This is a genomic window from Rhizobium leucaenae USDA 9039, from assembly GCF_000426285.1.
Taxonomy (GTDB): domain Bacteria; phylum Pseudomonadota; class Alphaproteobacteria; order Rhizobiales; family Rhizobiaceae; genus Rhizobium; species Rhizobium leucaenae.
This window is the reverse complement of the sequence record NZ_AUFB01000008.1, coordinates 57,672-113,478: the sequence shown is the minus strand read 5'-3', so window position 1 is coordinate 113,478 and position 55,807 is coordinate 57,672. Positions and strand designations below refer to the sequence as shown.

54 protein-coding genes and 4 pseudogenes (1 of these 58 running past the window's edge) are annotated in these 55,807 nt (G+C 59.3%); 26 read left to right on the top strand and 32 right to left on the bottom strand.

Annotation, left to right across the window (positions count from 1 at the left end; genetic code table 11):
* Positions 1 to 195 precede the first annotated feature (195 nt).
* A complete protein-coding gene (locus K290_RS0114435) occupies positions 196 to 1,290 on the top strand; it encodes a glycosyltransferase family 4 protein (protein WP_028752580.1) in 1,095 nt (364 codons plus the stop codon).
* Positions 1,291 to 1,305: 15 nt separating this feature from the next.
* Positions 1,306 to 3,501, top strand: a complete 2,196-nt coding sequence (locus K290_RS0114430; RefSeq protein ID WP_028752579.1) for an amylo-alpha-1,6-glucosidase — start codon at positions 1,306 to 1,308, stop codon at positions 3,499 to 3,501.
* 886 nt (positions 3,502 to 4,387) lie between these two features.
* Here K290_RS0114430 and K290_RS0114425 read toward each other — a convergent pair.
* Positions 4,388 to 4,615, bottom strand: coding sequence for a hypothetical protein (locus K290_RS0114425; RefSeq protein WP_028752578.1), 228 nt, complete (start codon positions 4,613 to 4,615; stop codon positions 4,388 to 4,390).
* 345 nt (positions 4,616 to 4,960) lie between these two features.
* Positions 4,961 to 5,494, bottom strand: a complete 534-nt coding sequence (locus K290_RS34295; protein WP_028752577.1) for a DUF2934 domain-containing protein — start codon at positions 5,492 to 5,494, stop codon at positions 4,961 to 4,963.
* Between the two features lie 250 nt (positions 5,495 to 5,744).
* On the opposite strand from K290_RS34295, the gene K290_RS0114415 reads away from it, so the two are divergent.
* Both K290_RS0114415 and K290_RS0114410 read left to right on the top strand, forming a co-directional pair.
* Complete coding sequence (locus tag K290_RS0114415) at positions 5,745 to 5,951, top strand: hypothetical protein (RefSeq protein WP_028752576.1); 207 nt, start codon at positions 5,745 to 5,747, stop codon at positions 5,949 to 5,951.
* A gap of 32 nt (positions 5,952 to 5,983) precedes the next feature.
* The gene (locus K290_RS0114410) at positions 5,984 to 6,358 is read left to right on the top strand and encodes a hypothetical protein (protein ID WP_028752575.1); all 375 of its coding nucleotides are present in this window, start codon (positions 5,984 to 5,986) and stop codon (positions 6,356 to 6,358) included.
* A gap of 270 nt (positions 6,359 to 6,628) precedes the next feature.
* Here the strand turns inward: K290_RS0114410 and K290_RS37300 are convergent, their stop codons facing one another.
* The 3 genes from K290_RS37300 to K290_RS0114390 form a co-directional block, all read right to left on the bottom strand.
* The gene (locus tag K290_RS37300) at positions 6,629 to 6,958 is read right to left on the bottom strand and encodes a hypothetical protein (protein ID WP_154668607.1); all 330 of its coding nucleotides are present in this window, start codon (positions 6,956 to 6,958) and stop codon (positions 6,629 to 6,631) included.
* An 83-nt stretch (positions 6,959 to 7,041) separates the two neighbouring features.
* Positions 7,042 to 7,302, bottom strand: coding sequence for a DUF982 domain-containing protein (locus K290_RS0114395; protein WP_028752573.1), 261 nt, complete (start codon positions 7,300 to 7,302; stop codon positions 7,042 to 7,044).
* Between the two features lie 192 nt (positions 7,303 to 7,494).
* Positions 7,495 to 8,694 (bottom strand): ROK family transcriptional regulator, encoded by a 1,200-nt coding sequence (locus tag K290_RS0114390; protein WP_028752572.1) that lies wholly within the window; start codon positions 8,692 to 8,694, stop codon positions 7,495 to 7,497.
* 222 nt (positions 8,695 to 8,916) lie between these two features.
* Here K290_RS0114390 and K290_RS0114385 point away from each other — a divergent pair, with 222 nt between their 5' ends.
* From K290_RS0114385 to K290_RS0114360, 6 genes are all read left to right on the top strand, one after another.
* Positions 8,917 to 10,155: an extracellular solute-binding protein gene (locus tag K290_RS0114385; protein WP_028752571.1), complete on the top strand. Its 1,239-nt coding sequence runs from the start codon at positions 8,917 to 8,919 to the stop codon at positions 10,153 to 10,155.
* Between the two features lie 75 nt (positions 10,156 to 10,230).
* The gene (locus tag K290_RS0114380; protein WP_028752570.1) at positions 10,231 to 11,115 is read left to right on the top strand and encodes a carbohydrate ABC transporter permease; all 885 of its coding nucleotides are present in this window, start codon (positions 10,231 to 10,233) and stop codon (positions 11,113 to 11,115) included.
* On the top strand, positions 11,115 to 11,960 hold the full coding sequence (locus tag K290_RS0114375; RefSeq protein WP_028752569.1) for a carbohydrate ABC transporter permease: 846 nt from the start codon (positions 11,115 to 11,117) through the stop codon (positions 11,958 to 11,960). Before K290_RS0114380 ends, K290_RS0114375 begins: the two co-directional genes overlap by 1 nt.
* Positions 11,957 to 12,979 carry an SIS domain-containing protein gene (locus K290_RS0114370; RefSeq protein ID WP_028752568.1) on the top strand — a complete coding sequence of 341 codons (1,023 nt, stop codon included), beginning with the start codon at positions 11,957 to 11,959 and terminating at the stop codon, positions 12,977 to 12,979. Before K290_RS0114375 ends, K290_RS0114370 begins: the two co-directional genes overlap by 4 nt.
* Positions 12,980 to 13,909: a PfkB family carbohydrate kinase gene (locus tag K290_RS0114365; protein WP_028752567.1), complete on the top strand. Its 930-nt coding sequence runs from the start codon at positions 12,980 to 12,982 to the stop codon at positions 13,907 to 13,909. It begins immediately after the preceding gene.
* Positions 13,906 to 14,979 carry an ABC transporter ATP-binding protein gene (locus tag K290_RS0114360; RefSeq protein WP_028752566.1) on the top strand — a complete coding sequence of 358 codons (1,074 nt, stop codon included), beginning with the start codon at positions 13,906 to 13,908 and terminating at the stop codon, positions 14,977 to 14,979. Before K290_RS0114365 ends, K290_RS0114360 begins: the two co-directional genes overlap by 4 nt.
* A 6-nt stretch (positions 14,980 to 14,985) precedes the next feature.
* Here the strand turns inward: K290_RS0114360 and K290_RS0114355 are convergent, their stop codons facing one another.
* The 4 genes and pseudogenes from K290_RS0114355 to K290_RS0114340 all read right to left on the bottom strand — a co-directional run bounded on the left by K290_RS0114355 (position 14,986) and on the right by K290_RS0114340 (position 18,268).
* A complete protein-coding gene (locus K290_RS0114355) occupies positions 14,986 to 15,735 on the bottom strand; it encodes a 2OG-Fe(II) oxygenase (RefSeq protein ID WP_028752565.1) in 750 nt (249 codons plus the stop codon).
* A 155-nt stretch (positions 15,736 to 15,890) separates the two neighbouring features.
* Positions 15,891 to 16,510, bottom strand: a pseudogene (locus K290_RS34290) (hypothetical protein).
* A gap of 84 nt (positions 16,511 to 16,594) precedes the next feature.
* Positions 16,595 to 17,686, bottom strand: a complete 1,092-nt coding sequence (gene ada, locus K290_RS0114345) for a bifunctional DNA-binding transcriptional regulator/O6-methylguanine-DNA methyltransferase Ada (RefSeq protein WP_028752564.1) — start codon at positions 17,684 to 17,686, stop codon at positions 16,595 to 16,597.
* Between the two features lie 132 nt (positions 17,687 to 17,818).
* A complete protein-coding gene (locus K290_RS0114340; protein ID WP_028752563.1) occupies positions 17,819 to 18,268 on the bottom strand; it encodes an ester cyclase in 450 nt (149 codons plus the stop codon).
* A 251-nt stretch (positions 18,269 to 18,519) separates the two neighbouring features.
* On the opposite strand from K290_RS0114340, the gene K290_RS0114335 reads away from it, so the two are divergent.
* The 9 genes and pseudogenes from K290_RS0114335 to K290_RS37920 all read left to right on the top strand — a co-directional run bounded on the left by K290_RS0114335 (position 18,520) and on the right by K290_RS37920 (position 24,760).
* The gene (locus K290_RS0114335; protein ID WP_051264075.1) at positions 18,520 to 18,828 is read left to right on the top strand and encodes a hypothetical protein; all 309 of its coding nucleotides are present in this window, start codon (positions 18,520 to 18,522) and stop codon (positions 18,826 to 18,828) included.
* Positions 18,829 to 19,132: 304 nt separating this feature from the next.
* Positions 19,133 to 19,288 (top strand): annotated as a pseudogene (locus K290_RS37925) (DUF2189 domain-containing protein); the annotation flags it as partial.
* 102 nt (positions 19,289 to 19,390) lie between these two features.
* A complete protein-coding gene (locus K290_RS0114325) occupies positions 19,391 to 19,777 on the top strand; it encodes a c-type cytochrome (RefSeq protein ID WP_028752561.1) in 387 nt (128 codons plus the stop codon).
* Between the two features lie 234 nt (positions 19,778 to 20,011).
* Entirely contained in the window at positions 20,012 to 20,827 is an 816-nt protein-coding gene (locus K290_RS0114315; RefSeq protein ID WP_028752560.1) for a cytochrome c oxidase subunit II, read from the top strand.
* 56 nt (positions 20,828 to 20,883) lie between these two features.
* Positions 20,884 to 22,662: a cbb3-type cytochrome c oxidase subunit I gene (locus K290_RS0114310; RefSeq protein WP_028752559.1), complete on the top strand. Its 1,779-nt coding sequence runs from the start codon at positions 20,884 to 20,886 to the stop codon at positions 22,660 to 22,662.
* Complete coding sequence (locus K290_RS0114305; RefSeq protein ID WP_028752558.1) at positions 22,659 to 23,363, top strand: cytochrome c oxidase subunit 3; 705 nt, start codon at positions 22,659 to 22,661, stop codon at positions 23,361 to 23,363. The genes K290_RS0114310 and K290_RS0114305 overlap by 4 nt, the downstream gene beginning before the upstream one ends.
* A 12-nt stretch (positions 23,364 to 23,375) precedes the next feature.
* On the top strand, positions 23,376 to 24,098 hold the full coding sequence (locus K290_RS0114300) for a heme-copper oxidase subunit III family protein (protein WP_028752557.1): 723 nt from the start codon (positions 23,376 to 23,378) through the stop codon (positions 24,096 to 24,098).
* A 10-nt stretch (positions 24,099 to 24,108) separates the two neighbouring features.
* On the top strand, positions 24,109 to 24,441 hold the full coding sequence (locus K290_RS0114295; RefSeq protein ID WP_028752556.1) for a cytochrome C oxidase subunit IV family protein: 333 nt from the start codon (positions 24,109 to 24,111) through the stop codon (positions 24,439 to 24,441).
* Between the two features lie 145 nt (positions 24,442 to 24,586).
* Positions 24,587 to 24,760: a hypothetical protein gene (locus K290_RS37920; protein WP_172831008.1), complete on the top strand. Its 174-nt coding sequence runs from the start codon at positions 24,587 to 24,589 to the stop codon at positions 24,758 to 24,760.
* 103 nt (positions 24,761 to 24,863) lie between these two features.
* On the opposite strand, the gene groL is transcribed toward K290_RS37920, so the two are convergent.
* Together groL and groES are read right to left on the bottom strand one after the other, a co-directional pair.
* Complete coding sequence (groL, locus tag K290_RS0114285) at positions 24,864 to 26,492, bottom strand: chaperonin GroEL (RefSeq protein ID WP_028752555.1); 1,629 nt, start codon at positions 26,490 to 26,492, stop codon at positions 24,864 to 24,866.
* Positions 26,493 to 26,547: 55 nt separating this feature from the next.
* Positions 26,548 to 26,862, bottom strand: a complete 315-nt coding sequence (gene groES, locus K290_RS0114280) for a co-chaperone GroES (RefSeq protein WP_028752554.1) — start codon at positions 26,860 to 26,862, stop codon at positions 26,548 to 26,550.
* Positions 26,863 to 27,167: 305 nt separating this feature from the next.
* Here groES and K290_RS0114275 point away from each other — a divergent pair, with 305 nt between their 5' ends.
* A complete protein-coding gene (locus K290_RS0114275; protein WP_028752553.1) occupies positions 27,168 to 28,151 on the top strand; it encodes an acetylxylan esterase in 984 nt (327 codons plus the stop codon).
* Positions 28,123 to 28,851: an esterase family protein gene (locus K290_RS0114270; protein WP_028752552.1), complete on the top strand. Its 729-nt coding sequence runs from the start codon at positions 28,123 to 28,125 to the stop codon at positions 28,849 to 28,851. Before K290_RS0114275 ends, K290_RS0114270 begins: the two co-directional genes overlap by 29 nt.
* Before the next feature lie 82 nt (positions 28,852 to 28,933).
* On the opposite strand, the gene K290_RS0114265 is transcribed toward K290_RS0114270, so the two are convergent.
* Positions 28,934 to 29,125: a hypothetical protein gene (locus K290_RS0114265; RefSeq protein WP_245276542.1), complete on the bottom strand. Its 192-nt coding sequence runs from the start codon at positions 29,123 to 29,125 to the stop codon at positions 28,934 to 28,936.
* A gap of 371 nt (positions 29,126 to 29,496) precedes the next feature.
* Here K290_RS0114265 and K290_RS0114260 point away from each other — a divergent pair, with 371 nt between their 5' ends.
* A complete protein-coding gene (locus K290_RS0114260) occupies positions 29,497 to 31,833 on the top strand; it encodes a glucose/quinate/shikimate family membrane-bound PQQ-dependent dehydrogenase (protein WP_028752550.1) in 2,337 nt (778 codons plus the stop codon).
* Positions 31,834 to 31,879: 46 nt separating this feature from the next.
* Here the strand turns inward: K290_RS0114260 and K290_RS0114255 are convergent, their stop codons facing one another.
* Positions 31,880 to 32,470, bottom strand: coding sequence for a cysteine hydrolase family protein (locus K290_RS0114255; RefSeq protein ID WP_028752549.1), 591 nt, complete (start codon positions 32,468 to 32,470; stop codon positions 31,880 to 31,882).
* A gap of 207 nt (positions 32,471 to 32,677) precedes the next feature.
* Between K290_RS0114255 and K290_RS0114250 the strand changes: the two genes are divergently transcribed.
* Entirely contained in the window at positions 32,678 to 33,070 is a 393-nt protein-coding gene (locus K290_RS0114250) for a GFA family protein (protein ID WP_028752548.1), read from the top strand.
* A gap of 176 nt (positions 33,071 to 33,246) precedes the next feature.
* On the opposite strand, the gene K290_RS0114245 is transcribed toward K290_RS0114250, so the two are convergent.
* From K290_RS0114245 to K290_RS0114230, 4 genes are all read right to left on the bottom strand, one after another.
* Positions 33,247 to 34,185, bottom strand: a complete 939-nt coding sequence (locus tag K290_RS0114245; protein ID WP_245276541.1) for an NADP-dependent oxidoreductase — start codon at positions 34,183 to 34,185, stop codon at positions 33,247 to 33,249.
* Positions 34,186 to 34,294: 109 nt separating this feature from the next.
* Positions 34,295 to 34,504 carry a hypothetical protein gene (locus K290_RS0114240; protein WP_154668605.1) on the bottom strand — a complete coding sequence of 70 codons (210 nt, stop codon included), beginning with the start codon at positions 34,502 to 34,504 and terminating at the stop codon, positions 34,295 to 34,297.
* 79 nt (positions 34,505 to 34,583) lie between these two features.
* Positions 34,584 to 35,867: a DUF763 domain-containing protein gene (locus tag K290_RS0114235; protein ID WP_028752545.1), complete on the bottom strand. Its 1,284-nt coding sequence runs from the start codon at positions 35,865 to 35,867 to the stop codon at positions 34,584 to 34,586.
* A 90-nt stretch (positions 35,868 to 35,957) separates the two neighbouring features.
* Complete coding sequence (locus K290_RS0114230; protein WP_028752544.1) at positions 35,958 to 37,022, bottom strand: glycosyltransferase family 2 protein; 1,065 nt, start codon at positions 37,020 to 37,022, stop codon at positions 35,958 to 35,960.
* A 463-nt stretch (positions 37,023 to 37,485) separates the two neighbouring features.
* Between K290_RS0114230 and K290_RS34285 the strand changes: the two genes are divergently transcribed.
* Positions 37,486 to 40,224 carry a glycosyltransferase family 39 protein gene (locus K290_RS34285; protein WP_051264072.1) on the top strand — a complete coding sequence of 913 codons (2,739 nt, stop codon included), beginning with the start codon at positions 37,486 to 37,488 and terminating at the stop codon, positions 40,222 to 40,224.
* An 86-nt stretch (positions 40,225 to 40,310) separates the two neighbouring features.
* Here the strand turns inward: K290_RS34285 and K290_RS0114220 are convergent, their stop codons facing one another.
* The 13 genes and pseudogenes from K290_RS0114220 to K290_RS34270 form a co-directional block, all read right to left on the bottom strand.
* Entirely contained in the window at positions 40,311 to 41,591 is a 1,281-nt protein-coding gene (locus tag K290_RS0114220) for a TRAP transporter large permease (protein WP_028752543.1), read from the bottom strand.
* Positions 41,582 to 42,160, bottom strand: a complete 579-nt coding sequence (locus tag K290_RS0114215; RefSeq protein WP_051264070.1) for a TRAP transporter small permease — start codon at positions 42,158 to 42,160, stop codon at positions 41,582 to 41,584. The genes K290_RS0114220 and K290_RS0114215 overlap by 10 nt, the downstream gene beginning before the upstream one ends.
* Before the next feature lie 128 nt (positions 42,161 to 42,288).
* On the bottom strand, positions 42,289 to 43,266 hold the full coding sequence (locus K290_RS0114210; RefSeq protein WP_028752541.1) for a TRAP transporter substrate-binding protein: 978 nt from the start codon (positions 43,264 to 43,266) through the stop codon (positions 42,289 to 42,291).
* A 249-nt stretch (positions 43,267 to 43,515) separates the two neighbouring features.
* Positions 43,516 to 44,397, bottom strand: coding sequence for an amidohydrolase family protein (locus K290_RS0114205; protein WP_028752540.1), 882 nt, complete (start codon positions 44,395 to 44,397; stop codon positions 43,516 to 43,518).
* Between the two features lie 35 nt (positions 44,398 to 44,432).
* Positions 44,433 to 45,338: a 5-dehydro-4-deoxyglucarate dehydratase gene (gene kdgD / locus K290_RS0114200; RefSeq protein WP_028752539.1), complete on the bottom strand. Its 906-nt coding sequence runs from the start codon at positions 45,336 to 45,338 to the stop codon at positions 44,433 to 44,435.
* A gap of 71 nt (positions 45,339 to 45,409) precedes the next feature.
* Positions 45,410 to 46,150, bottom strand: a complete 741-nt coding sequence (locus K290_RS0114195; protein WP_028752538.1) for a FadR/GntR family transcriptional regulator — start codon at positions 46,148 to 46,150, stop codon at positions 45,410 to 45,412.
* A 179-nt stretch (positions 46,151 to 46,329) separates the two neighbouring features.
* On the bottom strand, positions 46,330 to 47,379 hold the full coding sequence (locus K290_RS0114190; protein WP_028752537.1) for an LLM class flavin-dependent oxidoreductase: 1,050 nt from the start codon (positions 47,377 to 47,379) through the stop codon (positions 46,330 to 46,332).
* A gap of 30 nt (positions 47,380 to 47,409) precedes the next feature.
* On the bottom strand, positions 47,410 to 48,351 hold the full coding sequence (locus K290_RS0114185) for an ABC transporter substrate-binding protein (RefSeq protein WP_028752536.1): 942 nt from the start codon (positions 48,349 to 48,351) through the stop codon (positions 47,410 to 47,412).
* An 82-nt stretch (positions 48,352 to 48,433) separates the two neighbouring features.
* Positions 48,434 to 49,379, bottom strand: a pseudogene (locus K290_RS34280) (ABC transporter substrate-binding protein).
* Between the two features lie 76 nt (positions 49,380 to 49,455).
* Entirely contained in the window at positions 49,456 to 51,234 is a 1,779-nt protein-coding gene (locus tag K290_RS38745; RefSeq protein WP_081670315.1) for an amino acid ABC transporter permease/ATP-binding protein, read from the bottom strand.
* A gap of 38 nt (positions 51,235 to 51,272) precedes the next feature.
* Positions 51,273 to 51,797: a GNAT family N-acetyltransferase gene (locus K290_RS0114165; RefSeq protein ID WP_028752535.1), complete on the bottom strand. Its 525-nt coding sequence runs from the start codon at positions 51,795 to 51,797 to the stop codon at positions 51,273 to 51,275.
* A 25-nt stretch (positions 51,798 to 51,822) separates the two neighbouring features.
* Complete coding sequence (locus K290_RS0114160) at positions 51,823 to 52,968, bottom strand: M20 aminoacylase family protein (protein ID WP_051264068.1); 1,146 nt, start codon at positions 52,966 to 52,968, stop codon at positions 51,823 to 51,825.
* Positions 52,937 to 53,581, bottom strand: a pseudogene (locus tag K290_RS34270) (MsnO8 family LLM class oxidoreductase); the annotation flags it as partial. The gene K290_RS0114160 and the pseudogene K290_RS34270, both read right to left, overlap by 32 nt.
* 408 nt (positions 53,582 to 53,989) lie before the next feature.
* Here K290_RS34270 and K290_RS37915 point away from each other — a divergent pair.
* The gene (locus K290_RS37915) at positions 53,990 to 54,139 is read left to right on the top strand and encodes a hypothetical protein (protein ID WP_172831009.1); all 150 of its coding nucleotides are present in this window, start codon (positions 53,990 to 53,992) and stop codon (positions 54,137 to 54,139) included.
* An 81-nt stretch (positions 54,140 to 54,220) separates the two neighbouring features.
* Here K290_RS37915 and K290_RS36220 read toward each other — a convergent pair whose 3' ends face one another.
* Positions 54,221 to 54,367, bottom strand: coding sequence for a DUF1127 domain-containing protein (locus K290_RS36220; protein ID WP_065091441.1), 147 nt, complete (start codon positions 54,365 to 54,367; stop codon positions 54,221 to 54,223).
* A 436-nt stretch (positions 54,368 to 54,803) separates the two neighbouring features.
* Between K290_RS36220 and K290_RS0114135 the strand changes: the two genes are divergently transcribed.
* A complete protein-coding gene (locus tag K290_RS0114135; RefSeq protein WP_028752532.1) occupies positions 54,804 to 55,130 on the top strand; it encodes a DUF6665 family protein in 327 nt (108 codons plus the stop codon).
* An 82-nt stretch (positions 55,131 to 55,212) separates the two neighbouring features.
* On the opposite strand, the gene K290_RS34265 is transcribed toward K290_RS0114135, so the two are convergent.
* Positions 55,213 to 55,807 carry the 3' portion of an ABC transporter ATP-binding protein gene (locus K290_RS34265; protein WP_051264066.1) on the bottom strand. The gene runs 461 nt beyond the window's last position, so the window shows 595 of its 1,056 coding nt (coding positions 462-1,056); its start codon lies beyond the right edge, outside the window; the stop codon is at positions 55,213 to 55,215.

Below are 55,807 nucleotides of genomic sequence, written 5' to 3'. Positions count from 1 at the left end.
TGAAATGCATCGTGTCTTGTAACGAACTGGAAGCATTGAAGTCGCTTGGTAACGACCAATTTTTCGCGCCGCAACATCTAGGTGTCAGTGTCGATCTCTTCAAAGCTTGCCGCTCCGATCGGTCTGCCCCCCGCACGCATTTAAGCGCCCGGGTCGGCTTACCGATGACGTTGCTCTGTTGAGGAGGTTTCGCCCATGAGGATCGCTCAGATTGCACCGCTTGCAGAAAGTGTTCCGCCCAAGCTTTATGGAGGCACCGAACGCATCGTTTCCTATCTCAGTGAAGAACTTGTCGCACAGGGGCATGACGTTACCCTCTTTGCCAGCGGCGATTCCGTCACGGACGCCAGGCTGATACCGTGTTGTGATATGGCGCTGAGGCTCAACGCGGCAGTCAAGGACCCGGTGCCGCACCATGTTCTGATGCTGGACAAAGTTTGCCGGCGGGCGCATGAGTTCGACGTCCTGCATTTCCATATCGACGTGCTGCATTTTCCGCTGATCCGCGATTTCGCCGATCGCGCAGTGACCACCCTCCACGGGCGCCTCGACCTGCCGGACCTCTATCCGTTCTACCGGGCCTTTACAGACATCCCATTGGTCTCGATCTCCAACGACCAGCGCCGGCCGATGCCCCCGGTCAATTGGTCGGGAACGGTCTATCATGGCTTACCCGCCGATCTGCTTCCCTTCACGGAAAAGCCGAAAGGCAACTACCTTGCCTTTCTTGGCCGCATCTCCCTCGAAAAGCGCCCTGACCGCGCGATCGAGATCGCAAGCCGATCAGGCATACCCCTGAAGATCGCGGCAAAAATCGACAATGTCGACAAAGAATACTGGAAGACGGTGATCGAACCGATGGTAAAAAGCCATCAGAATGTCGAATTCATCGGCGAGATCAATGATCAGCAGAAGGCGGATTTTCTCGGAAATGCCCGCGCGCTGCTCTTCCCGATCGACTGGCCGGAACCGTTCGGTCTTGTTATGATCGAGGCAATGGCGTGTGGCACGCCCGTTATCGCCTTCCGTTGCGGCTCGGTGCCGGAGGTGATCGACGACGGCGTTTCCGGCATTCTGGTCGACAGTGTCGCCGAAGCGATAGAAAAACTTGAATGGGCGCTGAAGCTCGACCGTCGAAGGGTGCGGGCAACTTTCGATAAGCGCTTTACCACGGAGCGGATGGCCAGGGACTACCTGGACATATACCGGCAACTGCCCGGTACCTGCATGAAGGTCGCCCCCCTGCACTCCTCCAACGGCTACGCCGTGGGTCTGGAGGTGGTCAATTAATCAGAGGAGAGGAAAATGCCGATCGTTTCCTCCGACAATCTGCCTGCGTCCGGTGCGCCGATCGCTCAGTTCTTCGTTCCGGCTACCGCTTCGCTGCATGAGCGGCAGCCGCTTACCTTGAAGCATGGCGATACTTTCGCCGTCTTCGATCGCAATGGGGAGATCCTTTCCGGGCCGGATAGTCCGGAGGGAATTTTCCATCGCGACACCCGGTATCTTTCTCACCTTCACATGACGATCAACGGCCAGAAGCCGATGCTGCTGTCTTCGACATTGCGCGACGACAATGCCACGCTCACCTGCGATCTCACCAATCCTGACCTTTTCGACAGGACCGGAAAGCTCATCCTCGGCCATGATCACATCCATCTGCGCCGCACCCGCTTCTTGTGGAACGGTCGGTTTCACGAACGGCTGACGGTGCGCAACTTCGACGAGGGACCGCAGCACGTCCGCATAGAGATCGCATTTGCAGCCGACTTCGCCGACCTCTTCGAGGTACGTGGCACGGTAAGGGCGAAGCGGGGCCGTCATCTGGCGCCGGTCGTCTCGGATGACGGCATCCTTCTTGCCTATCAAGGGCTCGACGATCGCGGACGATCAACGAGGCTCTCCTTCGACCCCCTTCCGGACGAATGCGGCAATGAACACGTATTTTATGACCTGCAGCTTGCTCCGCATGAAACCAGATCACTTTTTGTCGAGATTGCCTGCGATCCGGCCGAGGCCGAAAGGTCAAGCTATTGGTCCTTCTTTTTTGCCCTGCGTGACGCACGCCGTGCCCTGCGCGCCCTGTCGTCGAGAGCAGTTTCGATCGTTACGTCCAATGAGATATTCAACGAAGCAGCACGGCGCTGCACCTCGGATCTGAACATGTTGATAACCGAAAAGCCGGAAGGTCCCTACCCCTATGCCGGCATTCCGTGGTTCAGCACAGTCTTCGGCCGCGATGCGCTCATAACCGCCCTGCAGATACTTTGGCTCGATCCGGAGGTGGCCCGCGGCGTTCTCGGTTATCTGGCGGCGAACCAGGCGACGGAAATGGATCCCGCTTCCGACGCCGAGCCCGGCAAGATTCTGCACGAGGTCCGTTGCGGCGAAATGGCCGAGCTTGGGGAGGTACCCTTCCGGCGCTACTACGGCAGCATCGATTCCACGCCGCTGTTCGTGATGCTGGCAGGTGACTATCTCAAACGGACCGGCGATCTTGCGGTCATCGAACGCATTCTGCCGCATATCGAGGCGGCCTTGTCTTGGATCGACGACTATGGCGATCGTGACGGCGACGGCTTCGTCGAATATGGGCGGCTGACGAAAGAAGGCTTGATCAATCAGGCTTGGAAAGACAGTCACGACTCCGTCTTCCATGCGGACGGAACGCTGGCCAAAGGTCCAATCGCAATCGCCGAAGTCCAAGCCTATGTCTATGGCGCCTGGCAGGCTGCAGCAGAGATATTCCAGCGGCTCGGGCAGACGGAGCGCGCCGCAAATCTGGTTGGGAGGGCCGATGGCCTGCGCCGAGCATTCGATGAGAGCTTTTTCGACGAGGAGCTCGGCACCTACGCCTTGGCGCTCGACGGCGATAAGCGACCTTGCAGGGTTCGGTCCTCTAATGCGGGCCATGCACTGTTTACCGGTCTTGCCTATCCGGAGCGGGCAGAGCAGGTTGCTCGCACATTGATGACGGCTTCATCCTTCTGCGGCTGGGGCATTCGTACCATCGCATCGACGGAAGCGCGCTATAATCCCATGAGTTACCACAACGGCTCGATCTGGCCACACGACAATTCCCTGATCGCCAGGGGCCTTGCGGCCTACGGTTATCGCGCGGCAGCGGCGAGGATATTCGACGGGCTCTTTGCCGCGTCCACCTATATCGACCTGCGGCGGCTTCCCGAACTTTTCTGCGGACTCCCGCGCCAGCGGGCGCAAGGGCCGACCTTCTATCCCGTGGCCTGCTCACCGCAAGCCTGGGCGGCGGCGGCGCCGCTCTTCCTGCTTCAATCCTGCCTCGGTCTTAGTTTCAATCCAAACAAGTTGCAGATCAGCTTCCATGAGCCGCAGCTTCCCGCATTTCTTGATGAGGTGATCTTGCGGCGCCTACAGATCGGTTCCGGCTCGGCCGATGTGGCCTTGCGCCGTTCTGGTCGCCACGTCGTGGTCGACGTTATCGACCGCAAGGGCGATATCCGGATTCTGACGACCGCATAACTGAACGAAATTATGGGCGCCCTAGCTGATTGAGGACCGATCCGAGCCGATTTGGCGCCTAATGCATGTCGCGCAAAAGTGTGCGGCGGTTTTGCGAGAACGACATGCAAAAACAAAGAGCTGAAGCGTCGGAGCGAATCTGAAAGATCGCGACGAGCTTTACGACTGCTCATCTAACAAGCACAGATAGAGCTGGGCTTCTTTCTCCAGATCGTCGCAGATTTCCTCGTATTCGCCCAATCGATCGGCATTGACGCGTGTGAGCCGCAGCCGATCTCGCTGCAAGACCGCTTGGCTATAGCTCTTGCATAGATCTCTGAACCAAGGAGCGTTGTTGGGGTGCGCACGAAGACCGGGGCACCTTATCGCAAGCGAAGCCCAGCCATGTCTGAAAAGATTGATACGTCTGCTTTCCATGGCAAACGATCTTAGATCAGAACAAGCTAATTTTTGCAGTTGGCCGATTGGCTTCGCTCATAAGCCGATGGAACAAGTCGTTTTCCCTGGCGTTCCCCCAAACGGCGAGTCGATCCCCGTCCTCGCCTAGTGGCTCCAAAAGGTGCCACGAGAAGGTCTGTCGCCAGCATTGCGCCCCCGCCGGCTGACGGCAGACTTGTTTAAAGCTCAGCTTTGACAATGATCTGCCTACTGCCGCAACCTCGGCAGGGACGTCTGGCTTGGAAAAGCCAGCAATGTTCGAGTATCGATCGGACCAATCCGACGCACCGGGACCGATAGCTTGGATTGATCCAGAAACCCGCCGCTGGCAGGGGCGCCGCCAACGACGGGTTGGCTTGGAGGCCGGTCGGAAAGGGGGAACTTTCCAACTAATTTTGCAAACGGTGTCCTACTTGGTTTGTTCCATCAAAGCGGGAATTTATCGGGATTAAAGAGGGCGATGGCTCTCGTTAATTCCTACGAGTGCGACAAGCTGATGTTCGTCGTGAACCCCTTCCCTAAAAAGCTCGATGATCATTGCCGCCACTTGCTCTCCTTCTTCGCTTTCGCGCGAAATATTCCTTTTGAGCAGAATGGCATCAAAGGCGCGCTGACAGGTGTCTAAGTCGATTGAATCGAGAGCCAAATCACGCTTGCTGAGATACCTGCTGATCATTCCTTCCTTCCTCCTCCTCCTCGCGCATTTGCCGATTGGAAATGATGTAATTTTCGGTCCCTATAATTTCAAGAATTGCCGGCAACAGAGCCGGGCATGCCTCTTTTCAGATCAAGTACGCCAAGCCACTGTCATTAGGCTGAATGTCTTTGCGTTTCCGGGGATGGAACTGCCGCTGCGCCTTTGTTCAGGGAAGGATGTGCCGGTGGCACGCCTTGAGGAGACAGAAGCGGCGGCGGATTGGCGCTAAACTATTTGGAATTCGGATTCGTTTTCATGCGAGCAACGAACGAGTTCAATGGGCCGACCGAAAAACGGGCAATCGCGGCGGCGCGAGGTCATGTATCAATTAGCTTTGGGAGCTGGCGTCGACAGCAGGTTGATCAAGGCTTCGAATTGATATGGCTTGGGCAAAAACGATACTCCGCTTGCAAGGTCGAAACTGCCGAAACCGACATGCCCGGACGTGACGACGACCCTCGTCTTGGGCGAAAGGGCACGAATCCGCGAAACCAGCCCGAGACCGTCCATTGATCCGGACATATTGATATCAGTGAACACGGCATCGATGGTCCTGCGGTTCAACAGAACAAGCGCCTCATCGGCGTTAGCGGCCTCCCAGACTTCAAACCCCGCATGCTCGAGCACGTCGACTGCCGCGAACCGGATTATCGGCTCGTCATCAACAACCAAGACGCTTTTGATCTCATCCCATTGCCCTTCTGTCGGACCGGAAGCGCTCGCTTCTTCACATTCGAGCTGTTCACGTTCAGCCACAGCTTGCGACCAATGTTCGCGGTCTCGCCCGGAGGGGAACCCCTCCTGCTGCCAAATCTCGTGCGCGCGTCTGCTGATCCAATTATAGCGATCCGTGTCCATGGAGAATCCTCGTTTGCCACCCTTCCAAACGCTGCTGTCCCAGCGCGGTTCCTTCTGATGTCCATATGATTTCGATCAAGTGCGACCAGAGGAATGGTTCCGGGCTCGTCCACTCAGGCGATCGCAATGGCGAAGGGAATCATGGTCCGCCACGCGCACTACCCTTCAGGTCTGCGAAGTTTTGGTTCTCTTGCTTCTTGACATCGCTCGGCAACCGCCAATCTCCGCCTAGTAAAGCGGAGGAGAGCCTATGCAAAGGACGTGGTACGTCGAAAGCTATTTGGAAGATGGACTGTCTGCGGACGGTTCTGAAGAGCATGCAACCTACGAGGCGGCATTTGATGCCGTGAAGGCAATTCGCGAAGCCGGCAAGTCTGCGCGTTTCATGGCTCCTGTCGGCGCGACAAAGGAGCAGCTAGCATCATTCGATGAGCTTGGAATGGTTCAACGGATTTAGGTGCCGGCTTATTACATCAAAGAGATGATCAAATGATCGATGGCATGAAAGATGACCTGGTACAGCAGCGCAAGAAGTTGTCGCATCAGATCGAAGCCGCAAAACAACTGTTAGAGGGCCTGCAGCGAGAAGAAGTTCAAATCGTCAAGGGCCAAGTCGACCCCGTAATCGACAAGAGAATTTTGACGCGAAATTTCACCCACGAGCTGAACAAGCAGATCGAAGTGATGGCGGATACTATCGCGGTGATAGATCACATCATCAACCATCTGGAGAGAGATGAGCCTTATTCGCCAAAAACTATCGCTGAGACATCGTCAAGTTCTTCGATCGACACCAATAATCGCGAGATGATCCAGTATCCCGAGTTCCTGGAAGGTGACGGAGGTCCGGGGAGCGGCGGATGAACCCCAGTCGTATTCCGCTGTCGACACTTGCTCAACTCAAGGCTTGCGGAGATGACGGCTCTCCAAAGCTGCTCTGCCGGCGTTCAGCGACGCCATCGCAAACTCGCCTGGGTTGACTTTCCAATGGATCGGCCCATTTCCTCCTTATCGTCGGCAACCGAACACAAAGGCGTTGACGGCTGAGAGATCATAAGCGCTCCCGCCTGTATCCACGGGAGACAAACATGCCTATTGGTTCCTCGCCGCGAGAGCGGCTAGATGTTTTCACGATCACATCGCAGGCGATTGCCAGATCGCGCAAATTGCTAGATGAGACCGCCAGATGTCTCGTGTGGCGATCTGCAGTCCCGCGGGAAAGCGCGGCTTCATCAAATCCCATTCAAAGTGATAATAATACCCGGTCGCCGGAATCCCCTCCGTCGCAAGACCCTTCATCATCAGAGAACCGACGCTGATTTCCGATGTTTTCACCGGCATTCGACCCCGGCATTGCGAACAGGCGAAGACGGAAAAAACATGCTTGAGCAAAATCACAGTCTGCGGCGGGAACAATGATAATACCGGCAAGTTCGGTGCGCCGCCGGAAACATACCTTGCCACTCATGTGATCGAGGTGATGTGATTTCCTGTTGCCGTTAGCAGAAAACCCGTCGCTGCTAACGGCATTTTTTCGCGGGCTTTTCTTAGATTTTGTCGGCAGCAAAGCGCAGCCCCGCATTTTCGACTGCCGTCATGAAGGCGGCGCGCGCATCGTCGATCGGCAGCTTTCCGTCATGAGCATCGAAGAGAGCTTGCATCACCGCCTGAAAAGCGGTCGCGCTACGGTCGCCCCGCCACTCCTCGAACATGTATTGCGCCGCACTTTCGGTGCTGTTGACAATGACATACCTGCCAAAAATACAGGTTTCGACGTTTACCGGATCATTCCACCACTGGCGCTTCATCTTCTTGAATCCCCAGCGTGCCGAACTCTGCCAGAAAAAAATTGTTCCTCCCTCTCAGATAAGAGCGATCGCGATCGATTTTTCTGTCGCTTATCATTTCGCGGTGCGGATCGGTGAGGCACTGGCTTGGGCTTGTGGGAAGATTCTAAGCTTGAATCGGGAAGGTTGGGAAACTCCCAGAAGGCATCCTCACTAATCTTTCAAGATCGCCGCATAGCGCGGATCGAATTCCTGGCTGATCGGGCCGGCGGCCGCTCCGAGCGCGACGGACCAGGGGTCGGCAATACCAATTTGCAAACGCGCGACCGTGCGATCGCGGCGCTCGGCGATCGACGGCAGCAATGGTCCCATGGCCGTGATGAGGCGGTCCACCAAGATGCGCGGTGCGCTGCCGCATAGGATGACGGTCTGCGGATCGAAGATGGTTTCGATCAAATGCACGCTCCATCTGAGATCGGAGGCGGCGGCTTCGATCCATGCAATGATCCTGCGATCGTCGGCCGATACGAGATCATGGATTTTGGCATAAAGATCCGGATCGGCCGCGTCGAGTGATAGATATTGATAGAGTGAGGCCAGCGACGCGCGATGTTCGAGCGGGGTCGACTGGTCTCCCATCGTAAGCAAGGCCATCCCGATTTCGCCGGCATTGCCGTTTGCGCCGGTATAAAGCTCGCCGCCGAGAATAAGACCGGCACCGATGCCGTAGCCGACATAGAGGCAGACCGCGTGATCAAGTCCGTGCGCTGCGCCCACCATTCTCTCGGCAATCGTCGCCGCTGCGGCATCGTTTTGGATGCTGACATCAAGACCGGTGCCGACGGCAAGGGCCTCAAGCAATGGAAACTTTTGCCAGGCCTCCATCATCCAGGGATCGTCGCCGTTGCCGGCGAGCCCGAAGGGACCGGGCATGGCCGCACCGAGACCGATTAGCCTCTCCTCGGATTGCGTCGCGATCTCTGCCAATTGCCGCCGGACATCAGCTACCAGGTCCAGAATGACCTTAGCCCCGGTCGCCGGTCCACCCGAGGGAAGCTTCGCCTCCATCCGGACGAGCACATTTCCCACGAGATCGACGGCAATCGCCCTCGTCATGTGCCGATCGATTTGCAGCCCGATCGCAAACGCACCTTCCGGGACGAGGACATAGGGCGTCGAAGGCTGTCCGCGGCCGTTGCGCACCGTCTGCTGCGACGTCACGAGGCCATCGCGTTCAAGTTCGTCGATGATGTTGGAAACCGTCTGCTTCGTCAGCCGGGTGGCGCGCGCCAGATCCGCCCGTGACAGCGCTCCATTGACGCGCAATGCATCGATCATCACCCGGCGATTATGGGCACTGGTGCCTTCGTGATTGGTGCCGCTCTTGGCACGGATCGGGCGGGTATCGTTCATCTGCAATTCCCTCTTGACAGCAGTAGAATATTGAAGAAGTAATTAAGTCAAGACAATTGACTTAATAAGAAACCGGAGAGTTTCGTGGGAACAAGAGGGCCAGCAGAGGCCCGACGATGATCCGAAAAGGATCGGGCACCGATTCCGGCTGCCTTCTTAAAAACCGATCGCGACGAAGGCCGCCGTCGGAAAATCGCGTGAAGTCAAAAACTGGAGGGTGGAATGTTGAAATCCCTAAGCAAGACCTTATTTGGCGCCGCGCTGATCGGCGCGTCTTTTGCATCGCATGCATTTGCCGAAACGACGATCAACGCGCTTTTCATGGCCCAGGCCGCTTACAGCGAAGCCGACGTGCGCGCCATGACCGACGCCTTTACCAAGGCAAATCCCGATATCAAGGTCAATCTCGAATTCGTTCCCTATGAAGGCCTGCACGACAAAACCGTGCTGGCGCAGGGCTCCGGCGGCGGCTATGACGTCGTTCTCTTCGACGTGATCTGGCCGGCCGAATATGCGACGAACAAAGTGCTCGTCGATGTGTCCTCGCGCATCACCGACGACATGAAAAAGGGCGTGCTGCCCGGCGCCTGGACCACCGTTCAATATGACGGCAAATATTTCGGCATGCCGTGGATTCTCGATACGAAGTATCTGTTCTACAACAAGGAAATCCTGGAAAAAGCCGGCATCAAGACCCCGCCGAAGACCTGGGACGAGCTTAACGAACAAGCAAAGACCATCAAGGAAAAAGGGCTGCTCGCAACGCCGATCGCCTGGAGCTGGTCACAGGCCGAAGCTGCGATCTGCGACTACACGACGCTCGTCAGCGCCTATAAGGGTGATTTCCTGAAGGACGGCAAGCCGGCCTTCCAGACAGGCGGCGGCCTCGATGCCCTGAAGTATATGGTTTCGAGCTATAAATCCGGCCTGACCAATCCGAATTCCAAGGAATTCCTGGAGGAAGACGTCCGCAAGGTCTTTGAAAACGGCGATGCCGCTTTCGCGCTCAATTGGACCTACATGTACAATATGGCGAACGATCCCAAGGACAGCAAAGTGGCCGGCAAGGTCGGTGTCGTTCCGGCGCCGGGCGTAGCTGGCAAGAGCGAAGCCTCCGCCGTGAATGGTTCGATGGGCCTCGGCATCACCGCAGCCAGCAAGCATCCGGACGAAGCCTGGAAATACATCAGCTTCATGACCTCGCAGGCGACGCAGAACCAATATGCCAAGCTCAGCCTGCCGATCTGGGCCTCCTCCTATGACGATCCGGCCGTCACCAAGGGACAGGAAGAACTGATCGCCGCGGCAAAGGTCGGCCTTGCAGCCATGTACCCGCGCCCGACGACGCCCAAATATCAGGAGCTTTCGACGGCACTGCAGCAGGCGATCCAGGAATCGCTGCTCGGTCAGTCCTCGCCGGAAGATGCGCTGAAATCGGCTGCCGAAAACAGCGGTCTCTAAGACCGCCATCAACGGGTGGCGCAAAGCGCCGCCCGTTTCCAATCCAGTCCGACGAATAAAAAGGGTGGCCCAAAAATGTCCGGCACCTGGATGACAACCCGCGCGTGGCTTTTGATGCTGCCGCTCCTCGTGGTCATGATCGCCATCATCGGATGGCCTCTGGTGGATACCGTCCGTCTCTCCTTCACCGACGCCAAGCTCGTCGGCACGGAAGGCAATTTCGTCGGGATCGACAATTACACGAAGATGATCTCCGGTTCGAACTTCCAGCGGACCCTCGTTACGACGGCTTTGTTTGCGATCATTTCCGTTGCCGCCGAGATGGTGATCGGCGTGCTTGCCGCATTGCTGCTCAATCAGGAATTCCGTGGCCGCACCGCATTGCGCGCATTGATGATCCTGCCTTGGGCACTGCCGACCGTCGTGAACGCGACGCTATGGCGGCTGATCTATAATCCGGAATATGGCGCTTTGAACGCGGCGCTCACGCAACTAGGCCTGATCGACGCCTATCGCTCGTGGCTCGGAGAACCCGGCACCGCGCTGTCAGCGCTGATTGTCGCCGATTGCTGGAAGAACTTTCCCCTTGTCGCCCTGATTGCACTGGCGGCGCTGCAGGCCGTTCCGCGCGATATCACCGCCGCCTCGCTGGTCGACGGCGCCGGGCCGATCGCCCGCTTTCGCTTCGTGATCCTGCCCTATCTCGCGGGTCCGCTGATGGTAGCGCTGGTGCTGCGGACCATCGAAGCCTTCAAGGTCTTCGATATCATCTGGGTCATGACGCGCGGCGGCCCCGCCAACAGCACGCGAACGCTGTCGATCCTTGTCTATCAGGAAGCCTTCTCTTTCCAACGGGCCGGATCCGGCGCGTCCCTGGCACTGATGGTGACGCTGCTGGTGACCGTGCTCGCCGCGGGCTATGCCGCGCTGGTGCGCAAGACGGTAGGGAGTGCCGCCTGATGGAGCGCAGGAGCCCGATCTTCACCGTCTTCATCTATATCGCGGCGCTGCTGCTAGCCGCCGTCATTCTCGCGCCGATCCTCTGGCTGTTCGTCATGAGCATCTCACCGGCCGCCGATCTCGCAGCGAAACCCCTGCGCTGGTGGCCGCAGACAGCCGATTTTTCCCGTTACCGGCTGTTGTTCTCGACGATCGAGAACAGTACCGGCGCGGCTTTCACCTCCTCGCTGCGCAACAGCATCGAAATTGCGGGTATGGCGACGATCGCGGCTATCGCGCTTGCGATCCCCGCCGGCTGGGCCGTGTCGCGCACCCCTTCCGTCGGCTGGTCGCTCTCTATGGTGATCGCCACCTACATGCTGCCGCCAGTAGCGCTCGCTGTGCCACTCTATATGGGCCTTGCCTGTCTCGGCATGCTGAACAACGTCTTCGGGCTTGCGCTCGTCTATCTCACCATCCTTGCGCCGTTCACGACCTGGCTCATGAAATCCGGTTTCGATTCCATTCCGAAAGAGATCGAATCCGCCGCCATGATCGACGGTGCCGGCCTGTTCCAGACACTGAAGATCATCACGCTGCCGCTTGCGATGCCGGTGATCGCGACATCGGCGCTCTTCGCTTTCCTGCTGGCCTGGGACGAATTCTTCTATGCGCTGCTCTTTACCTCAGACCAGCGTGCGAAGACCCTAACAGTCGCCATCGCCGATTTGGCGGGCGGACGTGTATCCGATTACGGACTGATTGCGACCGCCGGTGTGCTTGCCGCCCTGCCCCCGGTGCTGGTTGGTCTCGTCATGCAACGCGCCCTGATCTCGGGGCTGACAAGCGGCGGCGTCAAGGGATGACCATGACCGGACAAAAGACTCGACCCACAGGACTTGCCGCGATCGATCGCGAAATGGCACGCCAGCATGCGGATGCCGTTGCCTCCTACCAAGCCGCAGCCGAAATGGCCGCAAGGGCAGCTTCCTCGCTGAAGAAGACGCGTAGGCTCCTGCTTCTCGGCATGGGAGGATCGCACGCTGTCAACCGCGCGGTCGAGCCGCTTTACCGCGCGCTCGGTATCGATGCGATCGCTTTGCCGCTGTCCGAACAGCTCGGCCAGCCGCTAGCGCTGGAGGGCCGAACGATCTTCGTAACCTCGCAATCCGGCGAAAGCGCCGAAGTCGTCCGTTGGTTCGATGAGACAGGCAGCGTGAAGGAGACCTTCGGGCTGACGCTCGAAGGCAATTCGTTCCTGGCAAAGGCTGCACCATCCCTGATCGGCGCCGGCGGCACGGAACTGGCCTTTGCGGCGACACGCAGCCTGACGGTCACCTTTGCCCTCCATCTCGCGATCCTTGCCGGGCTTGGCGAAGACTCGGCCGCGGCCCTTGCCGTGCTCAAATCGCCACCAAGCGTCGATATCGCGGCTGCCCTCTCTGCACTCGCAAATGTCGAAACGGTCGTCACGTCCGGCCGCAGATTGCAGGGCGTCGCCGAAGCGCTTGCACTCGGTTTGACGGAGCTGTCCCGCCGCCCCTGCTTCTCGCTCGAAGGCGGACAGCTTCGCCATGGGCCTATGGAAATGCTCGGGCCTGATATCGGTGTCATTCTGTTTCGCGGGCGGGACAATACGGCGGGCCTTGTCACCGCGATGATCGTTTCCGCAGTGGAAACCGGCGCACCGACTGTCGTCTTCGATGCCTCCGGCGAAGAGCCGGTGGCGGGAGCAGTGACGATCCGCTTCGAGCCGGCAAGCGGCCTTGCAGCGATCTTCGCCATGCTACCGGTCGCGCAACGGCTGATGATCGCCTTTGCCGAGGCCCGGGTCGAGAATGCCGGAACGCCGGTCCGTTCGACGAAAATTACCCGGAGTGAATGAATGAAGCCGCTTGCAGTCATCGGCAATGTCAATGTCGACTTGATCCTCGGGCCTGCCGCACCTTGGCCGAAGGCGGGGACGGAGATCATCGTCGACCATGACGAACTGCGTGTCGGCGGCGCGGCTGGGAACAGCGCGCTTGCCTGGGAAGGCATGGGCGTCGACTTCGAGATTGCGGCAAGTGTCGGCAGCGATGAGTTCGGCCATTGGCTGGCCCAGGCTTTCGGCGAACGGGCTGTGAAGTGGCCCGTGCACCCTGAGCGCACGACGCTTTCGGTGGGGATCACCCATCCGGACGGCGAACGCACGTTCTTCACGACGCGCGGTCACCTGCCACGCCTCAGCCTTGCCGATGTCTTTGCCGTTCTCGACGGATCGACGCTTTCCGGCGGTTACGCCCTTCTCTGCGGTCCCTTCCTGACCGACGATCTGACACGGGATTATGGCGCATTGTTCGATTGGGCCGATGAACATGGGATTACCCTCGCCCTCGATACCGGATGGCCGCTCGATGGCTGGACGGATGAAAATTGCGCCGCGACGCGCGGGTGGCTGTCGCGCTGCGGCATTGCCCTTTTGAATGAGGTGGAAGCGACCACGCTCGCAGGTCTGGACGATCCCGTGGACGCCGCGCGCCATCTCCGCTCGCATATGCCCGAAGGGGCGATCGTCGTCGTCAAACGCGGCCCCGACGGCGCAATCGCCGTCGACACGGCTGGAACACTCGTCGCAGCCACCGCGCCTCAGGTGAAGGTCGTGGATACGATCGGCGCCGGCGACGTCTTCAATGCTGCATTCCTGGCAGCGCTTGCCCGCGGCGAAACGCTTTCCACCTGCTTGACGGCGGGAACGGAAGTCGCCTCGCGCGCCATTTCCACTCTTCCCCGCAGCTATAGCGAGCTCAACGCGACGAAGGAGGCCGCACGATGAGCGCGCTCGAGATCCAGAATATCCGCAAGACCTATGGTCAGATCGAGACGCTGAAGGGCATCGATATCGCGCTGGAAAGCGGCGAATTCCTGGTGCTGCTCGGCTCTTCCGGCTGCGGCAAGTCCACGCTGCTGAACATCATCGCCGGCCTTGCCGAGGCGACCAGTGGCGACGTGCGGATAGGCGACCGCTCGGTTCTTGGCGTGCATCCCAAAGACCGCGACATCGCCATGGTGTTCCAATCCTATGCGCTCTATCCAAACCTGACGGTCCATCGCAATATCGGCTTCGGCCTTGAGATGCGCAAAGTACCGGCTGCAGAGCGTGACAAGGCCGTGCGCGAGGCCGCGAAACTGCTTCAGATCGAAAATCTGCTGGACCGCAAACCAAGCCAGCTTTCCGGCGGCCAGCGGCAGCGCGTCGCAATCGGCCGCGCTCTTGTTCGTAAGCCCGAAGTCTTCCTTTTCGATGAGCCGCTTTCGAACCTCGACGCCAAGCTGCGCATGGAAATGCGCACGGAGCTCAAGCGTCTTCATCAAATGCTGAAGACGACGGTCGTCTATGTGACTCACGATCAGATCGAGGCGATGACGCTCGCCACCCGCATCGCGGTTATGCGGGACGGAAGGATCGAGCAGTTGGGTACGCCGGAGGAGATCTATAACAGCCCTGCAACGCTCTATGTGGCAACCTTCGTCGGCGTCCCGCCGATGAATCTCCTGAAGACCACAGTTCGCGCCGATGGACTGCTATTGGAAGGCGCAGGCGCGCGGCTACCACTGCCCGACCGCTTCAAAGGCAAGGTCAAAGAAAGCCAGCATGTCATTCTCGGCATACGGCCTGAAGCACTGCGTCTGGAACAGGGCGCTCTATCGATCGAAGCAACGCCTGAGATCGCGGAATTGACCGGTCCCGAACTCGTGGTCTCCGCCATAGCCGGAGATCAGCGGCTGACCGCTTGCCTTGCTCCCCGCACGCCGATCAGCACCGACCGCAAGCTGACGCTGTTCTTCGACGACGAAGCGATACATCTCTTTGACGCGGAAACGGGCCTTAGCTGCCTCCGTTAGGCGCGCTTACTTCGCATCGTGAAAGATGATGCCAACGGTATGGCGCATGCCCGAGCGAAGACGGCTGACGCCGTGCTTAAGGTTGACGCGATAGCTCCCCTTGGAGCCCTGGACCGGACGATTATGGACCGCAAACGCGACCGCGTCGCCCTGGCGCAGCGGCACCACCTCGACGCGGCTTTGCATGCGCGGGCGCTGTTCTGTCAGAACGAACTCGCCGCCTGTGAAATCCTTTCCCGGTTCGGAGAGCAGGATTGCCACCTGCAGCGGGAATGCGAGGTCGCCATAGAGGTCCTGGTGCAGGCAATTGAAATCGCCCGGGACGTATTGCAACAGCAGCGGCGTCGGCCGCGTCTGGCCTTGATCATGGCACTGTTTCAGAAAGGCGGCATGGTTTGCAGGATACCGCTGATCGATGCCCATACGTGTGTTCCAGTCGTTGGCAACCTCGGCCAACCGCGGATAAAGCGCTGTGCGCAGACCGCCAAGCAGATCCGGCAGCGGATATTTGAAATAGCGGTATTCGCCTTTGCCGAACCCATGGCGCGCCATGTGAATATGGCTGCGGAAATGCTCTTCCTGCGGATAAAGGCCGGCGATCTCCCGGCACTCCTCAGGCGACAGCAGCTTCTCCATGACCGAGCAGCCGAACCCGCTCAGTTCCGATGACAGCTTCTGCCAGTCATACCGGGCAACACGCGCCTCTGCGGACAGGGCTGAAGAGCCCGATGGATTGAGTTTCGAATGAGCGTTCATGATCTAGCCTCCTTATCGACAAGCGCGCTTCTGTTCGAGCTCCAGCGATAGCCCGACAGAACGCCATTGCTGCGGATGACAATAGGGCTGAAGCCATCCGTCCTCACTCCGGTCCTTGCTTTCAAATCGGCACGTTTTTCGGAAAAACAATTTTATTACCCGATCATGGGATGAAGAATCGGCCGATAGCCGCCTCGGAGCGCCATGAATGTGGACGGTGGGGTCAGCATGCCTTCGGCGTGAGCGAGCTTCTGCGACGGCTCATAGCCGTGCTCGGTCCAACGAAAAGCGCGGCCGCTGGCGATCGTATAGGCAAAACCTGACGCCGCGATAATCGTACCGTCCGCCAGCTCGGAGAGTGGCCCCGGAAGCGGATGTATCCGTTTGCGTCCGCGCTCCATGCGTTCACTGTGGAGGACAGCATCCATGGCGGCGGCGGAGGGTTCAGCCTGCCCTTTCGCACCGGCCCATGCGGCGCGAAATGCCTTGGCGGCGTCGCGCCGGCAGAAGAAACAGGGACGGTGTCCGGCGGCCAACGCCACCGCTTCATCCAGAAAAAGAGTTCGGTCCAACTCCGGTTGGCCATGACATCACGGCGGCGGCCCTCGTATTCGCAAGTGCAGACCAGCCATGCTTTGCTGGACCAGCGTTTGTTCAGCAGCGTTTTGCTTGCCGGATCGTGGATGATGCCGCGATTGCCGGTGAACAATCCTCGTTGCGAAATCGCCACGATATCGCCGAAGGGGGTGACGCGGTTCTGAAGGGGAGCGCTCATGTCGGCATATTGCCTCGCTCGCACGGCATGCGCCAGATGTACCGCGAGACGACAGCACTATGCCGAAAGATGCTCATCGGGCTTTCACTGGCCTTGGGCCGCTTCGCGGTCAAGCAGAACACGTTTTCGCTCCACTCCCCAAGCATAGCCGGAAAGCGAACCGTCGTTCCGCACTACCCGGTGGCACGGAATTGCGACGGCCAGATTGTTGGCCGCACATGCTCCGGCGACGGCGCGCACCGCCTTGGGCGAGCCGATCCGGCGGGCGATTTCCGTGTAGGAAACGGTCCGGCCGACCGGGATTTCCTTGAGCGCCTGCCAAACCCGCTGCTGAAACGCCGTGCCGCGAACATCGAGCGGCAAGTCGACCCCCAGGCCCGGTGCCTCCACGAGGCCGACGACACGCGCCACCAGGGTCTCGTAATCCCCATCGGCGCCAATCAGGTTGGCGTTGGGAAAGCGATCCTGGAGATCGCGCACCAGCGCGTCGGGGTCGCTGCCGAGGAGAATGGCCGCCACGCCCTTCCTGCTCGACGCAACCAGGATCGCACCCAGCGACGATTGGCCGACGGCGAAGCGGATCTCTTCATTGGCGCCTCCCGATCGATACTGGCTCGGCGTCATTCCGAGCATATCGGTGGACTTCTCGTAGAAGCGCCCGCTCGAATTGAAACCGGCATCGTAAATTGCCTCAGTTACGCTGTTGCCGTTCGCAAGGCCTTCGCGGACTTTCGCCGCACGGTGCGCCGAGGCGTAGTCCTTGGGTGTCAGGCCGGTTGCGGATTTGAACAGCCGATGGAAATGGCTGGCGCTGCGTCCGACTGCATCCGCGAGCTCGTGCAAGGACGGTTCCTCCTCGCTCTCTTCGATCAATCGGCAAACGCGCGCGACGATCGCAGCGTTCTCTCTGTCCACGGAAAGACTATCCGGTTTGCATCGTTTGCAGGCCCGAAAGCCTGTCGCTTTGGCGGCCTCGAGTGAATCATGCAGTTGCACATTGTTGGGGTTTGCGGTTCGCGACGGACAGGACGGCCGGCAATAGACGCCGGTCGTTGCCACCGAATACCAGAGCTGGCCATCGGCGCTCCGATCGCGAGCGACGACACGCGCCCAACGCGGATCGTCGGCCACCGCGGTGTGTATAAAAGTCGTCCGGTTTCTGGGCATCACGGTCATGTCGTCTATCCCTGTGTGTTCCAGCGTAGGTGCATCATTCTTGGCAGCGGAGAGCCGCACTGCCACCCGATTCCTGCGCGACCTGCGGTCATCCGAAGGTCGCCGCCCCGATGATGGGCGGCGACCCTTGTGTCAGGCGGCCTTGATGAGGCCGAGCTGCGTGAGCGCCGTCACACCGTCATCGAGGCCGATTTCCTCGGCGATCTTGCCATTCTCGATGCGCAGGATGGTGGTGCCGGTGAAGCGCATCTTGCGATCGGTCGCAGCCGGCAGCGATCCGACCAGAAAGTCGGCAAACGCAGGACCTGTGTGCGTGCCGCCGCCCTCCCACTGGCCGACGACATAGTCGCCTTCGGCAATAAGATCGGCAGTGCCCCAGAAATTGAGGTCCGGGAATGCCGTGCGGAAACCGATCATGAAGGCCTTGATGTCGTCATGCCCGCGACGCGGCGCATGCAGCGAGTACTTCAGCAGCATGTCCGGCGCGGCGATTTCGTCGACGACGGATAGGTTGCAGGTCTCACCCCAGAATTCGGTGAACCAGCGCACAACGATGGCCTTGTTGTCTTCTTCTTTGCTCATGTGGACTCCTTCTTGATTTATCCAGCGGATCATCGATCTCGGCCGATGACCTGAGCAAAGGGATAGGCCGATCAGGCAGGATCAAAACTCCGGTTCTTGCTCCGCAATCAAATCCGTCAAACCGATGCTTTCGGGCGCGCATAAATGACAGATGACGCGTAAAAGGAGATGCTCGGGTTTGAAAGCAAGGAACGGGGTGCCAACCAACCGGATCGGTGGGAAAGTTCGCCGATTACAAAGGGAGCACGCAAATGAAAGCTCAAATCACAGTGCTTGCCGCATTCGCGATCGTCGCCGCCTTTCCGGCATTCGCAATCGAGCGGCTGCAGACCACCACGAGGTCATGCGCCGACATTCAATCCTTCGTCCAGGCGAACCGCGCTGTCATCCTGCAATATCCGGCAGCCCGGGGTTCCGGCGGTTTGCTCTATGATCGCGCCGTGGCCAATTCCGATGTATGCCTTGGAAGCGGTTTCGGGGAACAAAGCTATGTGCCGTCGAGGGACAAGCGCAATTGCGCGGTCTGGGTCTGCCGCTCCAGCACCGATCTGCGCCCGTGACGGCGTGAGGAGCGCCTCACCGCGCGAACTTGGTAGATGCTGCGCCGCACCAATCGCCAGCGAGACTGGTCATGCCAGGGCAGCCCAGCACGAGCGTCTTTGCACGCTCTTCTTCGCGCGCCTGTACCGCAAAAAATGACGAACATCTAATTTAAGGAACAGGCGACAAAGCCAAAGAGATTTGATAAAACTAGACTACCGGTTGCGGTTTGACGTGTCGGTAGAAATTGCCGGGGCATCTTCGCACTGTTAGCCGGATCGTGGTGGTGGAGGAGAGCTGCTGTGGCGGCGTTTCATGTCATGGCCGGCCGCGCTTTTGGGATTGATCGTCGCGGCGCTGCTCGTCGTCGGCACGATCCCCATCTTTGTCAGCCTTGTCGTCATGCCCACTCTGGGGCATCCGACCTGGCATTTATACCGAAAATCAGTTGCCTCCGCCTATCCGCACCGCACGCTTTGAATTCACAAGAAAATTTACCGTGGGATCATCCTCCGAACCGTCGTGAACTGTCAGATGGCAGTCGCTTCGGCTGGGATAGCGATGAAGAGAATGAGGATTGCCATGTCTTACCGTTTTCTTCCGATCTGCTTGCTTGTCGCTATTGCTCTACCGCTTGACGCCCTCGCGCAGGAGGGTGATGCCACGGCAGGCGCCACCGTCTTCAAGAAATGCGCCATCTGTCATATCGCCGAAACCGACCAGAACAAGGTCGGCCCCTCGCTGAACGGTTTGTTTGGCAGGACGGCGGGAACACACCCGAATTTCGCCTATTCGCCGGCCATGCAAAAGGCAGGCAAAGACGGCCTCGTGTGGAACGAGACGTCGCTGCGCGACTATTTGCATGCTCCCCAGGCAAAGGTGAAGGGCACGAAGATGACCTTCGTCGGGCTGAAGGACGATACCGAGATTACCAATCTGATCGCCTATCTGAAGCAATACTCCAAATAGCGAGATGCATGATATGGACAAGCTGTTTTCTGGGTCGCCGGTCGGATCGGCGGGAGTACGGCTCAATGACGGACGCCGCCGATCCGGTCCGCGGCGTCGATATGCCCCGTGCGGCTTGCCGGGATGAACCGCTACTTTTGCCGCAATTGCCCGCGTGATTTGTTCATGAGATAATACTAAAACGTTTCGCGATCGGATTGTGGAAACGTTCGCGGCCGAGTCAGGGAGGAGACGATGGCTGTCGTATTGATACTCGTTCTGCTGGTAGTGGGATCGATCGCGTTCCATCTGCTGAGCCCTTGGTGGTGGACGCCAATCGCTTCCAATTGGAGCTATATCGACAACACGATCGTCATCACCTTCTGGATCACCGGCATCGTCTTCACGGCCGTCGTGTTGTTCATTGCCTATTGCGTCTTTCGTTTCAGGCATCGCGCCGGAAATCGAGCGGCATACCAGCCTGAAAACAAACGACTGGAATGGTGGCTTGCGGGTGGAACGGCCATCGGCGTCGCGGCGATGCTCGCACCCGGCCTTTTCGTGTGGAAGCAGTTCGTCACCGTCCCGGCCGATGCCAGCGAGGTCGAAGTCGTCAGTCAGCAATGGCAATGGAGTTTCCGGCTGCCGGGAGCGGACGGGCGGCTCGGGCGAGCGAACACGCGCGATGTGACTGCGGATAACCCGCTTGGTTTGGACAAGAATGATCCTGCGGGCTTGGACGACGTCATCGTCGAAGGCGGCGAGCTGCATATACCGGCCGGCAAGTCGGTGAAGATGCTGCTGCGCTCGATCGACGTCCTGCACGATTTCTACGTGCCGGAATTCCGGGCCAAGATGGACATGATCCCCGGCACGGTCACCTATTATTGGTTCACACCGACGCGGACGGGAACCTTCGAGGTTCTCTGCGCGGAATTATGCGGCGTCGGTCATCCGCAGATGCGTGGCACAGTCGTCGTCGATACCGATGGCAACTATCAAGCCTGGCTGGAGCAACAGCCGACTTTCGCGAAATCGCTGGCGTCCGTGGAAAAGTCGGCAGCCAAATAAGTGCGACCGGCACTTAAGGAGGAAGGCCGCACCGAAGGGAATAGGGAGGATGGAATATGGTCGATATTGGATCGGGCACCGAGCAGGTCATCCAGCCCGCTGAAGTCGAGGATGTGGAGCTATATCATCCGAAAAGCTGGTGGACGCGCTATGTCTTCAGCCAGGATGCCAAGATCATCGCCATTCAGTATTCTATGACCGCCATTTCGATCGGCATGGTGGCGCTTGTGCTGTCTTGGCTGATGCGCCTGCAACTCGGCTTTCCCGGCTCCTTCTCCTTCATCGACGCGGACCATTATTACCAGTTCATCACCATGCACGGCATGATCATGGTGATTTACCTCCTGACCGCCTTGTTCCTCGGCGGCTTCGGCAACTATCTGATCCCCTTGATGCTCGGCGCTCGCGACATGGTGTTTCCCTATGCGAACATGCTGAGCTACTGGCTCTATCTGCTTGCGGTCATCGTGCTGGTCGTCGGCTTTTTCGCGCCGGGCGGACCGACTGGCGCCGGCTGGACCCTCTATCCGCCGCAGGCCCTTCTGTCGGGGACGCCCGGAGGACGTGACTGGGGCATCATCCTGATGCTGTCGTCGCTGATCCTGTTCATCATCGGTTTTACCATGGGAGGGCTGAACTATGTCGTGACGGTGCTGCAGGGACGCACCCGCGGCATGACCCTGATGCGAATGCCCCTGACGGTATGGGGGATATTCACTGCGACCGTCATGGCTCTGCTCGCCTTCCCGGCCCTCTTCGTCGCCGCCGTCATGATGCTGTTCGACCGCCTGCTCGGCACAAGCTTCTTCATGCCCGCCATTGTCGAGATGGGTCAGCAGTTGCAGCAAGGGGGCGGCAGCCCGATCCTGTTCCAGCATCTGTTCTGGTTCTTCGGTCACCCTGAAGTCTATATCGTCGCATTGCCGGCTTTCGGCATCGTCTCGGATCTGATCAGCACGCATGCGCGCAAGAACATCTTCGGCTATCGAATGATGGTCTGGGCGATCGTCATCATCGCCGCGCTGAGCTTCGTCGTATGGGCGCATCATATGTATGTCAGCGGCATGAACCCGAACTTCGGGTTCTTTTTCGCGACCACGACTTTGATCATCGCCATTCCCACCGCGATCAAGGTCTATAATTGGGTGCTGACACTCTGGCGCGGCGATATCCATCTGACACTGCCGATGCTGTTTGCCCTCGCCTTCATCGTGACCTTCATCAATGGCGGGTTGACCGGCCTCTTTCTCGGCAATGTCGTCGTGGACGTGCCGCTATCAGACACCATGTTCGTCGTCGCGCATTTCCACATGGTGATGGGCGTCGCGCCAATTCTGGTGATCTTCGGGGCAATCCACCATTGGTATCCGAAAGTCACAGGGCGCATGCTGAATGTGACGATGGGCCATATCCACTTCTGGATCACCTTTCTCGGGGCCTATGCCATCTTCTTCCCGATGCATTATCTCGGCCTGATGGGCGTGCCGCGCCGCTATTACGAGCTCGGCGAAACGGCCTTCATTCCGCCGTCGGCGCATACGCTGAACATGTTCATTACGGTCGCCGCCCTGATCGTCGGCGCTGCCCAGCTTTTGTTCCTGTTCAATCTCGCCTGGAGCCTTCGCTGGGGCCGGCAGGCGGGCGGCAATCCATGGAGGGCAACTACTTTGGAATGGCAGACGCCGCAAACGCCGCCTGCGCACGGAAATTGGGGCAAGGAACTGCCGATCGTCTACCGTTGGCCGTATGATTACAGTATGCCCGGAGCGGAGCAGGACTTCGTGCCGCAGAACCAGCCAGCGCCGAGCCGATTGTCCGAAAGGGCTTCGCCATGAGCGCCATTCTCATCTTCATGGCCGGGATTGCCTGCATCGTCGCCTGGTGGATGGCGCGGCAGCGGCTGACCTCGAAGCCGTGGCTGGAAACGGGCCTGGTGGACGATGCGCCGGAGATGCGGGGATCGTCGGAGACAACGGCGAAGGTCGGCCTCGGCATCTTTCTCGCCGTCGTCGGCGCCTTGTTCGCGCTCCTCATCAGCGCCTATCTCACACGCCTCAGCGGCGCCGATTGGTGGAGCATTCCAATCCCCCCGCTGCTTTGGGTGAATACAGCCGCCCTTGCCGCCAGCAGCGTTGCGCTACAATGGGCAAAAACCGAAGCACGTCTTGATCATAGCGAGATGCTGAACACGGCTCTGGCAGTGGCATTGGTGCTCGCTGTTCTCTTCCTTGTCGGGCAGGTTTTGGTATGGCGGCAATTGGTTGCGGCCGGTTACGTGCTCGCCGACAACCCGTCGAACAGCTTCTTCTACATGATCACCGGGCTGCACGGCCTGCACATTCTAGGGGGGCTTTTCGTGCTCGGGCGAACGACGATCCGTGCCCAAGCCAATATCGGGCAGGCGAGAGTCCGCCTCAGCGTCGATCTCTGCGCCATTTACTGGCATTTCATGCTTGTTGTCTGGCTGGTCCTTTTTGCGCTCTTTGCCGGCTGGGCCAATAGTTTCGCCGATCTATGCCGTCAATTGGTCACCTGAGGAGCGTCGACGATGACCGAATCCATAGAAAGACCGGTACACGATCCACTTCTGCGGCCGGCGGGACTGCGCGGCGTCGCGGCCGATCTGTCGTCGGACCAGCGGGCGTTCAAGAACGTCTCCTGGGGCAAGGCGATGATGTGGATCTTCCTCTTGAGCGACACCTTCATATTCGGTTGTTTTCTGCTGGCCTATATGACGGCGCGCATGTCGACCAACGTGCCCTGGCCAAATCCCAGCGAGGTTTTCGCGCTCAAGATCGGCGGGCAGGACATTCCGCTGATCCTGATCGCCATCATGACCTTCGTGCTCATCAGCAGCAGCGGCACCATGGCCATGGCCGTCAACTTCGGATACCGCCACGATCGCCGCAAGACGGCGGCTTTGATGCTGGCGACAGCGGCTCTTGGCGCGACATTCGTTTGCATGCAGGGCTTCGAATGGACGAAACTGATCATGGAAGGAGTCCGTCCGTGGGGGAACCCTTGGGGTGCGGCGCAGTTCGGCTCGTCCTTTTTCATGATCACGGGCTTTCACGGCACCCACGTCACAATCGGCGTTGTTTTTCTTCTCGTCACGGCGCGCAAGGTATGGCGGGGAGATTTCGATCACGGACGAAGGGGGTTCTTCACCAGCCGCAAGGGCCATTACGAGATCGTCGAGATCATGGGGCTTTATTGGCACTTCGTCGATCTCGTTTGGGTATTCATCTTTGCATTCTTCTATCTGTGGTGAGGATGACATCATGGCACAGACGCAGGCGCATTCCGGACAGGAGCATCCGATCAGACTGTACATGGTAGTCTGGGGGCTGCTTTTCGTCCTCAGCACCTTCTCCTATCTCGTCGACTATCTCGGCATTCAGGGCTATCTCAGATGGTTTCTGATCGTGCTGTTCATGATGCTGAAGGCGGGGCTGATCGTCGCCGTTTTCATGCACATGGCCTGGGAGCGGCTGGCGTTGATCTACGCCATCCTGGTTCCGCCAGTGCTGGTGCTTGTCTTCGTCGCCCTTATGGTGTCGGAATCGCATTATACCGCGCTTACCCGGCTGGCCTTTTTCGGCGCCGACCAATAGGAGACGAAGCTGCGATATTGCTGGCATTGTCAGTCGTTCGAGGCGGCTCAGCACCTCGGCGCGACGATCAGGCCCCAAAAATCTGAGGAACCCAAGCTGTCTGTCTCGGTTGTTCAAGGGTACGACTTGAAGAACGGAGACGAAAATGAGCAAAACCGACGTTCATAAGCTCCAGAAGCGAGCCGAGCGACAAGTAAAGAACACCAGCGCCGGCGGTCATCTCGGCGGAACATATTTTGGTCAGCAGCCTGACGGCAAAACAATGTCGTCATCCAGCAATGATAGCGCCAAAGCGCGCAAGAACGATGGAAGCAACTAGCTTCATTTAGGCTTGGCGCGGACGGTCCGGTGAGTCGTTCGAGCTTCCTCCCAATCTCTACCGACAGTGGCCCGCCCGTGCGGGCGAGCCACCATCTGAACCCTCAGAAGTCGATTCCGGCGCCCGGAGGTAAGGCTGGTGCGGATTCCTTCCTCGGCTTCTCGGCAATCATCGCTTCCGTCGTCACCAACAGCCCTGCGATCGATGCGGCATCCTGCAGTGCCGTGCGAACCACCTTGGCGGGGTCGATCACACCCATGGCGTAGAGATCGCCATATTCGTTGGTCTGAGCGTTCCACCCGAATGAAAAATCCGTCTTTTCGCGCAGTTTGCCGACGATGATGGAACCCTCGGCGCCGGAATTTTCGGCAATCTGACGGACAGGCGCTTCGATCGCCCGGCGGACGATCTCGACACCGACGCGCTGGTCGTCATTTTCGGGCTTGAGCCCCTCGAGCGATTTGACCGCGCGCAGAAGGGCCACGCCGCCGCCCGGCAGGATACCTTCCTCAACGGCGGCGCGCGTCGCATGCAGCGCATCGTCGACGCGATCCTTCTTTTCCTTCACCTCGATTTCGGTCGAGCCGCCGACGCGGATGACGGCAACGCCGCCAGCGAGCTTGGCAAGGCGTTCCTGCAGCTTCTCGCGGTCGTAGTCGGAGGTGGTTTCTTCGATCTGGGCGCGGATTTGCGTCACACGCCCATCAATCTCGCCCTTCGATCCGGCACCATCGATAATGGTGGTGTTCTCCTTCTCGATCATCACCTTCTTGGAACGGCCGAGCATATTGAGGGTGACAGACTCCAACTTGATGCCGAGATCTTCGGAGATGACAGTGCCGCCCGTCAGGATGGCGATGTCTTCCAGCATGGCCTTGCGGCGATCGCCGAAGCCCGGAGCCTTGACGGCAGCAATCTTCAGGCCACCACGCAGCTTGTTGACGACGAGCGTTGCGAGAGCTTCGCCTTCGACATCCTCAGCGATGATCAGAAGCGGCTTGCTCGACTGCACCACCGCTTCCAGGATCGGCAGCATGGCTTGGAGATTGGAGAGTTTCTTCTCATGGATCAGGATATAAGGGTCTTCCAGTTCCGCCCGCATCTTGTCCGGGTTGGTGACGAAATACGGGCTGAGATAGCCGCGGTCGAACTGCATGCCTTCGACGACTTCGAGTTCGGTTTCGGCGGTCTTGGCTTCTTCGACGGTGATGACGCCTTCGTTGCCGACCTTTTCCATCGCTTGAGCGAGATAGTGTCCGATTTCCGGATCGCCATTGGCGGAGATGGTGGCGACCTGAACGATTTCGGAATTGTTGGATATCTTGCGGGCGTTGGTCTTCAGTTCCTTGACGACCGCATCGACGGCAAGGTCGATGCCGCGCTTCAGGTCCATCGGGTTCATGCCTGAGGCGACCGCCTTGGCGCCCTCGCGAACGATGGCCTGGGCGAGAACGGTTGCGGTCGTAGTGCCATCGCCGGCGATATCGCTGGTTCTGGAGGCGACTTCACGCAACATCTGTGCGCCCATGTTTTCGAACTTGTCTTCCAGCTCGACTTCCTTGGCGACAGTAACACCATCTTTGGTGATGCGCGGAGCGCCGAAGGACTTGTCGATGACGACATTGCGGCCCTTCGGACCGAGCGTCACCTTGACCGCATTGGCGAGAATATCCACCCCCTTCAGCATGCGTTCACGAGCGTCGGTGTGAAATTTGACTTCTTTGGCAGCCATTTTTTACTCCTCCATAGGCAGCACAGTTTTGACTTGATGCTTGAAAGAAGACGGCTCAGGCAGCCCTCTCGTCTGCCGCCTGAACGTCGATTATGCCCAGAACGTCGCTTTCCTTCATGATCAGCAGATCTTCATTGTCGATCTTGATCTCGGTGCCGGACCATTTTCCGAAGAGGATGCGGTCGCCAGCCTTGACATCGAGCGGCTGGACCTGTCCGGCCTCATTGCGTGCTCCGGCACCGACGGCGATGACTTCGCCCTCCTGCGGCTTCTCCTTGGCAGTGTCAGGAATGATAATGCCGCCCTTGGTCTTTTCTTCAGACTTGACGCGACGAACCAGAATGCGATCGTGAAGCGGTCGGAACGTCATGTTTTCCTCCATGGCAAACGATGGTGATCACTGCCCCCGGCCGGACCAGACGAACGCCCGAATAGGTGCCGAAGCCCTCCAGCGTCCGGCGAAATTTGATCTGGTTCCGGAAACCGCCTTTTCAAGGACATGAGTGAATTTTAGCACTCTGCACCTACGACTGCCAATACGATCGAAAGAATCATGAGTGCGATTCAGTGGCCCGATCCTTCGCAGCCCGAAGGCCGCTGCGGATGACGCAGTTTTGCCGGTGCGACGAACGTTCCGGTCTTGCGTCGCAGATCCTTTCACGGGACAAGCATCACATGAGCGTTCCAAAGACACATTCCTTCGCCTTCGACCCAACCTATGGCATGCAGCTTGAGCAGCTTGTGGCGATCAAACCGCCCGAGGAGGTTTCGGGTTTTGACGATTTTTGGACCGAGCGCTATCGGCGCGCGATCGCGGTCGATCCGCAGCCGAAACTCCGCCGCAGCAAAATCCGGCATCCCGACTGGTATGTTCTCGACATCACCTATACATCGACCGCCGCGTTTACCATCCGCGGCTGGCTGCTTCTTCCCCGCACTGGAATCGTGCGGCGCGGCCTCGTCGTCGGACACGGCTATGGTGGGCGGGATCAGCCCGACCTCGACTTGCCGGTGAAAGACACTGCCATATTGTTTCCCTGCTCTCGAGGCCTGTCCCTGAGCGCGCACCCGCCGATTCCGGCCGATCCTGGCGGGCATGTGCTTTACGGTATCGAAAAGCCCGATTCCTATATTATCGGCGGCTGCGTCGACGATCTCTGGCTCGCCGTCTCGACGCTCGTTTCCCTCTATCCCTGGCTTGCGGGGCATATCGGCTATAGCGGCATCAGTTTCGGCGGCGGCATCGGGGCGCTGGCGATCCCCTTCGACAACCGGATCGATCGGGGACATCTCGTGGTGCCAACCTTCGGACACCGGCCGCTATGGCTGAGCTTGCCGACGATCGGCAGCGCGCAATCCGTCCAGGCGTACGAGAAGACGCATGGAGACGTGCTCGAAACCTTGCGCCTGTTCGATGCCGCGAACGCGGCTGCCCGCATCAAGGTACCGATGCTCGTCGCCGCAGCCCTCTTCGATCCTGCGGTAGCGCCACCCTGCCAGTTCGCTGTCGCGAACGCGCTGCCGAAATTTAACGAAATCTTCATCCTGGACGCCGGTCATTTCGACTATGTTGGCGGCGCCGAGCAAGACGCGGTGCTTCGCGAAAAAGTCGAACGATTTTTTAGGTGCCATGAACCGGGAATACCTGAGCTGGTATAGCCAACGCCTGCATCGAGACATGGAGCTGTTGGTGTTCGGCCATGCCGGCGCCAAGGTGTTGATGTTTCCAACACGGGAAGGGCGCTTCTGGGAATACGAGCAGCTCGGCATCGTCGCCAGCCTTGCCGACAAATTGCAGGCCGGTCATCTCCAGCTCTACTGTATCGAGGGTCTTGCCACCGAAACTTTCTATGGATCCCGGCACCATCCGGCCGAGCGCATTCGCCGGCATGCTGCCTTCGAGGAATATATTCTGAACGAAGTGCTGCCGCTGATGGCGCAAAAGAACCCTCATGACTGCACCATCGTGCATGGCTGCAGCCTCGGCGCTTTCCAAGCCGCGAGCCTCGTCTTTCGCCACCCTCACCTCTTTCGCAAGCTCGTCGCCTTTTCAGGTCGTTACGATCTGACGATGAAAATCGAATGCTTCAGCGACCTGTTCGAGGGCTACTATGACGAGAATGTCTATTTCCACACGCCCACGCACTTCCTTCCGGGGCTTGCCTGCGAATGGCGGCTCGAGCGGCTCCGCGAGATCGACATCGTTCTCACCATCGGGGACGCCGATCCCTTCCTCGACAACAACCGCCATCTGAGCCGGCTTCTCGTCGACAAGCAGGTCGGCCATCAATTGCATGTCTGGGGCGGGCGCGCCCACCGGGCAGGTGCCTGGCGTAAAATGGCGGCGCTGTACATCTGACGGCGGCCGACAGCAAACGCCGTTACGACCATCGTTGCGGCGATCTATCCGCAACCGATCTAAGCATCAACGGATGGCCGGCTTACACCAAGCCGACGGGAACGGGCGCAAGCTCTTTGGCGGCGCCATAATCGCGCTCGTGAGATCTACGGTGACGCTTTTCGCGGTTCGAGGAGAAGTCGATGCGATTGTGCTCCATCATGCCATCCGGATAGGTTCCGGTGTCCTCGGTTTCCACTTCGGACTGAGCGGTGACGATTTTAAAATTCATCATGTTTCCTCCGGTGCGGCGCGGAAACGATTAGTCCCGTGCTTAGTTCCATCAGTAAACACAAAATTATTAAAAAATTAACTACGCTCGTTAATCAATTCGGGTGATCCGATCATTCTCAGCCTGCGACGCCAAGCCTCACCGGGGCTGCTTGTTTGCCGGGAACATTTCCCCCAGCCCGACGTTCAACTCACGATTTTGTTTTGGAGGTCTCCATGGATCGATCCAGAATCGGCGACTCCAATCCATATTGTTTCCGTCCTTACTCTCACGAGTTTCAGCGTAGCCGGCCGTGACCCGCAAGCGGATCACGGCCGATCGACTTCGCCTATGCTCGAACAATCGCCAGCAGCGAATAGAGACTGGAGTAGATCATGGCCATTATTATAACATCCGTACTTCTGGCGATTATCGGCTTATTCCTTGGCGGCGGCGGACTTTGGCTCGTCATGCTGGGCGGCAGTTTCTTCTATCTCTTCGCCGGCCTCATGTTCATCGTCACCGCGATATTGCTGTTCATGCGCAACGTGGCTGCCCTTTGGCTTTATGCGATCCTCGTGCTCGTCGCGCTTGTCTGGGCGATATGGGAGGTCGGCTTCGATTGGTGGCAGCTTGGTCCGCGCGGCGGTATCATCATCCTGATCGGCCTGTGGCTGCTCACCCCCTGGATCAGACGTCCGCTCGGTTTCCGCAGTCCCGCCGGTGTCGACTACGCCGCAAATCCCTGGCCGCTTGCCATACCGCTGATCGTCTCCATCTTCGTCGCGATCTATTCGATGACCACCGATCCGCACGATCGTTCCGGCGATCTTCCGACGACGGTGGCAGCCAATGCGCCGATGGGCGGCGACGTGCCGAACGGGGAGTGGCATCAATATGGCCGCACACCCTTCGGCCAGCGCTACTCGCCGCTCGATCAGATCAATGTCCAGAACGTCGCCAATTTGAAGGAAGTCTGGCGATATCAAACCGGCGACGTCAAGCGCCCGGACGATATCGGCGAAACGACCTATCAGGTGACGCCCCTCAAAGTCGGTGACACCCTCTATCTCTGCACGCCGCACAATCTGGCGATCGCGCTCGATGCGCAAACCGGCAAGGAAAAATGGAAATACGACCCGAACTCCGGAATGAACCCGGATCGACAACATCAGACATGCCGCGGCGTCACCTACTACCACGATCAGACTGCAACCGCGGGAGCACCCTGCGCCGATCGCGTCTATCTACCCACGTCTGATGCGCGTCTGATCGCTCTTGATGCCGCCAATGGCAAGGTCTGCACGAGCTTTGCCAATCAGGGCATGCTCCATCTCGAAGCTGGAATGAAGTATAATCCGGCCGGCTATTACTACTCGACTTCGCCCCCTGTGGCGGTGGCAGACAAGATAATCGTCGGCGGGGCTGTCAACGACAACTATTCCACGCAGGAGCAATCCGGCGTCATCCGCGCCTTCGATATTAAGACCGGCGCGTTGATCTGGAATTGGGACTCCGGCAACCCCGACCAAACCAATCCTTTGCCGCCTGGGCAGACCTACACTACCAACTCACCCAATAGCTGGTCGGTGTTCAGCGTCGATCAGGCCCTCGGCATGGTCTATATTCCGCTCGGCAATCAAGTCCCCGATCAACTCGGGATGGGCCGGAGTGCTAATGTCGAGCGCTTCTCCTCTTCCGTCGTCGCGCTGGACATAAACACCGGCCAGCTCAAATGGGTGCAGCAATTCGTCCATCACGATCTGTGGGACATGGACGTTCCGGCCCAGCCCGTACTTTTCGACATGACGAAATCCGATGGCACCGTGGTGCCCGCGCTTGTCGCCTCGACCAAGCAGGGCGACATTTACGTGCTCGACCGGCGCACCGGCGCGCCGCTCATTCCGTTCAAGGAGATACCTGCACCCGGCGGCGCCATTCCCGAAGATCATACCGCTCCGACACAGCCGGTTTCGGATCTCACCTTCTCACCCCCGCCGCTGCAGGAAAAGGACATGTGGGGGGTTACGCTCTTCGATCAGCTTGCCTGCCGCATCGCGTTCCATCGGTACAAATATGAGGGCCGTTACACGCCGCCATCGCTGAAGGGATCGATCATCTATCCCGGCAATTTCGGTACCTTTAACTGGGGCAGCGTCGCCGTCGATCCGGAGCGCCAGATCATGTTCGGCATGCCGACCTATCTCGCCTTCACGTCGAGGCTCGTGCCCCGCGCAGAGATTCCGCCAAGAGGTCAGGACCAGAAGGGCAGCGAGCAAGGCCTGAACAGAAACGACGGTGCGCCATACGGAGTCTATATGGGACCGTTTCTCGGACCGCTCGGCATTCCCTGCCAAGCACCGCCATGGGGCTATGTCGCCGGTGTCGATCTCAGGAGCGGCAAGATCGCCTACAAGCATAAGAACGGCACGGTGCACGACATGACGCCTCTGCCCCTGCCCTTTAAGGTCGGCGTTCCGGGGATTGGGGGACCGATCATAACCAAAGGCGGCGTTGCCTTCCTCGGCGCGGCCGTCGACAACTACCTGCGTGCCTATGACGTCACGACCGGACGGCAGCTTTGGCAAGCCCGTCTGCCGGCGGGTGGCCAGGCGACGCCGACGACTTATACGGCCGGCGACAACAAGCAATATGTCGTCATGGTAGCAGGCGGCCACGGCTCGATCGGCACCACACCCGGCGACTACGTCATCGCCTATCGGCTGCCTTAGGCCCCGCTGGGGGTGCGAAGGCGAACTGCCTACGACGAAAGCAGACTCAGGCGTTCGTGGCCACGCTGAGGAACTCCTCCGTGGTGCTAAGGTTGAGCTGGACCGAGAAACGGTCGTTGAGAAGCTCGAGCGAGGCATCGTGGGTTTCGTCCGTGCCGCTGCAAACCGCGTCCTTGAGCAGCACCACCCGATAGCCGAGATCGATGGCGCCGAGCGTCGTCGCAAGCACGCAGACATCGGTCTCACCGCCACTGAGAACAAGCGTCGTAACCTTCTCGTCCGCCAGTGCCGCGTGAAACCGGCCGCCGATCCAGGGCGAATAAACCCGCTTGTCGAACACACGTGCCGGAGGCACGAAATCCGCGAGCGGCTGAACAAGCTCAACCATCTCCGAAGGCAGATGCTCGCCCGTCATCATCCACCACTTCCTGTAATAGTCCCGCCATTCACCCCACAGGTCATCGGCCCTCCGAGGCGGTACGAACCTAGTAAAGATCGTCTGCTCCGGATATGTCCCGCTCACTTCCCTGACCTGCGGGAGAATGCGGTCCATCCATGGCACAAACCACGGCGTCTGCTCTGCAAACATCCGTTGCATGTCGACACATACATGCCGCCAACACCCAAGCGCCTTCATCTGCTCCTCCAGTTTTCTGCCATAACAATCGCGACAGCGGCAAGTTCCTGACTGAGCGGCCGAACTTCGGAGAATACCGATCTTAAAAGAATTCCCCGCCGAAGAGGTTGTCGATATCGGGAACATTTCGCCCATGTCGCGTGTTTCCGGTTCGCATGGGACATCAGGTTGCGCTCAGGCAAACTCAAGGGAATGGAGGCTTTAGAAATGACATTGCGACATGGATCATGCCGCTGCGGAAGAGTTCGTTATTCTGTCAGCGGTGAGCCGAAACGCGTCGGTATCTGCCATTGCACCGACTGCCGTCAGGAAAGCGGTTCGGCTTTTACTTTTTTCGGCGTCTGGCAGGCTGAGGCGTTTTCGACGACGGGCGAAACAACCGTCTACGAAGGCCGAAGATTCTGCCCTCATTGCGGATCGCATGTTTTTGCGAATAACGACGTCGAGGCTGAGATCAAGCTCGGATGCCTCGATGCAGCACCGACCAACATGGTTCCGACCTACGAACTTTGGGTAAAGCGGCGTGAATCCTGGCTGAAGCCTTTACCGGGAGCGGAGCAATATGATCAGGACCGATTGTCCGATCTATCTGGTCTTTGAGGCGCAAAACGGTGCAAACCGCCGCGCGAAAAAAATGCGCGGACCTTCACGAGATCGACGCGCCGCATAAACATGCATGTGAGGCGCGCCCGCTTCCGCCAAATGGAGCGAGACGTGCTCGGCAAACCGGGTGATGCATGATGATGCAGCTTCAATTCCGCCGATGCACCTGTGCCTCAATGCTCGACCCGCAAGACAATTTTCCCGCGATTATGTTCGTTGCGGATTGCCTCTTGTGCCGCGCTTGCCTGTTCGAGCGAATAGACGCGGCGAATCTCCACCCCCACCTTTCCATGCTCGATGAGTCGGCCAATTTCAGCAAGCTGCGGGCCGTTCGGCTGCGCCGTATAGCGAGTGGCGCGTATCCCGAACTCGGTCGCGCGGTTCTTGTCCGGCTCGGTCAACGTCGAAACAAGGATCCCGCCCGTCTTCACCACGCCGAATGATCGATCCTGCGTTTCGCCAGCGATAAGATCGAACACCACGTCCACCGGCTGTATCGCATCCTCGAACCGTTCGCTTTTATAGTCGATGACCTTATCGGCCCCGAGGGAGCGCGCGAAATCGAGATCGACGCTGGAAACGGTCGTCGCCACCCAGCAACCTTTCGCCTTTGCAAACTGAATGGCCAAATGGCCGACGCCGCCCGCACCGCCATGGATGAGGACGCGCTGGCCAGCCTGAAGTCCGCCATGATCGAAGAGGCCTTGCCATGCGGTGATACCCGCCAACGGTATTGCGGCGGCCTGGACTGCATCCATCAACCGCGGCTTCGGCGCTATTTCTTCCGGCCTGGCGATGACGAATTGCTGATAACCGCCGTGCATCGGATTGAGAAAGGCATAGACCCCGTCGCCGGGCCGAAACACCGCGACCCCATCCCCCACTTTCTCGACCGTTCCGCAGACGTCTCGCCCGAGCACGTAGGGCAAGTCCGTTTCCTGGACAGCCGGGTAATTTCCTTCGCGCATCTTCCAGTCGACTGGATTGACGCTGGCAGCTTCGACCCGGATCAGGATTTCGTCGATCTTGGGCTCGGGACGTTCGATCTCTTCAAGACGAAGCACTTCCGGACCGCCAAACGAGTGAATGCGCACAGCTTTCATGACGCTCATCGCTTTCTCTCCTCACGGTTTGAGAATGTAACCCGCCGGCGGATCGCGATCGCCTCTCGGCCTTGGGCGGCCATTACGCGTTTTCATGGTTTACGGCGGCCGGTCCGGGTCAGCGAGCGTTGATTGATGGCAGGAAGGACATCACCTCGTTGCGGCGCTTGGGGTTCAGCGTCTCGATACGCTCGTTCCAGAAGCTCTCCGCCTCCCGCGAATCTGGCTCCCAGCAATTCGTGGACAAGATGTTGTCGTCCATCACCAGCAGACGATGGCCGCCCAACCTTAGATATTCTGTCGCGAGGTCTTTTGCAGCATTCATCATCATCCTGCTCCTTGCGCCGGTTATCTGGACGTCAACAATCGAAGAAGGATTATGTTCCCTCTGGCGCGGTAGCCCGGCGTCAGCATTTTGACCTCTGGGGATGCCTTTCGATCTCGTCTTCGCCCTTGGCGGGAGGCTCCCAGCCGAACACGCTGCGTCCGCCGTAAAAAGCGGACCTGTCGAACTCGCCGGCAACGATTTCCTTGAGATCAGGACCGGTGACATATCGCTCGAGCATGCGGGACTGATCGTCCAGACGCTTCAGCGCTTGCAACTCCTCGTCGCGGCCAAGCCGCCCTTTCCGGACCGCCGATTTCATCACGTTGATGGTCTCGTCGTAGACCTTCAATGGCACGGGAAAAGGGTGGCGATCCTTGCCGCCATGCGCCAACGAAAACCGGGCGGGATCGGAAAAGCGATAAGGCGCGCCATGCACGACTTCGGCAACCATTGCCAGCGCCTTGACCGTTCTTGCGCCAACGCCGGGTGTCAGCAACAGGTCCTCGAAATCCACCGGCCCGCGGTCGGCCGCCGCCGCCAGGTTCCCGTGCAATCGCCGCATGTTCACATCGGTTTCGCGAACATCATGATGAGCCGGCATGATCAGATGTGGCAGCATGGGTTGCGCATTGTTTTCGGCAACTGCCGCCGGTTCTGCTTCCAGCGCGGCGACTTCGCGCACGATCTTGTCCGGCCCTAGCGATGACAGCAGATCAAGCTGACCTGCCCGCGACCGGTCAGCGCGCCGATCGGCGAGATTGACGATCCGGCCCTGATCTCTTCCCTCGATCGCCGCATGCGGGGAATCGAGAAAGCTCGTCAGCCCTTCGGACAGCCAATGATAGCGCCGCGCCTGCCGCCGATCGCCATTCATCCCCTGCTGGACGACGACCCATTTGCCATCATCCGTCACGATGAAACCATGCAGATAGAGATCGAATCCATCCTGGAGGGCGGCGCTGTCGACCTTGGCGACAAGCCGGCTTGTCGCTGCGAGCCCCGCACCGTCGATGCCGACACGATTGCCGATGGCCGCAAGTTCATCCGGCGTCTTGCGCGACTGAGCGCCGCGGCCACCGCAGACATGAATTCCAAGCTCGCCCGAGAGCGGCGTCAGGCCTCGTTTCAGCGCGCCGAGAACGCTGGTAGTAATGCCCGAGGAGTGCCAGTCCATGCCCATGACGGCGCCGAAGGACTGGAACCAGAAAGGGTTCGCCAGCCGCCGCAGCAGTTCGTCGCGACCGTAATGTTGAACGACCGCCTCGGTAATCACGGCACCCAAACGCGTCATTCGGTCGCCGAGCCATTTCGGTACCCGCCCTCCATGCAAGGGAAGATCCGCGTTGCCAGCTCTTTGCGCCAAGTTCGTCGCTCTCCATCTCAGATCCGACGCAATGTAATACCGGCAACCGGATTACGCCATGCACGGATTTGATCCCGGGCAGTCTGGACCCTATCCGATGGCGCTACGAATGGTCTTCGAAAGGCGCAATAGGAAGGCGGGCCGGGAGGAGGCGACGAGTTTCCACGACAGGATCGCCTTCGCCATGCGGCCGGGAAGGACGCCGACGGAAAGAAACCATGCCGCCAGCATGGCACGCCGTCGCAAGGATGCATTCATTTCCATGCTCGCAACGGCGCCGGCCGTACCGAGCGCAAATCTGGAATCGCTGACCATGGGATGGCGGGATTTGTCCATGGTCAGTGACGCCAGGCGCTCTTCCAAATGAACTGGATCATGGAGATTGACATCCTCCGGCACCGTCAAGCCGATCTCGGCTGCCTGATCCGATAAGGCGTCGATGCGATGAAAGTCATGCTGCATTCGCCAGCGTGCGCGTTGGCCAAGTTTCTCTGCAAAGACTGAGTGATTGGAACCATGGATGCGGTAGGCTCCAAGGCAGGACTCTATCGACGTAACCTTGCCATGGAGGGGCGCCACGGTGACAAGATAACCATCAGCGCCTTGGCGGAAATCCGTCTCGGGAACCGGCATGACTACCTCCAGAGCTGAGCGTTTGAAAGCCAAGCCGCTGGTAACCGTCGTCTGATACCGTCCCCTCTGCAGCAGTTTTGGCGTCACGTCACCAGAGTCGAACGGAAGCTCCGGAGGCGGAAAGACGTCCTTTACCTGCATATTCTCATCGACCATGTGCAGTCTGAACTGCATCTGGACGGCATCACGCTCCCAGGCGTCGACGATCTCGGATATGGCATTCGGGTAAAGATAGTCATCGGCGTCGAGAAAAAGGACGATCTCACCGCGGCTCGCCGCAAAACCGGTATTGAACGCCGCAGCGTGCCCGCCGTTCTTCTCTCTCAGGCACGTCTTGATTCGAGATCCATAGGAAGCAACGACATCGGCCGTGTCATCGGTCGACGCATCGTCGACGACGATGACTTCCATATTGTCGTAACTTTGCCCCAACGCGCTGTCGATGCAGCGCGGCAGAAAGCGAGCGTAATTGTAGTTCGAGATGATAATAGTGACTAAAGCACGGTCTGTGATGGAGTGCATCGCATTGAACCTCGCAAATTTGCTTTGGTCGCGGCGAACCTACTCATTCAGGTCCTGTGGATTAAAACCCATCTCGGCGAGCACAGCTCTTTAAAGCTGAAAAGCTGCTGTCACAGACATGCAGGCCGATGGGTGGCGAAGATAGACTTGATCTGTCTGTACCGTCGCGAGCCTCCCCAGCTTTATGGCTTTTGAATGACCGTGATGTCCGAATCGCTGGCTGAATGCCGGCCGGCTGCTCGACGCCACCTAAGTCCGGCCGCCTCAGCAAAGACTTAAATGCGGTCTTCAGGTGACTGTCAGCGTCATTGCCGATAGTCGCGCCGCCCCGAAACAGGAAACCATCTCGCATGAAGCAAATGCAGACCGAAAGTTATTATTCAGACGTTCAGATCTCACTATACTCGTTTGCGGCTGTTTTGACGTTCCCGCGCGCCGGCGCTTTGTCATCGTCTGTAAGCCTGTGAACTATTCGCGCAATATTTCGGATTGGTCACAAAAATCGGCCGGCAAAGCTCTCGTCTCCGAGCTCGACGCTGACGATAAAATAAGACATCAGCAATCCATTTCCGTTGTCGTTCCGACTCTCAACGAGACCGACAATGTCGATATCCTGCTGTCCTCACTGTTTTCGCAGTCCGCTGACGGCCTCGCGCTGGAGGTCTTGATCGCCGACGGCGGATCGACCGACGGCACGATCGAACGCGTCCAGGCATGGGAGAAAAAGGCGCCCGTCAGGCTCATTTCCGCAGGCGGAAAAGGGGGCTTGGCTGGGGATGTACTTTGGGCAGCCAAATACGCCAGCAGCGACATCGTCGTGGTCATGGATGCCGATCTCAGCCATCCGCCCGAAGAGATCCGCAATCTTGTTCGCCCCATCATCGAGGGAAAACGCGACATGGTGGTCGGAAGCCGTTATGTGCCAGGCGGCGCGACGCCGGACTGGCCACGGTCCCGCCGGCTCCTCTCCCGCCTTGGCGGCGCCTTGGCCTGGCCCTTGACCGATATGCGGGATCCGATGTCCGGGTTCTTTGCCGTGCGCAAAGAGCGGCTCTTGGCGATCGATCCGACGGCAATCGGCTTCAAGATCGGTCTCGAAATCATCGCCGAAGGCGGCGATGCGCTTCGGCTGACCGAGGTCCCGATCATCTTTCGCGATCGAGTACACGGGCAGACGAAGATCGGATGGGGGCATATGATAGACTATGCCCGCCGTCTCATGGTCCTTGCCGGAGGCGCGGTTTCCTTCGGAAATGCGACGCGTTTTGCCGGCGTCGGCCTCATTGGCCTCGCCATCGACCTGCTGATCTTCCAGATTCTTTTCGGGACGGGCTTCGGTCTGGTGACCGCCCATCTCGTCAGCTTCGCCGTTGCCACGATCTCCAACTACATCCTGAACTCCAAATGGGCCTTCGCAAGCGACGGGCCGCGGCCCCATGAACGGGATTGGAGGCGTTACATCCGCTTCATGACCATCTGCCTGCTCGCTTTCGCCTTGCGGGGCGGCGTGCTTGCCGGTGCGGTCGATCTTCTCGGATGGCCGCCGCAGGCCGCCATCATTCTCGGCGTCGGCGCTGCCGCTATCGTCAATTATCTCGGCAATGCCTTCTTCGTGTTCCCCTATGCCCGCCCGCGCATGCCATCCGACGTCCGATGGCGCGTGGCGGCGATCGGCGTGCTGGGCTATGTCCTCGCTTTGCGACTGGTCTTCCTTGGGCTTGTCGATCTCGTGCCGGAAGAAACCTATTACTGGAACTACGCGCAGCATCTCGACATCGGATATCTCGATCATCCACCGATGGTCGCCTGGCTGATCTGGGCGGGAACCAGCCTGTTTGGCGACACGGGATTTGGCGTTCGCATCGGTGCCTATCTCGCCTGGATCGTGGTCGGCTTCTTCGCTTTCCGGTTCTCGCGCAATCTGTTCGGCAAGTCGGCAGCATTCGTCAGCGTCCTGCTTATCGCCATCCTGCCGTTTTTCTTTTCCACCGGCTTCATGATGATGCCGGACGTCCCTCTCACGGCTGCGTGGGCCGGAACGCTGTATTTTCTGGAGCGCACGCTGATTGCGGGGAAGCGTCGGGCCTGGTGGGGCGTGGGTCTGTGTATCGGCTTGGGAATGCTTTCCAAATATACGATCGCGCTCCTTGGCCCCGCCACGCTGATCTTCCTGCTTCTCGACACTAAGGCGCGACGCTGGCTGCTGCGGCCGCAACCTTATCTGGCCGCCGTGCTCGCTGCCGTGCTTTTCTCACCGGTGATCTACTGGAATGCGACGCATGGCTGGGCGTCATTCGCTTTCCAGAGCGCGGATCGCCTGGAAGGCACGACCACCTTTTCGCTTCCCTCGCTGATCACCAGCGTCGCGATCCTGCTGACCCCATTGGGATTGGTAGCGGCGATGGCCGCCCTCGTGACCAGAAACACCGTGACATTCGCAACGAATGCGGACGCGGAGGCTGCTCGTCGATCGCTCTTCATCAAGGTCTATACGATCGTTCCCCTGCTGGTCTTCGTCGCATTCAGCCTGTTTCACGAGGTCAAGCTGAATTGGACGGGACCGCTCTGGCTCGCCCTTCTGCCGTCGATCTCGGCCACCATCGTCGCGGCCGGCACCAGCGTGTCGAAATTCGACGGCCTGCTGCGGCGGCTATGGGTTCCGACCGTAATGACCATGCTGGTCGTCTACGGGCTTGGTCTGCATTACCTCGTGCTCGGATTTCCGATGGTCGGTCATTTCGGCAACATCCGGACATTGCCTGTCGCCTGGCAGGAATTCGGTCGCCAAACCGAATTGATCGAGCATAGCGTGGAGCAGGAAACGGGTAAGCAGGTGCTGCTGGCCGGCATGGACAAGTATTTCGTGGCAAGCGAGATCGCGTTCTACAATCGCGACGACGACGATGCCGTTCAGACCTCGGTGGGTCGGGGCGCACTCGGCCAGGATAGTTTGATGTATGGCTACTGGTTCAAACCGGCCGACCTGCAGGGGCGAAACGTCATTCTTTTCGGACTGAAGCGGGGTGACTTGGAACGGGCTTCTCTTGATCCGCTATTTTCACGAATAACCGAAATCAAGGAACAGCAGGTGACGAAGCATGGCCAACCCGTGGGCAGCTTCTTCTACAGGATCGGATATGATCTTCGCAGTTGTCTTCCGCTCGTAGCCCAAACCTCGGGAACAGCGTGCCCTGGGTCGTGAGCCGGGGGGAAGCCAGGCAAAAGAAGGTACAGGCCAGGGCGGCTAACCCTGGCCTGATAAGCGCAGCTTGACGGCAGCCGATCAGCCTACCGGAAGAGATCCTGGATGAACATAGAGGTTTCCGGAATGAGGGTGACGATCATGAGCGTGGTCCAAAGCGCGACCATGAACGGCCAGATCGAACGGATCACCTTGCTGACGGGCACCTCGCCGATGGCGCAGCCGAGATAGAAGGCGGCACCGACCGGCGGTGTATTGAGGCCGATGGTCGAATTCAAGAGCACGATGATGCCGAACTGTACGGGGTCCATGCCGTATTGCGTGACGATCGGCAGGAAGATCGGCGTGCAGACCAGAATATGTGCGGCCATGTCGAGGAATATGCCGAAGACGAACAGCGCTATGTTGACCAGGATGAAAATCACCCATGGCTGCGTGCTCACATGGCTGAGCGCCTCGCCGACCATATCGGCGACGCCGTAAATGCTCATCAGATAACCGAACATTGTGGAGATGCCGATCAGCAGCAGCACGACACCCGTCGTCTTGGTCGCCTTTGCCACCGCCTTCAAAAAGTTTTCGAAGGACAGGCTGCGATAGACGAAGATCGTCAGCAGCAGCGCGTAGAGGACGGCAACAGCGCCCGCTTCCGCCGCGGTGAAGACGCCGGACAAGATGCCGCCGACGATGATGACGATGATAAAAAGGCCGGGGACTGCGGCCGCAAGACTGCGGCAGACTTCGATCCAGCCCGGAAACTCGCCGCGGCTGTAGCCGCGCGACCGCGCGACGAAATAGGCCGTCAGCACGTTGGCAACCGTCAGGATCATTGCGGGAATAGCGCCTGCCATGATGAGGGCATTCATCGACACCAGACCACCGGCGGCAAGCGAATAGATGATCATATTGTGGCTGGTCGGCATCAGCGCGCCGACGAGCGAGGAATAGGTGGTGACGTTGACCGCATAATCCGCATCGATCCCTTCCTTTTTCATCAGGGGGATCAGAGCCGAGCCCATGGCCGAGACATCCGCGACAGGCGAGCCGGAGACACCGCCGAACATGGTGCAGGCGACGACGTTGGTCATGCCGAGGCCGCCGCGCACATGACCGACCATCGCCTTGGAACTGCGGATGATCCTATCGGCGATGCCGCCATACATCATCAGCTCGCCGGTGAAGATGAAGAACGGAATGGTGAGGAAGGAGAAGGTGCCCATGCCGGACGCCATGCGTTGGAAGACGACCGCTAGCGGCAGCCCTTCGTAAAGCACCGTGGCGATCGACGATAGGCCGATGGCGAAGATGACCGGCATGCCGAGCACCAGCCCGCCCACGAAAACTGCGCAGAGAATGATCAATGCCATGAGGGGATAACCTTGATTTTCAGGACGGCGGCGACGATCCGTTCGACAGCGAAGAGAGCGATGAGCACACCGCCGGTCGCAAGCGGCACATAACTCCAGGCCTGAGAAATCGGCAGGCCAGGATTGATGTAAGGCGCCATCTCGATGCTGAGTTGGCCGCCGCTCCAGGCCATCGACAGGCCGAAGATGATCATGCCGAGATAAACGATGATCTCGGCCGCCAGACGAACACCCTCGGGGGCGAAGTTCAGGAGCGAGTCCATGCCGATATGGCGTCCGTCACGAACACCGACCGCTGCCGCTAGGCAGGTGACGTAGAGAATGACCACCAGCGCGAATATTTCGGTCCAGGCTGGAGAGTCGTTAAGCACGTAGCGCCCGAAGATTTGATAGAGGACGGCCGCAACGATCAGAATTGTCCCGACGACCGCAATCATGAGGCAGATGCGCGAGAGCCACGCGTGAAAGGCGAAATAGGCGCCGAGCATGCCCGTGGTGTTGGTGGTGGTACGGACCGCTTGTGAAGGCGCGGCGGGATCTACCGGCAGTGCATGCATATGCGCGCCCATTGCTTGTCTCCTCGGATTGATCATTGAATGCTGTTGATCGATTGCCGCCGTTTCGGCGCCCCATGGACGCCGGGCGAAGGCGATCGCAGGCGGTGCGGGGGCGTGTCGAACGCCCCCGGCAGGCTTCGTTATTTCGTTGCTTTGATCTTGGTGATCATGTCCTTGAGGGCGGGATCAGTGACGAACTGGTCATAGATCGGCTGCATCGCGGCTTCGAACGGCGCCTTGTCCAGCGGGATGACCTCGACGCCGGCTTGCTTCACCTTCTCCTCCGAGGTTTTTTCCATCGCATCCCAGAGCTGGCGCATATAGACCACGGACTGCTTGGCGAGCTTGCGTACTAGCGCCTGCTCTTCAGGAGTGAAGCTGTCATAGACGCGCTTCGACATCAGCAGGACATCCGGAGCCATCGAGTGTTCGCTCAGCGAATAGTACTTGGCGAGCTCATAGTGATGGAAGTTGTAGTAGCTCGGCCAATTGTTCTCCGCACCGTCGATCAGCCCGGTCTTGAGGCCGGTGAAGACTTCGCCCGTCGGCATCGGCGTGGCGTTGGCGCCGAGCGCCTTCATCATTGCGACCCAGATATCGGACTGTTGCACACGGATTTTCAAACCCTTGAGATCCTCCATCTTCCGCACCGGCTTGGTCGTATAGAAGGAGCGCGAGCCTGAATCGTAGAAGGCGAGGCCAACGAGGCCATGAGCATCGCAATCCGCCAGGATCTGATCGCCGATCGGTCCGTCGAGAACCGTGCGCATCTGGGCCTTGTCGTGGAACAGGAACGGCAGAACCGGCACCATCATCGCCGGGCAGATGGTGTTCAGCGTTCCGGAGTTGACACGGATGAAGTCGAGCGCCCCGAGCTTGACCTGCTCGATGGTGTCCTTCTCGCTGCCGAGCTGCGAGTTCGGGAAGACCTTGATCGTATATTTGCCATCGGTCGCCTTGCTGAGTTCATCGCTCATATACTGCACGGCCTTGACGGTCGGGTAATCCGGCGCTTGCACGTCGGCTGAACGGAACTGACGGGCCTGCCCCGTCGTGAAGGTGCCGAACGCGAGAAGGCCGGCAAATGCGGTCGTGATGATTCTGGTGGTGCGCTTCATTGTTTCCCTCTTTCCTAATCACAAAACAAGAACGACTGCCCGCTTCCGTGCCTGGAGATCCAAGTCACAATCGGGCTGAAAACACTGGTTATTTTTGGAATGGCAATGGCGGCCTGGCCGGTCTGGTCTGTGCCGCGTTCGGCCCAAGCGGTAGCCCAACAATGGCAGTCCCCAAGATGCCGGCAATGGCGATAGTCATGATCTCCCCTCCTCAACGAAGGCCGGAACCTCCTCGTCCCGGCCGAATTCTCACTGCATTGCGCCCTCGAATGGCGCGAAACCAAAAAGCGCTTCGGGATTGTCGACGAGAGCAAGTCTCCGGGCGTCCGCACTCTGCAGCCAGCCGAGTACGGTGTCCGTCAGCGTTGCATCGTCAGGATAGTCGGCGTTTTGCCGCGCCAGATTGTGCGGCCAGTTCGTGCCCCAGACGATCCGCTCCGGCGCATGGGCAGCCACGTCGCGCGCAACAGCGGCGATATCCTCATAGGCGGGACCGCCGCTCTTCGAGGATTCGTAGCAGCCAGCGAACTTGAACCAGCAATTGCCCTTGTCGATCAGCCTCTTCACGGCCGCGACCTGCGGTCTCTCCGGCGTCACTCCGGAAAAGAATTTGCCGTGATGATCGAGCACCCAGCGGGATTTCAACCGCGCCAGCCGGGGCTCGTGCTCAAGAATATGACTGCCGTCGAACTGCACGGCCAGCATCCAGCTACGCGCGCTTGCCCTAGCATCGATGGCTTCAAGTGCGTCGAGGCCGACAGCGCCGCCCGGCAGGTCCATGATGCGCGTGCCGACGACGCGGGCCTCCGCGAGCCTGTCGAGTTCGGCTTCCGGCGTCTCGGCATCGATGACGGCGACGCCGCGGGCGATGTCGCCCATTTCGGCGAGGCAGGCATAAAGATTGCCATTGTCGCGCTGATGGGCATTGCCTTGGGTGATGACCACGCGGCCCATGCCGAGCCAGCCCATCACTTGGCGATATTGCTCAGGCGTGGGCAGACTGCCAGCCGGCAGATCGGGGCCGCCGGGCTGTGCCGGGAAACCGGGCAGATACATATGCATCTGCGTGTCTACCGTTCCCGCCGGAAGGACAGTGCGGGGCGGAGTGCCGGAGAGCTTGCGCACCAGCATGTCACCTGTCCTCCGTGCGAAGTTCAACTGCCATCTCAACGCTTCCAGGGCGAGATGAGCTTGTCGAGCATGGCCTCTTCCTCGCCAGTCAGATCATCCAGCGGCGGCCGCACCCTGCCGGCTTCGAAGCCCTGCAGCCTGACGCCGGCCTTGATGGCGGAGACCGCATAGCCCTTGCGGCGATTGCGGATGGCCATGAAGGGATAGAAGAAATCCTTCAGGATCGTCTCGCAGCGCACGCGTTCACCGGCGCGAAGCGCCCTGTAGAACTCGACGGCCAGTGCCGGTACGAAATTGAAGACGGCGGAGGAATAGGTGGTGAAGCCGGCGCCGAGATAGGCTTCGGCGAAGAGTTCGGCTGTGGGCATGCCGCCAAGATAGGTCAGCCGGTTGCCGAGCGTGGCGGTGATCTGGCGAACCACGCCGATCTCACCGGTACCGTCCTTGAAACCGACGAGGTTCGGGCATTCATCGCAGAGGCGTTTAAGCGTATCGACCGAGAGCACCGAGTTGTCGCGGTTATAGACCATGACGCCGATATCGACCGACTGGCAGATGCGCTTGACGTGGGTGTAAAGGCCTTCCTGCGGCGCATCGATCAGATAGTGCGGCAAAAGCAGGATGCCGTCGGCGCCAGCCTTCTGGACCGCCTGTGCCAGCTCGACACCGACATGCGTGCCGAAGCCGCAGCCGGAAACGATCGCCGTCTTGCCGGCCGCCTCCTTGGCTGCCCTGACAATAGTCGGGATCTCGTTCGGCGACAGCGAGAAGAACTCACCCGTGCCCCCGGCTGCAAACAGCACCGGCGCATCATAGCCGGAGAGCCATTCGATATGACGCTGATAGCTGTCGGAGCGGAATTTCTCCTCCGCGTCGAAATGCGTAACAGGAAAAGACAACAGGCCCGCGCCCAGCGCGGCCTTGATTTCTTGTGGCGTCATCAGGAATTCCTCTTCTGCCTCCTCAGGCAGGAGTTGTCATATATGTATGACGTTTTCCTGTCAACAACTCATCATACAGGTTTGCGCTGTTCGCGCAGAAGCGCGCGATAGCGCTCCTGGCTGCCCCGCAGATGCCTACGCATCGCCTCACGGGCGCCTTCTTCATCACCATTCGATATGGCGACGACGATCTGGCGATGCTCCTCGTCGATCAGCAGGATGTAGGCATCCTGATCGGGCTCGGGCTCCCCCTCGCGCATGGCTGCGCGCGGAATGATCCGAGGCCCGATCATCGACAGGAACTCCCGAAAACGGGAGTTGTTCGTCGCCTCGGCGATGGCGAGATGGAGCGCGAAATCGGCCTCGCTTGTCGGAGCACCCGCGTTGAAACAATCGCGCAGCGCATGATGCCGTTCGAAGATCGTCTCTTCCTGTGCCGGCGACCGCCGCAATGCAGCAAGCCCGGCCGCTTCGACCTCCACGGCGGTTCTAAGCTCCAAAAGCTCGATAACGGACGAAACCCGGGCCTGGTCGAGATTTCCGAAGGAGAGCACCGGCAACGCCGGAGATTCCAACACGAAGACCCCTGCCCCCTGCTGCGCCTCGACCAAACGGTCGGCCCTCAGCGCCGCGATCGCCTCGCGCACGACCGTACGGCTCACACCATGGGTCTCCGTGAGCTGCGATTCGCTCGGCAGCTTGCTTCCCGGTGGGAACTGTCCGCTCGCAATCGCCCGACGCAATATATTGCTGAGACGCGCAACCAGCGTCTCCGACCTGGCTTCAGTCTGGGACTTTGGCTGAACGGCCACGTCGGTACCTCTCTTGATCGGTTTCGGCGATGAGAAAAGCACTGCGTGAACTCGTATGTCAAGTTGATGCTAACACATGTGTCCGGCAAACTTGTAGACAGAAACCCTCAACATGTATGATGAGTTTGATTTGTCGAAAAAATCCGTCGCTTTCAACGCATTGCATAATGCAACTCAGGCTAACGTCGTTCCTCTCCGCCAGGTGCAATCAGGGGCGCGGTCGACCAGCCGAGTTCCGGCGCGATCCGCGTAACGAAGTCGTGGAGAATCTGGCGGTACTGCTCGTGTTCGAACTCGTAAGGCAGTTCCAGCCGCAACTCGCTGACCTCCGGCAGCAACGGATCGGCAAAGAGCCGTTCCAATATCTCATCCGAAGTCCCGACGATATCGCGGGCAAACAGAGTGCGTTTCTCGCCCTGCGGCGACAGCGTCCGTTCATTGCGGCCGGCGGCATAGTCCTGATACCGGCGGCGCGTGGCGGCATCGGCACTGTCGATCGGCACGATGACGCGCCCGAGGGCAATACGGCGCTTGGGCCCGGCAGCGGCACGATAGGTCTCGACCGACCGCGGCTGGGCGACGAAGAAATCATCGGTTCCTTCGCCCGTGATCACGTTGCCGGTCAACAGGTTGAAGCCATTGCGGCCGGCCCATTCCGCCGAACGCTGAGATCCACCGCCATACCAGATCCGGTCGATCAGCCCTTTGGCATAGGGCTGCAGGCGTGGCCGGATGGGACCAAAAGGCGTCTTGATGAAGGTCTGCTCGTCGCCGAGATGGGCGCCGCGCAGATTGTCGGCAAAGCGCAGGACACGATCGTGGGAGAAATCGTTGCTGGTCCAATCGCCGTCGAAGACCAGCGGCGCGATCAGATCGGCATGCAGCGGACGCCCGGCGCTGACGCCGATATTCAGCCGCCCGCGCGACAGCACGTCGACGGTCGCAAGATCCTCCGCTAATCGATAAGGGCTTTCATAACCGATCGGAATGACCGCCGTTCCCAATTGAATCCGGCTGGTGCGCTGAGTTGCCGCTGCCAGGAAGGCGCTGCCCGACGAAATGCCAGGCTCCAGATGTCGCTGGCGGACCCAGGCGCTGTCGAAGCCCAGCTCTTCCCCATATTGCAGTTGCTGGAGGGTCTGCTCCAATCCTGACAGCGGATCCTCGTCCGGATAGTTGCCGGGGGTCAGGAAACCGATATGGCTGATGGATATCTTGCGGCCGCTCATGTCATTACTCCCCTCGATATCATCAGCCGGTCAATATTTCGGCAGGTCGGGCGGATTGGTTTCCGACTTCGGCAGCGCTTCTTCCGCCAGATGCCAGCGATCGAGAATCTTCCCATAGGTGCCGTTGGCGATCGGGTTGTTGGCGGCGACGGTCAATGCATTGGCCAGGCCACTTCCCTTTCGCGTCGTCACCGCGACATCGGAGCGATCCGGCCAGCCGGCGCTCAGCGTGCCGACGCTCCTGATATTCTTATCGCGGGCGGCGATGTAGATGAGCTGCGCATGTGGCTGCACGAGGACATCGGCACGGCCCGACGCCAGGGCCAGCAAGCTTGCGGCATCGTCGTCATAATATTGCAGCTCCAGCGGTTTCAGCCCGGCCGCCACATTCTCCTTGCTCCATTCGAGCAGGACGCGTTCCTGATTGGTGCCGGCGCCGACGATGAACCTGAGACCAGCCGCGTCTTTCGGCTCCTTGATCGAGCCGATCTTGCTATCCGACTTGACATAGATGCCGTGCAACCCTTGACGGTAGGTGGAGAAATCGAACTTTTCCTTGCGCTGTTCGGTAACACCGACATTGGAGATGACGGCATCGTATTTGCCTGAAGTCAGACCCAGCGGCCAATCGATCCAGGCGACCGGCACGAGTTCCAACTTCAGCCCGAGACTATCGGCAATGGCATAGGCAATATCCGGATCGGCACCGACCACGGTCTTGGCATCCGTCGCATAGGTGGCGAGCGGCGGCCCGCCGGGCGCGACGGCGACGGTGAAGGTGCCCGGCGTCACGAATTTGAAATCCTTGCGAATGGCGGCAACTGCCGTCTCATCCCGCCCGACGTGAATGCGGCTCGGCTGCTCGGGGCTCAAATCGAAGGTCAGATCATCGGCGTGGGCCGCGCTGAAGGACGTCAGCGCCGTCATCATCAAAACGAACGAACATGCCCGGATAACCGGTATGCCTGTCATGTGAGCCTTCTCCATTTCCTGTTTTCATGAACGGCCGGCTCCGCATAAGCGCGAGCCCGACCGTCAAACGAGTTTGAACGAATTACGAGCCGCTCTTCGGCAGGCCGGGTGGGTTGGTCAGCGACTTGTCGACCGCCTCGGAGCTAAGGCTCCAACACTTCAGCACCTCGCCGTATTTGCCATTCTTGATCAGGTCATTAAGGGCGATAGTGACCGCGTCGGCGAGACCGGCACCCTTGCGGGTCGTCACCGCAATTTCGGCTGAAACGGGCCAGCCGCCGCTGACGGTGCCGACGAGTTTGGTCGTGCCCTTGATGGATGCGCTGTAGGCCAGCGTGGCGTTCGGGTTGAACTCGACGTCGGCGCGCCCGGACTGGATCGCCAGATCCGCGGCGGCGCGATCGTCGTAATATTGGACCTCGACCGGCTTCAGCCCGGCGGCGACGTTTTCGCGATCCCATTCCAGAATGATCTTCTCCTGGTTCGTGCCGGCGCCGGTGATGACCTTCAGACCGGCGACGTCCTTCGGCTCCTTGATCGCGGTGATCTTGCTGTCGGACTTGACGTAGAAGCCGAGAACATCCCTGCGATAGATGGAGAAATCGAACTTCTCCTTGCGTTCCTCGGTGACCGTCACGTTGCTGATGACAGCATCGTACTTGCCGGAGGAGACACCGAGCGGCCAGTCCTCCCAGGCAACCGGCACGAGGTCGAGTTCAAGACCGAGGGAATCCGCGAGCAACTGTGCGATCTCTGGATCGGTGCCCACGACCGTCTTGGCGTCCGTGGCATAGGTCGCGACCGGCGGATCCCAGGGGTTGATCGCCACGGTGAACTTGCCGGGATTGACGAATTTGAAACCGGACGCGATGGCCTTGATCGCCGCATCATCCTTTTCTGCGCGGACGCGGTTCGACGTGTCCGGACTCAGATTGAATTTTTCTCCCGCGTGCGCAGAGCCGAGGGCCGATGGCAGCTACGGCGACAATGCCGGCCTCCAGAGATCTCGTTCGTCTAAAGATAGTCATGTAACTTACCTCTTTTGCATTCTAAGGTTGTAGATGAATTTACTTTTTTCCTTTCGCGAAGGGAGCCGGATTTTCGCTAGAGAACTTTTGCCAGGAACTCGCGGGTGCGCGGATGTTCCGCTTCGTTGAAGATGCGGGCCGGCGGCCCGGCCTCAAGAATGTGGCCGCCTTCCATGAAGATCACCGTATCGGCGACTTCTCGGGCAAAGCCGGTCTCATGGGTGACGATCACAAGCGTCGTACCGGTGCGGGCAAGTTCCTTGATGACGTCAAGTACCTCGCCGACCAGTTCTGGATCGAGCGCCGAAGTCGGCTCGTCGAAGAGCAACACCTTAGGGCGGAGCGCCAGTGCGCGGGCGATCGCAACGCGCTGCTGCTGGCCGCCGGAAAGCTGGCGCGGGTAGGCATTGATCTTGTCGCTGAGGCCGACGCGGGCAAGCAGTTCCTGCGCCAATTGCACGGCATCCTCGCGGCTGACGCCGCGCACCTGGATCGGCGCTTCGATAAGGTTTTCGAGCACGGTCAGATGCGGAAAGAGATTGAAGCTCTGAAACACCATGCCGATATCGGCGCGGCTCTTCAGAATATCCTTTTCCTTGAGCTCGTAGAGTGTGTCGCCCTTCTGGCTGTAACCAATCAGATTGCCGTCGATGGAGATGAAGCCGCCATCGACGCGCTCCAGGTGGTTAATGGCGCGCAGGAGCGTCGACTTGCCGGAACCGGAGGGGCCGAGGATAGCGGTCACGCTGCCGGGCGGTAGGGTGAGTTCGATGTTGTCAAGCACCTTCAGCGCACCGAAGCTTTTCGAAATACCGTGAATGCGCACGGCCCCGCCAGCGGCCCTGAAACTTGCCACGTCGATGACGCCGGGCCTGAGCGCCGTATCCGTCGCGATGTTGATAAGGGGTAGCGGACGGCGGAATCGTTCTAAGAAGGCCTGGAAGGGAAGCGGCGTCGGGTTGCGCACGGCACCCTTCGAGAAATAGCGCTCGATATAGTGCTGCGCGACCGACAGCACCGTCATGATGACCAGATACCAGACGGTCGCGACCATCAGCAACGGAATGACTTCGAGGTTGCGGCGGTAGATGACCTGCACCGTATAGAAGAGTTCCGGCAGGGCGAGCACATAGACTACGGACGTGCTTTTCGCCAATCCGATGATCTCATTGAAGCCGGTCGGCAGGATGGAGCGCATCGCCTGCGGCAGGACGATGCGGAAGGCTTGCCTGCGGCGGGAGAGGCCGAGCGCCGAGGCCGCTTCAAGTTGTCCCTGATCGACAGAGAGGATGCCGCCGCGCACGATCTCGGCGAAAAACGCCGATTGATTGAGCGTCAGCCCCAAGAAGGCGGCAGCAAAGGGCGTCAATAGCTGCACCGTCGGATAGTCGATGAAGACCGTATCGGTGAAGGGAATGCCGACTTTGATCGTCTCGTAGAGATAGCCGAGATTGTTCAGCACCAGCAGCAGCACGATCATCGGGATCGAGCGCAGCAGCCAGATATAGCCCCAGGAGAGACCGGACAGCAGCGGCGACTTGGAAACGCGGGCGAGCGCCAGCGCCGTGCCGAGGACCGAGCAGGAAATGGCGGCAAGCACCGTCAGAAGCAACGTCCTGCCGAGACCGACGAGAACGGGCTCGGCGAAGAACCATTGCGCGAAAACGTCCCAACCCCAGCGCGGATTGGTGAAAGTGGAATAAAGCACGGCAGCGATGACGAGGGCGGCGAAAATGGTTCCCACCAACCGGCCGGGGTGACGGGCTGGGACGATGCGATAGCGGGAATAATCCTGCTTTTGATCGGCGACCCTGTTGCTGAGAGCGATGCCCGCATAATCTGTCGTCAGTGCCATGATGTTTCCCTTTTATCGGTTATCCGTTGCGCGCCGTTTCACCTATTGCCGACAGCCACACGTAGCTCAGGTTCGGCCAGATGGCTGACGTCCTTCTCGAACGGCGGCGTCTTATGGATTTCCGGATCGACGGTCTGGTCGAACAGGGCGGCGTAGCCATAGTTGAGATAGAGACCGACCGCCTCCGGCTGGCGGAAGCCTGTCGTCAGGTAGATGCGGGAATAGCCCTGGCGGGCGGCCTGAGATCCCAGCTCGATCAGGAGCTTGCGCGCCAGCCCCTGCCGGCGCAGATCATGGCGGGTCCAAATGCGCTTGAATTCGGCAGTGTGCTCGTCATAGCGCTTGAAGGCGCCGCCACCGATTGTTTCGCCATCGCGGATCAAAAGTACGAGATTACCGTGCGGAGGCGCGAAGGCCTCGGGTGGGTAGCGGTTGAGTTCGGCCGCAGCACCCTCGGCGCTGAAATAGTTGCCGTAGCGGCTGTCATATTCATGGATCAGCTCATCGATCAGCGGCTTAGCGCGGGGGTCGAGAGGGGTCGTGTAGAGAAAGCTGTCACTCATCTCATCAGTCGTCCTGTTGTCGTCATCATGAAAGGAAGGTCTCGACCAGCCGCACCCAGTAGCGAGCGGCGGGCGCGATGATCGTGTCGTCGAAATCGTAATGGGCGCTATGGAGAGGCGCGCTGTCGCCATTGCCGACGAAGAGATAGCTGCCCGGCTGTGCCTGCAGCATGAAGGCAAAATCCTCGCTCGCCGTGCGCGGCCGGAAATCCTGCACGATCCGCCCTTCGCCGAAAGTTTCCAGCGCCACAGAGCGGGCGAAGGCCGTCTCATTGCGATGGTTGATCAGCGCCGGAAAGCCGAGGCGGTAATTCACGTCCGCGCGTGCACCGAAACTGTTGGCCTGGGCGCGGGCAAGTGCAGGGATGCGCTCCTGCAATTGCTGGCGGACCGTCTCGCTGAAGGCCCGCATGGTCAGCTTCAGCTCCACGCTTTCCGGGATCACATTTGAGGCCGAGCCGCCATGGATCGAACCGACGGTGACGACCGCCATATCCTGCGGATCGACATTACGCGCGACGACGCTCTGCAGAGCCGTGATGAAGGCCGCGGACGTCAATACCGGATCGACGGCCTTATGGGGCTCAGCCCCGTGTCCACCCTTGCCGACCATGCGGATCACGGCCTGATCGACCGAGGCCATGGCGGCATCGGCGACGAAACCGAACTGACCAAGCGGCACACCGGGCCAATTGTGCAGACCGAAGACGGCGTCGACCGGAAACCGTTCAAAAAGCCCATCGGAGATCATCTTGCGGGCGCCGGCGCCGATCTCTTCGGCCGGCTGAAAAATCAGCGTCAGCACACCGGAAAAATATTTTGTTTCAGCGAGATAGCGCGCCGCGGACAGCAGGATCGACATGTGTCCATCATGGCCGCAGGCATGCATGACGCCGGGATTATCGCTGGCATAGGGAAGATCCGTCGCCTCCTCGATCGGCAGGGCATCCATATCCGCCCGGATGCCGATACGCCGGCCGCCGTCGCCGCCCCGAAGGGTAGTGACGACACCGGTGCCCCCGACACCGGTCGTCGCCTCATAGCCCCAGGAGGAAAGTAGCGAGGCGACGATCTTGCTGGTCCGCCGCTCCTGGAAAGCGAGTTCCGTATAACGATGCAGATCATGACGGAGCTCGATGGATCGGCCTCTTGCCGCCGCTTGCCGCCTCATAGGCTTCGAAGGTCTTGCGCAGATTCTCGGGATCGCCGTTCAGATGGCCGGCAAAGACCAGCTCCCAGCCCTTCTCGGCTGCGAGCTTGGCGCTCTCGACGGAGGCGCCGAGGAGATAGCGTTCGGGAGAAACCGTAGGAATTGGCGTGGCGACGGCGGTATCCGCCGAGGATTCGGCTGAGAGGTAGGCATTGATTTCGGCAAGTTGGTCGGCAAAGCTCGGCTTGCGCTCCGGATCGACCGCCGCCTGCAGCGCCCGCGTCGATAGCGGAAAACCGCCCGGCGCTTTGCCCACGCCGAGGTCGACGCGGCCCGGCGCCAACGAGGAAAGCAGGTTGAACGTTTCGGCCACCTTGTAGGCGCTGTAGTGCTGCAGCATCACGCCGCCGGAGCCGACGCGAATCTTCGATGTCTTGGCGAGCAGATAACCGATCAGCACCTCCGGTGCGGAACTTGCCAGGTTCGCCATACTATGATGCTCGGCCACCCAGAAGCGCTGATAGCCAAGCTCCTCGGCGCGAACCGCCAGCTTGGCGGTCGTCCGCAGCGCATCCGTGGCATTCTTGCCCGCGTCGATGGGGCTTTTGTCGAGAAGGCTCAAAAGATAGGGCATATGGATCATCCGATTATCGCGCGGCGTTTTTGATGCCACTCTTTAATCTATAAAATATGTAGACTAAATGGATTATAAGAAATCAGTTTCTTTTCGCCCGGCAAAGTGGGGAAATAAGTTTCAAAGCTGCGCTCACGTGAAGTGCGAGTTCGCGCGGCAAGATATGCGCGATCGTTTGGCAGGCTGAGCCGCTGCGGCGGATGCCGTTTCGGATTCTCGACCGGAGGCTCATCGCTTTGCCGCGTGCGGTCGTCAGCGTCTGCTGAAGGACAGGCATTGGATCATTGAAGCGTCAAAAGCACCCGCGGGTTTCGCAATGTCTTGCTCCCGGACGCCTTAAAGTTCTATTTATTCACCCACGGATTTGGAGTGAGAGAAACCTGCATAATGCCCAATAACCGAGGTCAAATGAACGACAACGTCATCCAGTTTCGGAGACCGAAGCCGCCCAAAACACCGCGTCCCGGTCTGCGCAAATTGCTTGTTGTCCTCGTCGTGATAGCGGTTTTCGCCGCTGCCTGGGGATATTTCCAGATTTTCGGCCAGCCGGTTCAATGAGAATGCGGCGGTCCTAGTAAAACAAAACGCCCGCTGTACGAGAGCGGGCGTCCAAACACACACGGTTGACAGAATTCAATATTATCGGGCGAGTGCTTCGCGAGCGATACGCTGGATATCGGTGCGCTCGATACCGATGTCGTTCAGCCTGTGGTTCGACATGCGGCCGAGTTCCGATACGGTGCGACGATACTTGCGCCAATTGTTGAAGGAATGCGCGATGTTCATTTTCATCCCTTTCTGCGGGCTTGAAGGAGCGGCTGCCATCCTGGCGCCGCCGTGTTTTCGATGGCTGTGATATAAGATCTGGCCTCACCGCTTAACAGTACCGGTCCGGTATTGCACCATTGCAGCTGACGCATGGCTTTGTGCCGATCGCATGTTTTTTAGACTTTGGCAGGCGAAACAGCGCTCAGCATGACGATTAACTTGCAACAACGATCAGGGGTTCGCGGCAATTTTCGGCCGTCAATCGAGCTTCGGCAAGATTGCCCGAGATGATCGGTATGCGATCAAAGCATATCTGCCAACCAAGATGTCGCGGTGCCAATTCGCCCCAATGATACGCGGCATGTCGAAGCCGAGGCAAACTATGCAGGCCTGGCCTATCGATCTGTCGGACATGATCGGGTAACATTGCTGGCCGACAAAAGGATATCCATCCATGAGCCTTCGTCCGCCGCAATCTCTGAGGCAGTTCAATTCCTCTGGTGGGTTCAATGTTCTCGAATATGAACTCATGTCCGAACGCGCCAGCTCCCTTGGACGCCACGGCCTGAAGGTAGAATCCGTGCTTGCAGAACTGCGGGCGTGGGACCCGGCTCGCCACAGCGAGGCAAACCGCGAGAACCTTGTCGATAGGGCTTCCGACGCTGTGTGGGCCTTCTTCATTCAGCGCGAAATATGCGGCCTACGAAACGGCCGCGATGTCATCCAACGCTACGCGATCCCCAAAGAGGTGCTTGCAAAAGTGGGCGTTGTGCGCCGGTGAACCAGACGGCCTTTTGGCATCAGCGCCCTAGGTGCAGCCCCTCGCGCAGGCAGCGTTGCTTCACGGCGCGGACCTGATCCCGTTACCAGGCGCGACTGCTTCCTATGTTGACGCCGGCATCGTCGAAGAGATGGATTGCCGCCATGTCCGGCGAAACCCGCAATGTCTCTCCCGGCTTAGCACGGATGCGTTCGCGGAAGACGCAGGTGGTGGTCTGCTCGCCCAATTTGGCAATGACCAGCGTTTCCGACCCGGTTGGCTCCAGCACGACGATACCGATCTCGATGCCCTCGGGATCAAGATGAATATTTTCCGGGCGGATACCGTAGATAGCGGCATTGTCAGGCTTTTTGAGCGTCGGCAGCAAGACGCCCTCGGCCGTCCGAAAACCCTCCTCGGTCATCGCGCCCTTGATGAAGTTCATGGCCGGTGAGCCGATGAAGCCGGCGACGAATTGATTGCTCGGCTGATCGTAGAGGTCGAGCGGCGAGCCCATCTGCTCGATCTTGCCATCCTTCATGACGACGATCTTGTCGGCCATGGTCATCGCTTCGATCTGATCATGCGTCACATAGATCGTCGTCGTCTTGAGGCGCTGGTGCAGTTCCTTGATTTCCGAACGCATCTGGACGCGCAGTTTCGCGTCAAGATTCGACAAGGGTTCATCGAAGAGGAAC

What these genes read in the sequence shown, in the direction of transcription:
- K290_RS0114435 (WP_028752580.1), top strand. Translation starts at nt 196, where the DNA reads ATGAGGATCGCTCAGATTGCACCGCTTGCAGAAAGTGTTCCGCCCAAG.
- K290_RS0114430 (WP_028752579.1), top strand. Translation starts at nt 1,306, where the DNA reads ATGCCGATCGTTTCCTCCGACAATCTGCCTGCGTCCGGTGCGCCGATC.
- K290_RS0114425 (WP_028752578.1), bottom strand. Translation starts at nt 4,615, where the DNA reads ATGATCAGCAGGTATCTCAGCAAGCGTGATTTGGCTCTCGATTCAATC.
- K290_RS34295 (WP_028752577.1), bottom strand. Translation starts at nt 5,494, where the DNA reads ATGGACACGGATCGCTATAATTGGATCAGCAGACGCGCGCACGAGATT.
- K290_RS0114415 (WP_028752576.1), top strand. Translation starts at nt 5,745, where the DNA reads ATGCAAAGGACGTGGTACGTCGAAAGCTATTTGGAAGATGGACTGTCT.
- K290_RS0114410 (WP_028752575.1), top strand. Translation starts at nt 5,984, where the DNA reads ATGATCGATGGCATGAAAGATGACCTGGTACAGCAGCGCAAGAAGTTG.
- K290_RS0114395 (WP_028752573.1), bottom strand. Translation starts at nt 7,302, where the DNA reads ATGAAGCGCCAGTGGTGGAATGATCCGGTAAACGTCGAAACCTGTATT.
- K290_RS0114390 (WP_028752572.1), bottom strand. Translation starts at nt 8,694, where the DNA reads ATGAACGATACCCGCCCGATCCGTGCCAAGAGCGGCACCAATCACGAA.
- K290_RS0114385 (WP_028752571.1), top strand. Translation starts at nt 8,917, where the DNA reads ATGTTGAAATCCCTAAGCAAGACCTTATTTGGCGCCGCGCTGATCGGC.
- K290_RS0114380 (WP_028752570.1), top strand. Translation starts at nt 10,231, where the DNA reads ATGTCCGGCACCTGGATGACAACCCGCGCGTGGCTTTTGATGCTGCCG.
- K290_RS0114375 (WP_028752569.1), top strand. Translation starts at nt 11,115, where the DNA reads ATGGAGCGCAGGAGCCCGATCTTCACCGTCTTCATCTATATCGCGGCG.
- K290_RS0114370 (WP_028752568.1), top strand. Translation starts at nt 11,957, where the DNA reads ATGACCATGACCGGACAAAAGACTCGACCCACAGGACTTGCCGCGATC.
- K290_RS0114365 (WP_028752567.1), top strand. Translation starts at nt 12,980, where the DNA reads ATGAAGCCGCTTGCAGTCATCGGCAATGTCAATGTCGACTTGATCCTC.
- K290_RS0114360 (WP_028752566.1), top strand. Translation starts at nt 13,906, where the DNA reads ATGAGCGCGCTCGAGATCCAGAATATCCGCAAGACCTATGGTCAGATC.
- K290_RS0114355 (WP_028752565.1), bottom strand. Translation starts at nt 15,735, where the DNA reads ATGAACGCTCATTCGAAACTCAATCCATCGGGCTCTTCAGCCCTGTCC.
- ada (WP_028752564.1), bottom strand. Translation starts at nt 17,686, where the DNA reads ATGACCGTGATGCCCAGAAACCGGACGACTTTTATACACACCGCGGTG.
- K290_RS0114340 (WP_028752563.1), bottom strand. Translation starts at nt 18,268, where the DNA reads ATGAGCAAAGAAGAAGACAACAAGGCCATCGTTGTGCGCTGGTTCACC.
- K290_RS0114335 (WP_051264075.1), top strand. Translation starts at nt 18,520, where the DNA reads ATGAAAGCTCAAATCACAGTGCTTGCCGCATTCGCGATCGTCGCCGCC.
- K290_RS0114325 (WP_028752561.1), top strand. Translation starts at nt 19,391, where the DNA reads ATGTCTTACCGTTTTCTTCCGATCTGCTTGCTTGTCGCTATTGCTCTA.
- K290_RS0114315 (WP_028752560.1), top strand. Translation starts at nt 20,012, where the DNA reads ATGGCTGTCGTATTGATACTCGTTCTGCTGGTAGTGGGATCGATCGCG.
- K290_RS0114310 (WP_028752559.1), top strand. Translation starts at nt 20,884, where the DNA reads ATGGTCGATATTGGATCGGGCACCGAGCAGGTCATCCAGCCCGCTGAA.
- K290_RS0114305 (WP_028752558.1), top strand. Translation starts at nt 22,659, where the DNA reads ATGAGCGCCATTCTCATCTTCATGGCCGGGATTGCCTGCATCGTCGCC.
- K290_RS0114300 (WP_028752557.1), top strand. Translation starts at nt 23,376, where the DNA reads ATGACCGAATCCATAGAAAGACCGGTACACGATCCACTTCTGCGGCCG.
- K290_RS0114295 (WP_028752556.1), top strand. Translation starts at nt 24,109, where the DNA reads ATGGCACAGACGCAGGCGCATTCCGGACAGGAGCATCCGATCAGACTG.
- K290_RS37920 (WP_172831008.1), top strand. Translation starts at nt 24,587, where the DNA reads ATGAGCAAAACCGACGTTCATAAGCTCCAGAAGCGAGCCGAGCGACAA.
- groL (WP_028752555.1), bottom strand. Translation starts at nt 26,492, where the DNA reads ATGGCTGCCAAAGAAGTCAAATTTCACACCGACGCTCGTGAACGCATG.
- groES (WP_028752554.1), bottom strand. Translation starts at nt 26,862, where the DNA reads ATGACGTTCCGACCGCTTCACGATCGCATTCTGGTTCGTCGCGTCAAG.
- K290_RS0114275 (WP_028752553.1), top strand. Translation starts at nt 27,168, where the DNA reads ATGAGCGTTCCAAAGACACATTCCTTCGCCTTCGACCCAACCTATGGC.
- K290_RS0114270 (WP_028752552.1), top strand. Translation starts at nt 28,123, where the DNA reads ATGAACCGGGAATACCTGAGCTGGTATAGCCAACGCCTGCATCGAGAC.
- K290_RS0114265 (WP_245276542.1), bottom strand. Translation starts at nt 29,125, where the DNA reads ATGATGAATTTTAAAATCGTCACCGCTCAGTCCGAAGTGGAAACCGAG.
- K290_RS0114260 (WP_028752550.1), top strand. Translation starts at nt 29,497, where the DNA reads ATGGCCATTATTATAACATCCGTACTTCTGGCGATTATCGGCTTATTC.
- K290_RS0114255 (WP_028752549.1), bottom strand. Translation starts at nt 32,470, where the DNA reads ATGAAGGCGCTTGGGTGTTGGCGGCATGTATGTGTCGACATGCAACGG.
- K290_RS0114250 (WP_028752548.1), top strand. Translation starts at nt 32,678, where the DNA reads ATGACATTGCGACATGGATCATGCCGCTGCGGAAGAGTTCGTTATTCT.
- K290_RS0114245 (WP_245276541.1), bottom strand. Translation starts at nt 34,185, where the DNA reads ATGAGCGTCATGAAAGCTGTGCGCATTCACTCGTTTGGCGGTCCGGAA.
- K290_RS0114240 (WP_154668605.1), bottom strand. Translation starts at nt 34,504, where the DNA reads ATGATGAATGCTGCAAAAGACCTCGCGACAGAATATCTAAGGTTGGGC.
- K290_RS0114230 (WP_028752544.1), bottom strand. Translation starts at nt 37,022, where the DNA reads ATGCACTCCATCACAGACCGTGCTTTAGTCACTATTATCATCTCGAAC.
- K290_RS0114220 (WP_028752543.1), bottom strand. Translation starts at nt 41,591, where the DNA reads ATGGCATTGATCATTCTCTGCGCAGTTTTCGTGGGCGGGCTGGTGCTC.
- K290_RS0114215 (WP_051264070.1), bottom strand. Translation starts at nt 42,160, where the DNA reads ATGGGCGCGCATATGCATGCACTGCCGGTAGATCCCGCCGCGCCTTCA.
- K290_RS0114210 (WP_028752541.1), bottom strand. Translation starts at nt 43,266, where the DNA reads ATGAAGCGCACCACCAGAATCATCACGACCGCATTTGCCGGCCTTCTC.
- K290_RS0114205 (WP_028752540.1), bottom strand. Translation starts at nt 44,397, where the DNA reads ATGCTGGTGCGCAAGCTCTCCGGCACTCCGCCCCGCACTGTCCTTCCG.
- kdgD (WP_028752539.1), bottom strand. Translation starts at nt 45,338, where the DNA reads ATGACGCCACAAGAAATCAAGGCCGCGCTGGGCGCGGGCCTGTTGTCT.
- K290_RS0114190 (WP_028752537.1), bottom strand. Translation starts at nt 47,379, where the DNA reads ATGAGCGGCCGCAAGATATCCATCAGCCATATCGGTTTCCTGACCCCC.
- K290_RS0114185 (WP_028752536.1), bottom strand. Translation starts at nt 48,351, where the DNA reads ATGACAGGCATACCGGTTATCCGGGCATGTTCGTTCGTTTTGATGATG.
- K290_RS38745 (WP_081670315.1), bottom strand. Translation starts at nt 51,234, where the DNA reads ATGGCACTGACGACAGATTATGCGGGCATCGCTCTCAGCAACAGGGTC.
- K290_RS0114165 (WP_028752535.1), bottom strand. Translation starts at nt 51,797, where the DNA reads ATGAGTGACAGCTTTCTCTACACGACCCCTCTCGACCCCCGCGCTAAG.
- K290_RS0114160 (WP_051264068.1), bottom strand. Translation starts at nt 52,968, where the DNA reads ATGAGGCGGCAAGCGGCGGCAAGAGGCCGATCCATCGAGCTCCGTCAT.
- K290_RS37915 (WP_172831009.1), top strand. Translation starts at nt 53,990, where the DNA reads ATGAACGACAACGTCATCCAGTTTCGGAGACCGAAGCCGCCCAAAACA.
- K290_RS36220 (WP_065091441.1), bottom strand. Translation starts at nt 54,367, where the DNA reads ATGAACATCGCGCATTCCTTCAACAATTGGCGCAAGTATCGTCGCACC.
- K290_RS0114135 (WP_028752532.1), top strand. Translation starts at nt 54,804, where the DNA reads ATGAGCCTTCGTCCGCCGCAATCTCTGAGGCAGTTCAATTCCTCTGGT.